The sequence below is a fragment of the Lactiplantibacillus sp. YT640 genome, from assembly GCF_049745435.1.
Lineage (GTDB): Bacteria > Bacillota > Bacilli > Lactobacillales > Lactobacillaceae > Lactiplantibacillus > Lactiplantibacillus plantarum.
Genome location: NZ_JBMNVY010000020.1, coordinates 1 through 49,872, shown reverse-complemented (window position 1 = coordinate 49,872; position 49,872 = coordinate 1). Strand labels below are relative to the sequence as shown.

Here is a 49,872-nt window from a genome sequence, read left to right as displayed (position 1 = left end):
TTGACTTCGCAAATGTTTTGCTCTTGATTCAAAATCAAGAGACCCTACACATTTGATTCGTCGAAACTTTGTTCAGTTTTCAAAGATCTAATTCCGTGCGTTAATCGCTTAACACAACTATTACATAATATCATTTCATCATTTCCTTGTCAACAACTTTATTTAAGAAGTTGAATAACTATGCAAATGAATTTGAAACGTTATTACCATAACATAATCGTTAACACCTCAATCAGTTGAATTGTTAACGCGACAAGAAATATCTTATCATTAGCGATTACTCATGTCAATAACTTTTTTGCTGTTTTGAATATTTATTCACTTACAACAATTTGAAATGAAACAATGTAAGTGCTAGCGGCTAGCTGTTTAACAGCAGTGCTCGCAGCGACAAGATATATATTATCAAGTATTAGTATGCAGGTCAACCCTTTATTCGAATTTATTTTGATAAATTCGTAAACGGCATTGTTTCACTCACACGAACACTCGTAAATAACTCGTGCAATTCACTGGCTAGAACAAACTCGAGCCCTTGACGATCAAACTTTGCACGTACCTGCCCGTCAACAGCTAGGTGGTCAAAGACAAAGACCGCAACTTTTTCATCATCCAACTCAGCCATAATCGAATCATACAAGCGCAATTGGTCAACATCAATACCAATCGTATATCGCAAATCCCACAATACTGACGCTAAGGGCGAATGCCCTGCTCGTACTGGCAACTGATAAAAATTGTATCCATTAGTAGAATGCTTAACTAAAAAGTGCGACCCTTGCTGGTCATTATAAATAATTGTCCCGGCAACTTTTTTCTGCACTAATACTCACCCGCTTTCAATCGATTTAGTGAATCCGAAGTCCAACTCGCTAAATGATTGGCAATTGGTTCAAAGCCAGCATGAACATGCCGATTCGTCCAAAAATGCTTATGCCGAAAAGTCTTGTAGATTTCCAAATCATTGACCGTCGGATGCGGTTGATGCTCGATACAACGTAATGACAAGCTGATTTTTCCAGTATATTCGTCAATATCTAAAATAATAACATCTACGGCTTGACCAACCTTTAGATACTCAGTAATACTTTTAACGTATCCTTCATGACACTCTGAAATGTGAATCAATCCCTGATGCTCACCATCTAAGGTGACAAAAGCACCATATGGTTGAATACCAGTGACTCGTCCGTGTACCCGCATACCAATTCGATAATTGCTCACGATCATACCATCCTTTCTCATTCATTCTATATTGTCGATAATTCTAATCCCCAATATTATAACCTGAATACAGCGGATTGCAAAATCGTAATTGCAAAAAAAGAAACCCGCAGCCGCAGATTTCTTTCAAACTAACTAATCCTCAATTGTAATTGTTTCGATCACAACATCCTTCACTGGTTTATCCTGCATACCAGTCTCAGTGGCCGCAATCTTATCAACGATATCCATCCCATCACTAACTGCACCAAAAACAGTGTGCCGGAAATCTAGCCAGGGCGTGCCACCATTGCCATACGCAGTCACGATTTCTTCCGGATAACCAGCTTGCTTCATCTGATCACTCATCCCAGCATCTAATTGTGGCTTTTGAACGATAAAGAATTGGCTACCGTTCGTATTAGGACCAGCGTTGGCCATTGATAATGCCCCTCGCAAGTTGAAAACCTCTTGTGAGAATTCATCTTCAAATGGTTTACCCCACAAACTTTCGCCACCCATCCCGGTACCGGTTGGATCGCCACCCTGAATCATAAAATCAGGAATGACCCGGTGGAAGATAATGCCATCGTAGTAACCCTTCTGAGCTAAACCAACAAAGTTTTCAACACTCTTGGGGGCCTGCTTTGGAAATAGTTGAACCTTAATATCACCAAAGTTAGTTTTGATTGTTGCTTTTGGTCCATCGACCTGACTTAAATCTAATTGCGGAAATGCCACAAAATCACCCGTTTTCTATTAAGATTATCTTGATAATACAAGAGAACTCGATTAAATGCTAGCCATTTGTAAGGATTTCTTGCGATTAGCGACTAAGCATAGTATTTCGACTGATTTTCTGGTAACCTAGATAGGATTAATTTCACATTACTTGGAGGTAACCATGAGTTTTTTAATCGATTTTGTGTTGCACATTGACCAACACTTAGTCACCATCGTGAATAGTTTTGGAATCTGGACCTACCTAATTCTCTTTGCCATCATCTTCATTGAGACTGGCGCGGTCATTTTACCATTTCTTCCCGGTGACTCCCTTTTATTTGCAGCTTGCGCACTCGCCGCTAATCCAACCTATGGCTTACATATCTGGACTTTTGTCATTCTCTTCTTGGTGGCAGCTTTGGCGGGCGACTCACTTAACTTCTATATTGGTCATTTCCTAGGAGAACGCCTAACTGAAACATCCTGGTTTGGTAGACTGATCAATCAAAAACAGCTGGCAAAGTCCGAAAAATTCTTCGAAAAACATGGTGGCATCACCGTGACCATCGCACGCTTCATGCCAATCATCCGAACCTTTGTCCCATTTGTAGCTGCCAGTTCGCGAATGAAGTATCAACAATTCATTCGCTACAACGTTATCGGCTGTGTCCTGTGGGTCATTCTCTGTTGTGGTGGTGGCTACTACTTCGGTAATATCCCGTTCGTTAAGGAACACTTTTCGATGGTTGTCATTGGAATCATCCTGGTTTCACTGATTCCAGCTGTCTTCTCTGCTATCCGCGCACGCTTTAGCCATCCAACTGAAAACGAAGATTAATCCAATTATAAAAGGCCGATCAGCTAATAATAGCTGACCGGCCTTTTATAATCTAACTTAAAATGCAGTGTCCACTGTAAATACTCTTCATTAATCCGCTTCACGTAACGCTTGTCTGCCGATACTGAGTAAGTAAAAAAAAGACCACTCAATCAGGATAAACGCTAGAACAAAGCACTGACCGAAGAACGTATCCGGCAAGACCAAAATGATTCGGTCCAATAGTGGATCGAACAACCAGTCCGAATTGCGAAATAAGATCTTATGGAACATGATAAAGAACTGATCAAAATTGATAGCCATTATAACGGTCACTACTGGTGGTACCCAGAGGGCTGTCTGCATCGGTAATACTAACCGCCACAATTGTCGATCACGTCGTAGTCGCTGCCAAAAAAAATAGACCACAACACTCGTGACGATAAACACACCGTAATCAAGCATAAATAGATTCTTCACATCCGCAAAGTGAACCAACGCACTCGTCGAATCCGTAAAATCGTTCATAGTTAATTTGGGTACCCACGGAAAGTTAAGATATGCTAACAGCTGATAGTAGTTCGTCATCAGCCGTCCCAATGTCAAATTCACAGTTGCGCCTAACTTTTGACCAACCGCATTGGCAAAATACAACCAGCTCGCGTTGATTGTTACAATTATCGTGCCACTCACTAACCATAAGTATAAACTCAGCCACTGAGCCGCATTTTTAAATTTATTTAGCCACACCATCGTCTAGGTCCCATTCGTCCAAAGAATTGATCTCATTAGTTGGTTTGACGGCCTGTTGTGCCACTAGTTCAGGGGTAGAGACACCGGTATACACCAATAAGGAGTCAATCCCAAAGTTAATTGCCGCTGAGATATCCGTCATATAATTGTCACCAACCATCACACAATCGTGCTTATCGAGACCAATCCGGTCGACCGCTTTCTGCATAATAATTGTCTCCGGCTTACCAATGTAAGTTGCACGTTGTTGGGTGGCCCGTTCGACCATCGCAATTACTGAACCAGCACCTGGCACTAGCCCCCGCTCATTTGGAAGATTAGTATCCGCGTTGGTGCCAATGAACTTAGCCCCCCGCTTAATTGCCAGCGTAGCAAGTTCAAATTTATGGTAGGTCGCATCATAGTCTAAACCAACGATTACGAATCTAGGTGTGCGCTCATCGAACTTGAAGCCCTTTTCCAACATTGCACCCTTCAAGCCAAGTTCCCCGATGACGTACATCGTTTTATCACCATCACCTGCAAGGTCATTAACATAGTCTGCAGTCGCTAACGCTGCCGTATAAACATTCGCAGGACTCACATGAATATCATGATTGTTCGCTAAGTTTGCAGCCACATCTTCTGGTGATTTAGTCGTGTTATTCGTGACCAATAAAAAATCAGTCTGACTAGCCTGTAGTCGTTCAATAAACCGTTTAGCAGCAGGAATACGTTCCCGACCACGATAAACTGTTCCATCTAAATCAATTAAATAACCCTTGTACTTACCCAATCAAAATACCTCTCTCTGTTCCTACTTTTGTCGAATCGTAAAGTGGCGTTTACCACTACTCTGCTTCGTTGTTTGCGCTTGCTTACCATTACCGGCCGTAACTTTCGCCGGTTGCCGCCGCTTTTCAGTAAACGGTGCGGCCTTCTGCTTAGTGGTGAAGCTATGAGACTTCCGCCGTTGTTTGCTGCGACTACTGTTACGGTTACTCCGCGCTCGGGATTGCCGACTATTAGTGTTTTTCTTTCCCCGCCGATCATCCTTACGTGAGCGACTGGTACGCTTAGGTTTAATGACCCGTTCGTTTTTAATGATAAAATAGGCGCAACCAAAATTACAATATTCGTACAGATAGTCTTGGACCGCCCCAATCGTCTGTGAGCGCTGGACATCTTTCATATCATCACGGAAAAAACCTTTTAACCGTAACTGTTCAAAACCCCAATCACCGACAATATAATCATATTTATTTAAAATTGAGCTGTAGCGCTCAACGAACTTGTCGAGGTCAAACCCTTGGCGATAATCGTACACGATTTCAAACGGGTGCTTGCTAACTTCAAAGTGGGTCTTATCAGTTCGTAATCCATGATACAAATTGCGCCGCCGTTCCGCTTGTTGTTCAGCTAGTTCATCAATATGTTCGCGATTCACATTGACACCACCTTTCTCTTATTTAACCGGCCATCGACGCATTAAGTAATCGCCAACGACCGTTCTTAACATGGCTTCAAATAATATCTCAGTTCGACCACTGATATTAATGGTCGGGAAAAACGGAATGAATAAATCATGATCTAATAACGCAATCTGGTACGTTTGTTGCCGATTGACCGGCTGACCATTCACTAGTAATGTATGCTGTCCCGTTTTCCACGTGAGGCCCTGGTACTGGATATAACCAAAGACTTGACCACGAAATCCCATTCCTTTAATCGGAAATTTGTTCAAAAACGGGCGAACTAACTCCATCTCATAGACTAAGCGCCACAATGCTTCACCACTTAACGTCACTCGAATAACATGCATCGCGTGAGGTAGCATGGTATGTAAATCATTTCGGTTGACCATGCCTGCGGGAAGATCCCGCATGAACAGGCCACCGTTCAACATACCTAGATCAGTTTTGGCATAGTCCGTAATGGCCGCTAGCCCGAGGGCCGTCAAATCACTTGCATGGTGCCAATGTGGCCGCAGCTGCGTCGGCACCTTCGCAACAACTTGCCGCGTGAGTAACGTTTCACCCTGTTGCTCCCAGCCAGTAATCAACGTTTCATCACCGGCCACAATTGGTAAGCTGGCCGTGGCAACAGTATGCGCCGCGGCCGCTTTAACGTGATGTTGATGATCAATCGTCAGTTCAATTCGCCCAATATACTCACCGTATTTTCCAGCTGCCGCTATCAGGACCCCATTTTTCAGTTCACCGTTCACCAGTAAATGATGCGTATGACTGCCAATAACAACATCGATCACCGGAAACTGTTTTGCTAACCACCGATCGACATTGATACCAAGGTGGGACATCACGATTAAGACATCATATTGCCCTGCATATTGTCGTAACAACTCTGGGAATCGCGTCTTAACACTGGCCGGCGTCCAACCGTTCAACGGGTAAGTCAACGTAAACGGTGCCGTAAATGCCAGCAACAAGACTCGTGTCCCCCGTGCAGTTGTAATGATTTTAGCTGGTAATGCCCACTGCGGCGGTCGTTGCGTTGCAGTATCTGTCAAATTATCGAGAACAACATCAAAGTTGGCGCGGTCATACAACCGGTTTAAGGCCGCGTGCGTTAAACCCAGTCCTTCATTATTGCCAATCGTGACCGCATCATAGCCAATCGCGTTCAATAACGCCACGTTGGCCTGCCCTTGAGTGGCTTCTGAGAGTGGATGGGCACGATCAACCGCGTCGCCGAGGTCAACCGTGATCACATGGCTTCCAGATTGCCGGCGCTGCTCACGTTCGGTTAATAAATACCGTTGAATACGTGGCCAGTTTTCAAAATGCGAATGAATATCATTGGTATGCAGAATCGTGACTTGCTCGTCCACGGTCAATCGCCCCTCAATCGTTGTCTTTGTTAATCCTAAAGCATTCACCAAAGTCGGTCAAGCACTCGCTTACTGGCGCTTGGCAAAATCAATGGCTTTACCGTCAACCATCTGCTCGATCTCGGCCAGTGAAAATGGCGTTCCAAAGGGCACCGGATGGTCCAAGTAATCGACTTCTGGTGTATCGACACCCACGTTGATGTTCTCCTTGACGTTGACGGCATAATGATGAATATGCCCGTGCAAATTGATAATTTGTTTGACGATCCCCATCATCATTGGGTAGTGCGTTATATAGTATTGGCGGTGGTCGTACTTAATCAGTACCCCCACGTCGTGAAACTCAAACTTCGGTTGACCATTCAACTGTGGATCATGAGCAGCCAAATACTTAAAGAAGGCCCGTGAATCATGGTTTCCCTTTATAAAAATGATTTTGCCATTTAACTGTGCTAAGAGTGCAAAAACCCGCTCATAAGACAATTTCGCTGGTCGCGTAAAATACAGCGCAACATCGCCTAAATGATAGACTGTATCCTGATCCGTCACACGGGCATTCCAATGGTCAACAATCGCTTGGTTCATTGTCTCTACATCTGGAAATAGCCGGGGCGCAAAGTCGTTGTCCCCCAACAAATCAGCATGATAAAAATGTGTGTCGGACGTAAAATATTGCATCGTTCAAACCTCTTATTCGTATATTTACATTTGTAACATCAATCGGATGTGTCATGTCTAGCGAATTTCATGACTTTTGCTTGAAAAGCTGACTTATCCGTTCGTCAGCATATACCCATGTCAGTCATTCGAATCCTATTACGACTGTCAGTCATCATATGGCACACTAACTCGGCAAGTTTATACTAAACAAACCGTTTCCACCGAGTCAAAGCTGACAGTTTTGGCACTTACTGAACAGCACGTATTAATCATGAACCATTTTAAAGAACACCTGACACAACGCGTTAGTCATTTATCATTGTACCGCGCACCGTTCTAAAAGACACTAGAACAGTTTTAAGTTTATTGCTTTGTCAGCACTGGAACCATGTTTTATGACCAACCCATATTCACAAATCTAGCTAATATCGTCAAAAAGTGCACTTAACTGCAATCGGCAGAGTTAAGTGCACTTCATAAATCCCATTAGTTAACCTACTTGATAGCCAATCAGCACTCCTGGTTATTGCTGACTAGTCGTGTGTCCGTTGACGAATTCGGTCACTAACGATCTTGACAATGTATAAGCCAACCACCCAGACCGCTGACACGAGTAACGCGATTAACGTTTCAAACTTCAGACAGAGAACAACAGCGATAAAAGCTAAGAACACTAGAATGAAGTAATCAGATAACGGAAACAGTGGCATCTGGAATTTCACTTTAGCCTGACTGCCCGCTTGACGTCGATACTTGATATGTGCGACGACGATTGCGCCCCAAATAAAGATAAAACAAGTAGTCGATACACTCGCAATCAGCGAGAAGACTTTCCCAGGCATCAGTAAGTTTAGAATTACTGACAACCCAATCACCAGCGTCGAGAACCATAACGCATTGCGGGGAACTTGGCGGGTCGATAGTGTCCCCATTCGTTTGGCAAACTTGCTTTTGCCATCATACGTTAGTGAGAATAACATCCGCCCGGTACTGAATAACGCACTATTACAACTAGAAGCGGCCGCCGTGAGCACTACGAAGTTGATAATCGCAGCCGCTGAACGAATTCCCAAATTGGTGAATACTTGTACGAACGGGCTGTGTGCCGATGAAAAGTATTGCCACGGGTACATACACATTAGAAAGAATAGTGACCCAACATAAAACAGAATGATCCGCACGGGAATATCATTGATTGCTTTGGGGATCACCGTCTTCGGATCAGCCGTCTCAGAAGCTGTCATGCCGACCATCTCGATCCCAATAAAACTGAACAGGACCATCTGGAAGGAAAGCACTAAGCCTTTGATTCCGTGTGGCATAAAACCGCCATAACTAACCAAATTGGTTAAGCTGGCGTGGCCCACAGGGGTCTTAACGCTAAACAAGACCATACCAATCCCAACAGCAATTAATGCCAAGATAGCAGCGATCTTAATAATCGCAAACCAAAATTCAGTTTCACCGAACGCTGAGACATTAATAGAATTCAAGCCCAGCAATAAAATCAAGATAATCAGCCCCGGAAGCCATTGCGGTAACTTAGGCCACCAAAACTGCATATACTCACCAGCAGCAGTAATTTCGGCCATCGCAATCGTGATCCAGCAAACCCAATACGTCCATCCAGCCACAAAGCCGGTCTTATCACCTAAGTATTGCTTAATAAAATCAATATAAGAATGCGTATGAAGGTCAGATAACAGTAGTTCACCTAACGCCCGCATTAATAAAAAGCACACTAAACCGGTCACTAAGTATGCGATCAGGATCGCTGGCCCCGCCAAGTGGATAGATTGACCGGCCCCTAAGAACAGTCCGGTCCCAATCGTGCCGCCGATGGCAATTAATTGAACATGGCGGCTTTTTAAGCCTCGCGAGAGTTGTTCCGTCGCAGGCTGTGAATTTTCTTTCGTCATTATCTTTGCACTCCCCTTGAAATTATTATAGCGGCCAAATTCCTAGCATTCAAAAGGCCACGCTTAAGAAAATCACACGATTGGACTATACCATTGTTTGCTAACGAAATTCATCTTATGTACGCGTAAGCGTTTGCTAACTTGCATGGCTGGGATTCAGCTTTGTTAGTTGACTAAACCAGTGAACGCTCCCGCTACGTGAATAAAGTGAAGGCAACGCATACTAACATGAATAACTTTCACTTCAGCATCTAAAAAAGCACCCGGATTTTCATCCGCGTGCCTCTTTACAACCTTAATCATATTGAAACGATGCTGATCACTGATTCTGAGCCACGCGCTCAACATCGCGGGCAATCATAAGTTCTTCATCAGTAGGAATGAGTAACGTCCGAATCTTCGCATCGGTCGTACTCAGGTCCCGTTCGACACCACTGACTTGATTCTTAGTCGGGTCAATCGCGACGCCAAAGTAGGTCAACCGATCCGCGATTCGTTGTCGCATCCGTGCATCCCGTTCACCGATACCAGCCGTTATCACTAATGCATCCGCACCTTGTAGCTCAGCCAAATAAGCACCGACATACTTAACGATCCGATTGACAAAAATATCAATAGCTAACTGAGCCTGTGAGTCCTCATCATAACGTGCCTCGAGCTCCTGCATATCTGCAGAACCAGCTAGCCCCAGTAAGCCTGACTGCGTATTCAAAATCGTTAACATTTCATCAGGATCGCTAATATTAAGCTTTTTCATGAGATAAGCAACCAGCGACGGATCCACATCGCCCGAGCGCGTTGCCATTGTAATACCAGCTAACGGCGTAAATCCCATCGAGGTATCTAGTGACTGTCCATGATCAATCGCCGTAATCGAACTTCCCGCACCTAAATGCAACGTAATCAGCTTCAACGTTTCGAGCGGTCGGCCCAATAATTTAGCTGCTCGCACCGCGACGTAGCGATGGCTCGTTCCATGAGCGCCAAACTTGCGAGCACCATATCGTTGATAGTAATCATACGGTAACGAGTATAGATAGTTAACCGCCGGCATACTTGCATGAAACGCCGTATCAAAGACAGCGACCGCGGGCACATGTGGTAGTACCCGCTTGAAAGCACGAATACCGACCGCATTAGCCGGATTATGCAATGGCGCATATTCGGCCAGATCCGTAATCTGCTTAAGCACTTGGTCAGTGATTAAAACTGAATCATGGAATTGCTCGCCACCGGCAACGACCCGGTGACCGACCCCAGTAATTTCATCATATGAGTCAATAATTCGCAATTTAATTAACTCATCCAAAACGATATTCACGGCAGCCAAATGGTCCGCGACTACGGCTTTCTCTTGGTAATGATGATCAACGCCATAGCGAATATTGACCGGTGAAGTTTTGAATCCAATTCGTTCAACAGCGCCCTGTGCAATCACCCGTTCCTGTGGCATTTCAAATAACTTAAATTTCAACGTCGAACTACCAGCGTTGATGGCAATGGTCTTCCCCAAACGACACACTCCTAGCGAATAATATTCTGGTCGACCCACGCATCAATTTGAGCGGTAAACGCTTGAAAGGCACGTTGATCCTCAAATGATGGAAAGTCGCCTAGTAATACTTTACCTGCTTGGTGGGCCCGTTGTCCATGTTTCTGTAAAACAACAATTGATTTTCGTGATTTTTCATCAAGAAAAAGGTTAGTCGGCAAGTTCAACAGACCTTGGAGGTAAGCCGCAGTGCTCATCCATTTTAACAGTCCTTGAGACTCTTGCGACTGAAAAATCGTCGTTGGAACAAGGAAAACACCCCAGCCGCCCGGTAACAAATGAGCCATCGCTTGCTCCATCATCAAATGATGAATGTAAGAATGACCATTCGTCGCTTTCGTTTGAAAACCTTGGACACGGTCATCCAATGGGTAGTACCCCACTGGCAAATCACCAATTACAACGGTCGTTTTCGGCATGACCAGGGAATCAATTGCGTCTTGATGAAACAACTCCACTGCTGATCGTTGGAGATCCATGCTCATCGCGGCGATTGCCAACTGATTATCATCATTATCGACTCCGTAACCCTGAATCGGACGTGGCCGGTCCGTCTGCAACTGATTTATGACCGTAGTTAATAAGTTACCAGTCCCGACAGCAATATCCAAAATTGACAAATCAGTCGTCGATCCAACTAACTTAGCAATCAAGTATGCCGTTAACAGTCCAATCGAATCTGGTGTCATTTGATGGTTTGGATCAACGTGATCATTATGAATCGCCTTTAGTAAGGCCAACTGAAGCGCACGCCGAATTGTTTCGGCGTCCAATTGTTTTAAGTCGATCGTTTGATAGAGCTTTGTTAAAGCTGCCGTCTGTTCCGGATTTGGCTTGCCATCCTCAACATGTACAGATTGGCTTAATAAATTATCGCCAGTCTCAATGAGCGCATCCACGTAAGAAACGGATAGTTGTTGCATCAAAACTTGAACTGATTGATCTAAGACCTGAAAAAGCGTCTCGGTTTCTGCTTGTGCCAGAATACTCACCCTCCCGCAAAATCTGTAATCCTTAACCATATTACTGATTTTACGCGTTAAGTTCAAGTCACGGGGTTCACTCACCAATCAAGGGAGCGAATTATGCTGATAAGGGTGCTCATAGGATTGTAAAATCAAGCGATATAACGTCTGGCGAGACTGAAAATTAACGTATCGTTGGGTTTCAAACGCCCCACCAATTAACAATAAGCTAATCACCGAAAGCAGGATCGTTCCGCGTCGCTTCCTCATCTACCATTGTCCTCCGATCTGGTAACAGTAATTGGGCTTGAAAATGAATCCCCTTATCAGTCGTCATCGTCAGGGTCAAATCATCGGCCACGTGAAATTGCCGAACGCCCTGCATCAGATTGATTTCACCACCACCATAGTGGCGCAATCCGATTCGATGTAGGATATGATAATAAGTCAATAAATACTGTTTGCCGGTGACCGTATTAACCAAATGAACGGCTTTTCCCGGCGTCAGACCACCCTCATCGGAAATATGGTCCACCACAAAATGGTGATCCGGATTTTCAAGCTCGTGAAGCATCAAATACCAATCCACTGTTGGCAAATCCACTTGGGTGCGCCGGGCCAAATTGCGCTGCCCCTGAAAAAGTGTCGTCAGCACTACGGCCACGATTGCTAACGACACAACGGCTTCAATTAACGTAAAACCGCGCCGCCTAATCATGTGCTTGCTCCGGTATCCTGGATAATAGCTGCTGACGTTGCCGGTCTTCATATTGTTTTCTGGCTGTCTGAATCGCCTGCAAGGTCTGCCGTTCATGTGACTGCATCATAATCTCTAAACTTTCAAACCCAATCAAACCACCCATCAATAGCCCCAGAGCAGTAATCGTTTCAATCATCAAAAAACCCATTCGCGTCTTTAACATGTGTGACTTTATAGGCCCCCCACCCCATCAAAGCATTCAGTTTGATTTTCTGCTTCGGCTGTAATTGCGACTTGAAAATAACCACTGCTAGCTGTGGATGCCCATTTTTCTGGATTTGAATATCACGACCGCGCTCTGTTTTTAATGTTGCAGGCAGTGGGAGATGCCACTGTGGGCCACTGATAGGCCGCCCCCGCTTGCCACCCCAAGTCACGACTTCCGTGCCACGAAAGCTCACGACCTGGGGCTGACCCGTCACACTAGCGGTTAAGGTCCGTTGCTGCCACATCGTTTGTAACTCCCGCCAGAAAGCCTGTTCCGCATTCTGTTGGCGTTGCCGTGTGGGAAAACGGTGCACAGCAATCACCGCCACACTAGCCACGATCGCCAAGACCGCTACCGTTTCGATTAAGGTAAATCCCTGTCGCTTAACCACCAACTACTTTTTGTGGTTGCGGCCGTACCGGACTAATGCCCTGTGACTTAGCCTGCTTATATTGACCATCGTTAATATATCCCTTGTTCCGAAGTTCTTCTAACATTGCGTCGTCATCCGTGACGGTCTTACCCGTATCATTCGCATACATTTCAGCCTGATTTTGAACAACTTCAGTCAGGGCTTCTTGTTGGCGACCAGCCGCCTGTTTACGTTGTTGATTCAAATTGGGCACCACGATCAACATCAAGAGACTGATGATCGCCAATACGATCACCATTTCAATTAAGGTAAAACCGCGCTGTGGTGCTGCCGTTTTTTTCATCAAGCGTTTCATTAATAATGTCATTTTAAAATCTCCCCCATTGATTGATACATCGGTAATAACAAACTCAAGTATGTGCCGACAACGACGAGTGCAATAATGCCAAACATGATGGGTTGAATCCAACCAATCATCCGGTTCAACTGTCGAATCAAGCGTTCGTACTGCAAAGTTGCAAAGTATAGTAATTCCTGACTTAACTGTTCTGCCGGACTCTCTTTGCCGACCAGTAGTGCTAACTCATCAGGTAATAATCGGTCCTCCTGGATAATTGTGACTAACGAAGTCCCAGTCAGTAACGCCTGTTCGATAACCTGCCCTTGCTGATAAATCAGCGCCTTAGTTTGAAAGTGCTGACTGACTTCACAAATGCCACGAATCCCTAAACCACCAGTCAGCAGCATACCCGCATTAAGGCTTAAATAGTAACCACAGTAGTTTCTGATCAGGGGACCAATCAAGGGGACTTGAGCCAACCACTGATAGCGCCGCCGAATGGGTAATCGGCTAACTTGAAGGCCAACCAGCAATAAGCAAATCACCAAGGTAATGACCGTGATACCGCTAAACCATTGCCAATTCGCGATTGTCCCACTACCATTACCACCATGAGCAAGACTCGGTAAAATCGCAGCTTTGACCGTGCCTAAAGTTCCCAGCAGTAGAATTAACAGCAGACAAGGGTACTGTAACAACCGCCGAATTTGGCGTCCCTGTTCAGCACGCGCTCGCATTAATTGACCTGCCTGCATCAAGGTCCGGCGTAATTCACCATGAGTCTCAGCAATTAAGAACTGGTAATACAAGTCCACCGCAATGTATGGACGCAGCGCCATAGACAAATCATCACCCGCGGCTAAACGCCCCAGCGCGGGCTGCAAGGATTGAAAGGCCGGTCCTTCTACATCCAATGTAAATTGAAAGGCTTGCTGAAACGAGAAGCCGTTGCCTAGCAAGTCGGCTAGCGTTTCAAACAGCTTCGCCTGCATAGCAATCGGAAGCCGTTTACGCTTCCTTAAGTTGATTGGCCGTCGCATGATCGAGACGGCCCGCTGCCAATTGTTCATCAATTAACTCCGCCCACCTTTCAGTCATCATTTGCGACGTTTTGGGCCTTGCATGCGGTAACACGACCGTATCGAAAATCGTCGCCACGCTGCCATCCGTCACTGGTACGAGGCGCTGATAGGACATTGCAGTTAAAGCCTGCTCCAAAACAGCGGCTTCCACTCCCAATTGCGTCAACCGGGGAATAATCCCGTAGACACCGCGCGCATGAATAGTACTTAAAACTAAGTGACCACTTAGCGCTGCCTGTACCGCAATCCGAGCCGTTTCGGCATCACGAATCTCACCAATAATAAAGACGTCGGGATGGTGGCGTAACCCAACCTTCAGTAAGTCGCCATACGCCATCTGGGCCGGCGCGTTTACTTGTAGTTGTAAAAATTGTGGTTCATAAATTTCAACCGGATCTTCGATCGTCATGACTAGCCGTTGGCCACGAAGCTGCCGCACAAGATCATACATCGTGGAAGTTTTGCCAGAACCCATCGGCCCGGAAAATAAGATCAATCCCGTTCGTCGCATTAATTGACTCAATTGTTGCCGTTGCTGTGGGACCAAATAGCTCAATTTTCGGGCCGGACCTTCATACAATAACCGGACAACCAACGACTCACGGTCCAAAAAGTCGCCAACTGCCGAGATTCGCAAATTTAAAGTTTGCTCTGCCAATGTTAACGTCATCGCCCCTAATTGGGGCCGCCGATGATCACTAATCGCCATGTTACTACGGTATTTGATGTGATTCATCAATTGCTGGGCCAACTCAGTTGTAATCTGAGTAAGTGCCCGCAAACTGCCTGCTGCTTGCACTAACACCTGATACCCTTCTGCCGTGGGTAACCAATAAATATCACTGGCCCGCTGATTCACGGCTGCCTGAATGATTTCGTTCAACTCTGCTTCAATCACCATTTATCATGGTCACGCTCCTTTCAATCATTAGTTTCGTAACAACGACCACTTTCCACGAAAAAAATGACATTTATTTTGGCATCAAAAAAGCTGTTCCAGAAATAACAAATTATTTCCAGAACAGCTCGTCATCGCATATTTTCATTTGCAATCCTAACATACGGCGTTATAAGCGCCCCGATATAAACCAATTAAGGCGTTAGGCCCGCTCAGCCGCTTCAATGGCTTCCTTAGTTGGAATCGATGGTTGCGCACCCAATTTTTGAACAGCTATCGAAGATGCCCGGTTGGCAAACCGTACCGCAGCGGCCAAATTACTAAAGTCTGGCATTAAGACCGAACTGAGTGCACCAATAAAGGTGTCCCCAGCTGCAGTCGTGTCAACGGCCTCAACCTTATAAGCTGGGACGAAGCCGTGCTCAGCACCGCGCATCCAGAAAGCGCCTTTACTCCCAACGGTAATGATCACGTTAGCAACGCCCAGCGCCTGCAACTTCTGTGCACCCTGAATCATCGATTGCTCATCAGTAATGTGCACGCCAGTCAAGGTTTCCGTCTCAGTTTCGTTAGGAACAATTAAGTCGGTCGTCGCTAGTAATTCTGCGGGCACCGTCGTCGTAGCTGGTGCCGGGTTTAAAATCGTTTTTTGCCCAGCGGCCTGAGCCAATTCAAACCCTCGAATCGTTGCTGCAATCGGCGTTTCAAACTGTGCAATCAAAAAAGTACTAGCGCTAATTGCGGGTTGGGCCCGTTCGACATCTTCGGCCGTAACCTGCTGATTAGTTCCACCATCGATTAAGATACGGTTCTCACTACTACTATCTAACAAGATGAAAGCTGAGCCGGTACTAGCCACATTGCTATGTTGAACATATTGGTCATTAACACCACTATTCGTCAACTGCTGCACCATAAAGGCCCCTTCCTGATCAGTACCAACTTTACCGATAAAAGTCGTTTGGGCACCAGCGCGCGCGGCTGCGATGGCTTGGTTAGCCCCTTTACCCCCACCAGCGACACTCTTACCAGTCAGCGGTAGCGTTTCACCAGGCTTAGGAAAACGCTTGAAACGCAAAATCGAATCAACATTCAAACTACCTAGTACGGTTACTTTATTCATGATTATTCGTCCCTTCAGTATTCAACTGCTCTAATTTTAGCAAACTGGCCTGTTCGACGCACTTGTTTTACTAATATTTTAAGCAATAAAAAACGTGGTTCTTGATTTATCATCAAAGAACCACGTCTTTTCATCATTAATCTGGGTAGTTAGCAGCTTCGTATACTTCTGATACGTCGTCGTTATCTTCCAATTCATCAATCATGTGTTGTAACTTTTCCACTTTATCAGCAGGAACGTCCGTTAGGTTTTCAGGAATCATGGTTAATTCAGCTGTTTCCAACTTGTAACCATTAGCTTCGAGGGCATCACGAACGGCAGCTAATTGTTTAGGATCAGTGTAAATTTCAAACGCTTCGTCGCTTGATTGTAAATCGTCGCCACCAGCATCTAAAACGTCCATCAACATCGTATCTTCGTCGGTATCTAAATCTTCGCGACTGATCACGATGTAACCCTTACGATCAAACATGTAACTAACCGCACCAGTTGCGGCTAAAGCCCCACCATGATGCGTGAACGCTGAACGAACCGCCGCAGCAGTCCGGTTTTTGTTATCAGTTAATGCGTGAACCAGAACGGCGATACCACCAGGGCCGTAGCCTTCGTAAGTAACTTCTTCGTAGTTCTCCGCACCGGAGCCACTACCTTTATCAACCGCCCGTTTAATATTGTCTTTAGGCATGTTGGCAGCTTTGGCCTTATCCATAACTAACCGCAATTGCGCGTTAGAATCTGGATCAGGACCCCCGGCTTTTACAGCCATATAAAGTTCACGGGAAATCTTTTGAAAGACTTTCCCACGTTTAGCATCTTGGGCGTTCTTACGTCCTTGAATGTTATGCCATTTTGAATGTCCTGACATGTGTGACTCCTTCTTTCATATTTATTTTCAGTTTAGTAGATAAACATACGTAAAGTATGATAGCAAAAAAAGCGAGCGATTTCAAGCACTAGAACCAAGGGCGTCCAAGTTCTGCGATTTTTATTGCAAATCTAATGAACCAGTTTCGTTATTGGACTCTCTTTCAGATTTGAAATTTCAGTTTGCTAATGACAACCACAACCACGACAAACTGGTGTTATGGCCGTAAATATGCGTAACCCACAGCTTGCAAGTCCACGATTCGCACCACACCAGCGGGAACGACCGTCACACTGGCAGGAAGTTGGGCCGCAGTCATTTGATGACTCACCATGGCATTATGGCAAGCATCAATCTCAACTTGCGGTAACGTCTGTTGTAATGGCTTCCAGGCACCAGTTACCAGCGTCGTGATAGCGGGCCCGTTGACCACAACCACCACCGTACTAGTTGGCCGGGCTGCCAAAAAATTCTGCACATTGCTTATGGCCGTTGCGACCTTAGCCGGCTCGTCGACATGGACTACTAAGTTAGTCATTCGCTTGTCCTCCCTCGATCGACCGCAGTTCGAGTGCGCGTAGATAGTGATAGCTACTCAACATGTTAGCGCAGGTCGCATCCGTTTCATCCGGCACTTCATAAATCATGGTAGCGTGCGGGTTGAGGACTGGTAACACCCGCTGCCAGTCAATCAGTCCCTGCCCTAAAGGTAAACTATCGTGCCGCGTCCCCATCGAATCAACCAAATGATAATGTTGAATGAGTGGAGCCAGCCGCTTCAAAGCCAACATGGTCAATTCCATATCACCGTGCAGCGCAATGAAGACGTGGCTCAAATCACAAACCAGCGGATAATGATGCTGAATGATACGCTCATCTAACTGGGGATCACCATACATAAAACTTGCCGTTACCCCATTTTCAATCACGACATGTCCACTCGCCTGACGAACCAAATTATCCAACCGCTCAAAGACCACGTCACGTGCAACCTGCAAGGACTCATACTCATCGATCAAGCGCCCACTGTCGCTACCATAGCCACCGTGTACGAGCACCTTGACATCCAATTCCGTCGCCAACGCAAGTAACTGGGCCGTACTCGTTTGTAGGAATTGGTACGCCGCAGCTTCACGATGTGGATCAAGCAATTGATCAAGATGAACGCCTTGATAACTCATAGGGTGATGAATCACAATTTGCTCGGTGACAGTTGTCTTTACAAATTGGACAGCTGTTTTAAGTGTCTGAAATGCTTCCGGTTCAAAGTCCGTGGCACTCGTAAAAAATTCAAATACTTCGGGCCGGTATTGCAAACGATCCATTAATTGTGCGGGTGCTTGGGACGCCTTCAAGCCTAACTTAATTTTTCCGGGCCGTGGCCGCATTATTAGTTGTGTCATCCGTTTAACTCATCCTTTCACGCATTCCAAAACCAAAAAAGGCTTGGAATAAATATTCCAAACCTAGTATAACGCTATCGTTCTAAATTATGCCAACGTCACTAGCTGGCAGACAACCGAACTTAATCAGCAGACTTGGTTGAGCCCCGCCGAACAATGCCGTATGGCAAGGTGACCGTCTTCTCGTCAAGTTCTTTATCGTTCATCAACTTAGTTAACATCCGCATGGCAACCGCACCAATATCATATAATGGTTGGGTAATCGAGGTAATGGCTGGACGCGTGATTTGGGTAATAATCGTATCATTACTCGTCACAACTTCCAAGTCATCTGGAACGTTGATCCCGGATTCCATACTTGCGTTGATAAGACCAGCCGCCATTTCGTCGTCCCCAACGAATACCGCAGTAGCGCCACTATCCGCAATGACTGGTTGTAACTTCCGCCCAGCATCATATGAGTAGCCCGCTTCATAAACGAGGGCGTCGTCAAACGGAATCTTAGCCTTGGTTAAGGCCCGTTTGTAACCCGTCAGTCGGTATTCAGCGTTGATTGATTGTGACAATGAGCCTAAAGCCAACGCGATCTTCTTGTGACCACGTGCAATTAAGTTAGTGACCACTTCTTCAACAGCTGCAGCGTAGTCGATATTAACGCTTGGCGTTTCATTGTTCGGATCAACCGTCCCAGCTAAAACAACTGGTGCCTTGGCCCGTTTGAATTCAGCCCGGAGCTTGTCATCAATATGGTTACCCATAAAGATGACCCCGTCAACTTGCTTAGCCATCAACGTATTCAACACGTTGACTTCTTGTTCACCCGCATCATCGGAGTTCGTTAAAATGATATTGTACTTGTACATCATCGCAATATCATCAATCCCGCGTGCTAACGCCGCAAAATAAATGTTGGTCACGTCCGGGATGATTACCCCGACCGTAGTTGAACGCTTACTTGCTAACCCTCGTGCAACTGCGTTAGGCCGGTAATCTAACCGTTCAATGACAGCTAGTACCTTTTTACGCGTTGCGGGTTTAACGTTGGGATTACCATTGACGACTCGTGAAACTGTGGCCATTGAAACCGCCGCTTCGCGTGCCACATCATAAATTGTTACTGTTTGTTTTTCCATATAAAAATAGCCCTTTCTTGCTTGGTATCATATGTTTTCATCCGTTTTCATGCAACATCAACCAATATAGCAAAATTACGCTTCCAATGCAACTTAAGATTGTTATTGAAATCGCTTTCATGAAAATAATACCGTACTTGTTTTCAAAATGCAAGATTTACCACACGAAGATTGTTATTTTGGGCTCATTATTCTCAGCTTTTTATCATCAACAGCGCTATACTAGTATTATTATCTATTATTTTATCTAAGGAGTGTTTGAATTGACAGATTATACGAAACTGCAACAAGTCCGTCAATGGACCCAAGACAATCACGTTGACGTGACCTACATCAGTAACTTTCACACAATTTCATATTTGACTGGTTTTGAGAGCAACCCCTACGAACGGACGCTAGCACTGTTTGTTTTCGCGGATGCGGAACCATTTCTCTTTGCACCCGCTCTCGAAGTTGAAGCAATCAAGGAGATGGGCTGGCCTTACAAAGTTTTCGGCTACCTCGACCATGAAGGTCCATACGCGCTAATTGCTGATCACATTCACGCACAATTGACTGATCCTAAAGTTTGGGCCCTTGAAACTGGGAACTTGACGTTAGACCGCTTTACCGCGCTCAAACAGCAATTTCCAGCTGCCCACTTCGATAAGGATCTATCACCTTATATTCAGCAATTACGGCTGGTCAAAACAGCTGATGAACTTGAAAAACTAAACATTGCCGGTAAATGGGCCGACTTTGCTTTTGAACAAGGATTTGCTGCTGTCAAGACGGGTCGCACCGAACAACAGATTGCTGCCGAATTACAGTATGCCTTAATGAAAAAGGGAATTATGGAAATGAGTTTCGACACTTTAGTCCAAGCTGGTGAACATGCCGCCAACCCCCATGGTGCAACTAACGAAGCCCAAGTCAAGCCAAATGAATTAGTGCTATTCGACCTCGGCGTCATGTATGAAGGCTATGCTTCTGATGCTTCCCGGACAATTGCTTATGGCCAACCGAGTGCCAAGCAAAAGGAAATCTTTGACGTCTGTCTGGAAGCCAACTTGACTGCTCAAGCGGCCATTAAACCAGGCATGGCAGCCGAAGATGTCGATAAAATCGCACGCGATATCATCACCAAAGCGGGCTATGGCGAATACTTCATTCACCGGTTAGGTCACGGAATCGGCCAAACTGACCACGAATTTCCTTCGATTATGGCTGGTAACCACATGCCACTCGTTGAAGGCATGTGCTTCTCAGTAGAACCTGGGATCTACATTCCCGGCGTAGCTGGTGTTCGAATCGAAGACTGTGGGGTCGTTACTAAGGAAGGCTTTAAGCCATTTACCCATACGCCAAAAGAATTAAAAGTATTAGATCTTTAATTAAAAACGTCAAGAGGGCCGTCACGACATAATCCGTGACGGCCCTCTTTTTTTACCTAGCGTTGACTGGTACTTGCTTTTAGTGTTATTCCGGTAGCGGATGTTCGGTTTCATAATCAGCCACTTCGGCTAACAGTGCCGCCGTCGTTTTCAATGGCAGCACGTCACAGTCAACCGCGGCTTCACTCCCCGCCTGACTCGCACGCCGATAAACATCAATCTTATGATTGACTTTTTGCAAATTCAACAAGGATTGATGGATTTGCGCTTCAACAGCCTGGCGTTGCTCTTCAAACATTGCTAGCCGTTGATCAATCGTTCCATCCCCATCGGCACACCAACTAATAAATTGTCGAATATCCTCTAACGGCATCCCGGTCTGCTTAAGACAACGAATCAATGCCAGTGAATCCAAGTCTTCATCATTGAAGACCCGGCGGCCCTGCTTATCACGCTTCACAAAGGGCGTTAAGCCCGCCTTATCATAATAGCGCAGTGTATAACTTGAAATACCGGTCTTTTTGGCGACCGCTCCGATTGAATACAATGTGATTCCTCCTCAAAAGCAGATAGGACACCGAGCACTTGCTCAGTGTCCTATCTTATCGCTGTCAGCTTACTTGGCTGGTGACGATTCATCCGTTGTCGATTCATCATCAGACTTCGCAGGTGTTGCGTCCTTAGCAGGTGCTGATTCTGGTACGGGCGCTGAAGTCTTCTCGTCCTCGCCAGCTTTTTGATAAGCAGCTCCACCATCAATGACGATATCTTCATCATCACCTTCATCATCTTCGACCTTAGCTAATTCAGACCGTAAACTATCCGTAGCTTGGTCAAGACTTGAGCCAAAGCTTTCACCCGTTTCCTGCTTAGCGGCTTGATACTGGTCAGCAAAATCGGCCACTTTTCGCTTTGTATCTTCAAATTGTTGCCCAGCTTCAGCCTTGAAGTCTTCAGCAGCATCGTTGGCATAGAACGCATAGTCGATTGCCCGATCCTTAAAATCGGCAATTCCTTGCTGTGCTTTAGCTTTCAATTCAGCCTTTTTATCATCATCCATCTTCATAACGGCGGTAGCAATCGCTGCACCACCTAAAACAACACCTAATAAGAATCCCTTTTTCGACATAATTAAGACTCCTCACTATTATTTTTTGAACGTCGATTACGATAGACATCAAAAGCGGCTTTGCCGACCTTGCTTGCGCTGGAGAACTTGCTCCGCTTCTCATTGTTCTTGCCAATCTTGGCTGTTAAGTCTCGAGTCGCAGCATTTAAGTCAGAGACGCTCTGACCTAAGTCGCCCATCGCTTGAAACGCTGGATCAATTGTTGCAACTTTGCCGTTAACATCCTTTAAGAGTTCATTGGCATTTGCCATGATTTTTTCAGTCTCATGTGACAAGGCGTCAACATCATCCGTAATATTATTTAAACTACGGTTGACTTCCCCCATCGTTTTAGTAATCCGCATTAAAAAAATCCCGATAAAGCATACTAATAATAAGAACGCAATGGCGGCAATGATGCCCGCAATGTGTGTAATCATCCTAAAATTCCTCCTTCAACAGCCATGATATTAAAACTAGCATAGCATTGTCTTTAGTATACCGCAATTAAAAAAGTGCTTACAACATTCACCCAGTCACATTTGGTCGCAATAACTTGATCACGGCTTGGTTGCCCGCGTCAAATCTGATAAACTAGTGAACAGACAACAATAACGAGGGTGAAGATATGTTTAATTCAATTAACCTAGCAGCGGTTGACACACCGACTAAACAAGTTTCGGTGTGGATGAAGTTGGCTAAGAAAATTGACTGGCAACAAATTATTATTAATATTGGCGGCAAGCTACTCGAAATCATTTTATTTATTTTACTATTTTGGGTGATTGATCGGCTAGGAAAACGCCTGATCCACCACTTATTTTTAACGAATGCTAATACCAGTGATACTGCCAATAATCGGATTTCAACGATTTTTACATTATCATTAAATATCTACCATTACGTCATCATGTTTTTTGGCATCTATGCGGTACTTTCAGTGTTAGGTGTTCCCGTGGGGACGTTGATTGCTAGTGCTGGGATTTTCAGTGTGGCGTTAGGTTTAGGCGCCCAAGGCTTCGTCAGTGACATTGTCACCGGGTTCTTCATTCTACTTGAAGATCAGATTGATGTTGGGGATTACGTCAAAATCGAAACCATTGAGGGGACCGTCTCCGCAATCGGTTTACGGACAACTCAAGTTACGAGTCCCGATGGCACGTTGAACTTTATTCCCAATCGCAAGATTTTAATCATTAGCAACCAGTCGCGTAACGATATGCGCGTGCTGATTGACCTCTACATTCTCACAACGACTCCCGTTCAAGATCTGACTAACGTGGTCCGCGAAACTAATGCCGACCTCGTGCCTCAGTATCCTGATATCATCGGTGAGCCCGACATTCAAGGCGTCACGACACAAGCCGATGGGACGTTGGTCTTCCGAGTACAATTTTACGTCAAAAATGGCATGCAGTTCGCAATTCAGCGCGACTTTTTGGCCGCCTACTTGAACGCGGCCCGAGCAGCGGGAATTCAACTCCCCTCGCCACGTTTAAATATCGCCCCAATGCACAAGTAAGCTCAACCAACACAAGCCCGCACAGCGGTTGCTCAGAAATGAGCGCCACGGTGCGGGCTTGATCTTTCATCTGACAAATTTCTTCAGGTGGGAACCATGACGCACGTTGTTATTGTCAGGAATAGTTTTAGTTATTCCCATTCGCAACCTAACGTGACCAGGCGAAAACTATTGTGCGGTCACAACCAACCATTAATTGCAACAACGCTCGGCATTCTTGAAACTCAAAAACGTACTGACACGTGTTAGCGCAGTACGTTTTGTAATTTATTTGTGTAACGCATTCCGATGAGTCAAAAAGCTGGTCATCGCATTGACCCCACTCATAATGGCAGCCGTGTGCGGCACCATGTTTTCCGAGTGCAACGAATATGGACTGTCGACCCCTAACCAGAACATTGTCCCTGGAATCTGATGAATCAAATAACCAAAGTCTTCCCCAGTCATTGCTGGTTCCGTTTCAATAAAGTTGACATCATCATCCTCCTGCATGTACTTGATAAAATCAGCAGTGATTGCGTCATTGTTCTCAACGGGATAATAACCACCTTGATTGAGCTTCAAATCGATATTGCAGTCATAGGCGAGCGCAATCCCCTCAGTAATCGTCCGAACCCGCCGCTGAATATGCATGTTCATCTCCTGCGTCAACGCTCGGATCGTCCCGTCAATCTGGGCCTCACCGGCAATCACATTGCCAATCGTGCCAGCAGTAAAGTGACCTAATGTCACCACACCACTTTGAATCGGGTCCACGTTGCGCGCTACAATCGTCTGCAGCTGGGAGACTAACGCCGCACCAGCGACGACCATGTCGTTTGCTTGATGTGGGTAAGCCGCGTGTCCACTTTTACCACTTAAGTGTGCGTGGATCTCACAAGTTCCCGCAAATAACGTGCCCATCCGGCAACCGATCGCTCCAGTTGGTAAATTAGGATTGTCATGGAATGCAAAAATCTCATCTGGCATCCAATCACCATCTAGCGCACCACTTTCGTACAAGCGTTGCCCACCCGAGGCATTTTCCTCAGCCGGCTGGAACATGAAAACCATGTCGGTCGCAGGTCGGTTCTCTGCAAAGTAGCTTAGGATTCCTAGCGCGACTGACATATGAATATCATGGCCACACGCGTGCATGACACCTGGATGGGTCGATGCAAATGGTAAGCCCGTATTTTCAGTAACTGGTAACGCATCGATGTCAGTTCGATAACCGATTCGATAATCATGCTTTAAACCACTGACTTTCACTAAAATCGCCGTATCCAAAGTAGGAATGGTTTTGATTGTCAGCCACTCTTGAGGCATCTTACCAATAATCGACAATAAATAAGCCTGTGTTTCATGTTCTTGTAAGCCGATTTCCGGAATTTGGTGTAAGTGTTGATAAATTGGAATTAGATCGGTTTCCCGTAAGACCATTGTTTATCCCTCCACCATTAAAGATTCCGTAATTCTGCCATTAATTCAGTCTTGCTCTTAGTCTTATCATCAATATCTTTCAACTTACGAGCAGGAACCCCACCGACTACGGTGTTAGGAGCGACGTCTTCAATGACGATCGCACCCGCAGCCACAACGGCACCCTTACCAACATGCACGCCTTCAAGTACGGCCGCATTGGCACCGATCAGCACGTCGTCATCGATTTGAACTGGTTTAGCCGAAGGTGGCTCTACCACGCCAGCTAACACAGTACCAGCGCCAATATGACAGTTCTTACCAACAATTGCGCGACCACCAAGAATGGCACCCATGTCAATCATCGAGCCTTCACCGATTTCGGCACCAATGTTGATCACCGCACCCATCATGATAACGGCATTATCACCAATCAATACTTGGTCACGAATAATCGCACCGGGTTCGATCCGCGCATTGTATTGCTTCAAATCTGCCATTGGTACGGCTGAATTGCGCGCGTCATTTTCTAATTCATAATCTTCGATATTTGCAGCGTTAGCCTTTAAGAACGGTTCAACATCCGCCCAGTCACCGAATAATACCCCAGCGTTGCCACTGAAGAAAGTTTTGATGCCTGCTGGAACGTTTAATTGGTCTAAAGCACCCTTCACGTATACTTTTACGGGTGTTTTCTTTTTCGCACTGCCAATGTAGTTAATAATTGATTGTGCATCTAATTTTGCCATCGGAGACCCTCCAAAAACTTATTTAGCTTTTTCACTAGTGGAAAAATCCTTCTCAATCATATCATATTGTTTGCCGATTTCATGGGTCAGAAAGTTAAAACTCTTCATGAATTCACGACGAGTGACAATTCCTTGAAAAATTTGCTGTTCATCAACGACTGGAACAAACGGATTATCAATCATCAAGTGTAACGTCTCTTCAACGTCATCCACATCATGAACCGTCTTAACTTGTGTCTCCATTACGTCACAGACACGTTTTTGCAGTAATATTTCAGTATTCAGTTGATCAAAACCTAACATTTGTTCAGTAATCAGTGGCAACGATACTAAACCTTCAAAGTGACCACCATGATCAAGTACTGGAATTTTGGAATACTTGACCTTCGTTAGTACTAAAAACGCGTGATACAAATTATTATCAGTTTGAACGTTGGCAACCACGTCCGCCGGAATCAAATAATGGTCGGCGTTACGTGACAATAAGTCCTCAACTGGTTGAATTAACATACAGCGCCTCCTTCACTAAGCCCATCCCTTTATTTTAACCGCAAAAGCACTTTGCACAGCCCTAAAAATCAGTTTTTTTACCACATTTTAATCAGCAAAATGAAATTTTAGTTCTGGCACCGCTTGTAGTTGCCGATCATAATATTGGACGTCGATACCTGCGGCTGACGTTGTCACGATGGCGTAGGTGCCACCGATACGTGCAAATTCACCACGCGGATAAGTAATACTACCAGGATTAAGCACGACCACGCCGCCTCGTCGTTCAACACCCAGTTGATGCGTGTGACCAAAGAAAGCCAGCTTCGCATTGTGCACCTCAGCATTAGCTAATAGATGGTCCAATCCCATGTTCACACCGACTAAGTGACCGTGCGTCATGTAGACTGTCACCTCATCAATAGTTGGATTCACTTCATTTGGAATCACGGCATCGAAATCCATATTTCCTTGAACCGTGAACATCTCTTGAAAAACCGCGTCATCATGCGGTAATTCAGAATCACCACAGTGAAAAAAGGCGTCGACCTGACCGCGGTACTTATCAAGCAATCGAACTAACACGTCACGATCGCCATGGCTATCACTCACTACTAAACATTTCATGCTTTCGCCCACCATTCATCGAATTTAGTCATCAGTTGTCGCAAGGCTGCACCCCGATGACTGATTTGATTTTTTTGTGCTGGCGTCAATTCCGCCAAGGATTTTTGAAACTTACTTGACCAAAATAACGGATCATAACCAAACCCATTGTCACCACGGGGGGCAATCAGAATACGGCCGGCTAACTCACCGTTAACGACAAGTTTCTCACCACTGGGTTTAAGGGCAACCAGGGTCGTATGAAAAGTCGCGGTCCGCTCCGCTTCAGGAACGCCACCAAGGTTGGCTAACAACTTGGCATTATTCGCAGCATCATCATGATCACCAGCATACCGTGCCGAGAACACTCCCGGATCGCCGTGCAACGCCTTGACCATCAAGCCGGAATCATCCGCAATTGCCGGTAATCCGGTTGCTTCGACCACAACCGTCGCCTTTTTAGTGGCATTTTCTTCAAACGTGATACCGTTCTCCTTAATTTCAGGAATATTTGGAAAATCAGCCAACGTTTTGATAGTAATATCATACGGTGCCAACATCGCGCTAAACTCGCGCGCCTTATTGGCATTGTTAGTCGCAATGATCAATGTTTGTGGTTTAGTCATTCGCTTCACTCCCTAAATCAATATGTTGTGCGTGAAAGTCCGGTTGGCCCAACCAGTTCCGCGCGATTGCTTCGAATTGATCAGCCGCCCCCGTCGTGTAGTACTCATCCGGATAACGCTTAGTAGAACGATCGTTAGCAATATCCAAGTAATCGAGTACCGCCGAGACATCGTTCACCGTTTCGGCACCAGAATCAATCAAGGTCACCCCAGGCCCCATCACATTTTGAATAAGTGGCCGCAATAATGGATAGTGTGTGCAGCCCAAAACAAGCGTATCAACGTCTTGTTTTTTTAGTTGTTTCAACGTTTCCGCAACCACCCGCTTGGCAACCGTTGATTGATACTCATTCGATTCAACCAACGGCACAAACTTTGGGCACGCCTGCGAAACGACCGTCGCAGTAGGATCTTTGGTTAAGATAGCATCTCGATAAGCATTACTACGAATCGTCCCCTCAGTCGCAATCACACCGATTCGATTACGATGAGAAGCTTTTAACGCAGCCCGCGAACCAGGCGCAATCACCCCAATAACGGGAATTGACAACTGCTGCCGCAACGCCGGCAATGCCGCTGCGGTCGCAGTATTACAAGCTATCACGAGCATTTTGATCTGCTTTGCTATTAAGAAATCCGCCATCTGAAAAGAAAAAGTTCGCACTTGTTCAGCTGGTCGCGGACCGTATGGCAAACGTGCCTGATCACCAATAAAATAAACTGTTTCGCGCGGGAGTTGTTTCAAAGCTTGCTTGACGACAGTCAACCCGCCAACCCCCGAATCCATGAAGCCAATTGCATGTTCATTTGCCATTTTAAAATCTCCGTTCACTGAATTCTGAAACTTTATTATGGTCTTTTTTGAAATTGATTTCAAGCCAGACCAATTGCGACGAAATTGTAAAGTTTCCGTTGATAAATTGAAAAAAACCGACACATTAGTGGAAACGGGGTATAATAATGATTATACAGTGGCTAGAGTACCACGATTTTTTGCATGGAAAGGAATTATCATGACGAACGACTTTTATTCTCAATTTGCGGGCAACTCGATCAAAGCTTCCATCCTCAGTGTGGAAATCTTGCGAGATGCCTTAATACCAAAGTTATTGGGTGATGACAGTAGTGGCATCCTTTACTGGGCGGGTAAAGACTTGGCACGCCAGTTTCCTGTCGCTAGTGATGATGATCTTGTTACCTTTTTCGAGCAAACCGGCTGGGGTCACCTTGTCGTGATTACAACGACGGATGATCTAATCACGTATGAATTGACTGGTGAGCCGGTCGCTCGGCGTAGCGCCACGATCAAATCACCAGACTTTATGCTTGAAACTGGCTTTCTAGCTGAGCAGTCAGCGCTCCGCACCAACTGTGTGAGTGAAGCTAAAATTACGTTCCAAAATCGCATGCGACTGCGCATCTCAGTTACGATTGATCACAATCAACCAATCGTCAATCACGATCCCGCAACACCAATCGAAATCGTGCGGCCTCAAGTTGAACTTGATGACGAACAACCTGAAGAAGCACAGTAAAAAGGACGGCCACGTGGTCGCCCTTTTTTGCAACGTTAAATAGTTTTCCTTATATAGTCATTATTAACGGTTGTCCCCGGTCTTAAAAAAGAGCGCAAAAAAACGCGCCGTTCACTTAAGAAGGCGCGTTCGCTAGCGAACCATTAATGAAATAATGGCCCAGCTTATTATAGATATTGAGCTAAAGTTTGTTGGATCTGTTCCTTGGAATGGTAGCCAACTAAGGTATCAACCACTTCGCCATCCTTCTTAACTAATAAGGTTGGAATGCTCATGATACCAAAGTTGCTGGCCGTTTCAGGGTTGGCGTCGACATCCATCTTATTGAACGTCACCTTGTCACCCATCTCGTCAGCTAATTGTTCGACCACTGGTGACTGCATCCGGCAAGGACCACACCATGTCGCCCAGAAGTCAGTTAACGTTACTCCTGAAGCCGTATCCGTTGTAAAAGTTTTATCAGTAGTTGCTGCGACCATTATAATCGGCCTCCTTTAAGCTTTATCTGTTACTAATAGTAAGTATACCAGTAACCGGGTGGAACACAAACAATTTGCCTGCAATCAAAGCGCCGATATCGTGCACAGCCATGAATTCGCGTCATCACTGATCTGCACCTGGCACTCGTCACTGGTTATTTGAACTGCACCTCAGTCGCACCATTGCCGCCATGATTTGGCGCAGCAAAGTGAAACGACTTGACTTGCCGATTAGACTTGAGATAGTTGGTAATGCCTTCTCGTAGAGCACCAGTTCCCTTCCCGTGTACGATTGTGACGGAAGGATACCCGGCCAACAACGCAGCATCAATATAGCGATCAACTTGAGTCATCGCGTCTTCATAACGCACACCCCGCAGGTCCAAGTTCGGCGAAACGTGACTCGCGTGGGCACTCTGAACAGTAGCACGCGCGCGTTTTGGCTCTTCTGGCTTAACGCGTTCCAAGTCAACGTCACTAATCTTCATCTTCAAGATGCCGAGTTGGACTTCCCACTCGTGTTTACCCATCTGACGCATCAACACACCACGTTGACCATACGATTTGACCAGCACGTCATCACCTTCATGAAAATCATGTTGGGCTTTGGCACGCCGTAATACACGGTTTTTCTTGAGCTTAGGCTGTTGCTCCAATGCATTCAACGCGCCCTTCGCATCAATCAACTCGTTTTCTTTGACAGTCGCCGTACCACTCGCTAATTGTTTCTTACGCAAATCACTAATGATAGCATCGGCCTTAGTCTTACTTTGCTCAACAATGGTGTTCGCCTGCACTTTGGCATCTTCGATCAACTGATCTTTACGCTGTTGATACGCATTGAATTCGCTCTTCAACTGCCGGTGCAATTTTTCAGAATCTGCCACTTGGGTTTTCAGATGCAGTTGTTCATCTTCAACCTGTTTGCGCTTCGTCACCAAATCCGCAATCATTGCGTTGAGGTCTTGACTATCCGTATCCGTCAACGACCGAGCTTGATCAACAATCGCTTGCGGGATGCCCAACCGCTGTGCGATATCGAGCGCATTACTTCGACCAGGAATCCCGACCAATAGCCGGTATGTCGGCTTGAGTGTTTCTTCGTCAAACTCCATACTAGCATTGATCGTATCAGGTCGGTTAAACCCATACGCCTTAAGTTCTGGGTAGTGAGTCGTCGCAACGACTTGGGTTCCCTTGGCCCCAATGGCATCCAGAATTGCGATTGCCAGTGCCGCACCTTCTTGCGGATCAGTCCCGGCACCCAATTCATCAACGAGTACTAAACTGTGAGCGTCGATCTGCGCTAAGAAACTTTCAATATTTTCCATATGGGATGAGAACGTACTTAAATTCTGTTCGATCGACTGTTCATCACCAATATCCGCAAAGATCTCATTATAAACGCCAACGCGACTTCCGGCTTCAACAGGAATAAATAATCCTGACTGGGCCATCAATTGTAGTAATCCCAGCGTCTTCAACGTAATCGTCTTCCCACCAGTGTTAGGCCCCGTAATGACCATCGCCTGATAATCAGTACCTAAACTAATATCATTGGCAACGACTTTGCGAGGATCAATCAGGGGGTGGCGTGCTTGCCGTAGATAGACTTCATTTTTGGGTGAAACGGCCGGTTCAGTCGCCTTCATATCATGCGCATAACGCGCCTTGGCATTGATAAAGTCGAAATGTCCAAGAATCGCCGCATTATTAATGATTTCGTCCTGGTAAGGCGCAATCAAGTTGGAGAGTGCCTCCAAGATACGCTGTTCTTCTTGCTTTTCCGCAACTTGATTTTGCCGTAACCGGTCATTCATCGCCATGACAGCCTGGGGTTCGATAAAGAGCGTCTGCCCACTCGCTGATTGATCATGCACGATGCCACCAAACCGACTACGATTCTCGGCCTTGACCGGGATAACGTAACGGTCGTTTCTAATCGTGATGATTGGGTCGCTTAAATACTTGGCATCATGGCCACGGGTATAATGACCCATTTGGTTACGAATCTCCGTTTCAGTACGACGGATATTGCTCCGAATCCGGCTCAGTTCTGGTGACGCCTCATCCGTGATATGACCGTCACCTTCAATGGCAGTAGCGAGGCGCTTCGTCACATCTGGTAAAGTAACTAATTCTGCAACTTCATCAAACAGGTGTCGAATATCATTCTCAGGGGCATCTTCTAGCAACTCGGCAAAAAAGCGCGTGATTGCGCGCGTTGTCCGTAACACCCGCCCAACTTGCCCGAGTTCACTCCCATTCAGGGTCGCACCGATAGCTAACCGTTTCATATGCGGTTTTATATCCGCTAAACGAGCGACCGGAATGCCACCCTTTAAACGATACACTTCTGCCCCATCGTTGGTTTCATCTAAGGCCCGTTGAATATCCGCAACGCTGGTCATTGGGTGTAGTTCATTGAGTGCTTGTTGGCCCGTTGCCGAGACTAAGTATGGTGCTAATTGTTGTTTTACTTGTTGGTACTCTAACGTATTCAATACTTTGGAATTCACTGATATCCCTCCGAAGTTCCAATGAATTACGAAAAGCCGCAAAAAAACGGACAATGCAATTACTTGTCGGCATCATCCGTTTGCATTTTCAATAATTCAGCTTGTTTGTCAACCTGATCTGAAATCGCATTGAATGCGAGCAACGTCGCAATCTCCGTATCAGACAAATCGGGGGCTAATTTTTTTAATTGTGCCACTTGCTCATTCATCATCCGCGTCACCGTTTGCATGTGACGGTCAGATGCCGTGCCAATGATCGTGTAAGTACGACCATCAATTTCCGCTTTAAAGCGGCGCTTGTTAGCAGTCATCAACATCCCGCTTCCTTTCAATAACAATTAATATTCTAGCATGGTTATCACAATTATGCGACAGTTAGAACCGTCTCATAATTTCTAAAAAAGCCCGCGGACATGCGCCCACGAGCTTAATCTACTTTCGACTATTGCATGCCACCGTCATCGGCTAAGAAGGTATTCAAAACTTGCTCAACCATATCCCATTCGTCGTCCGACTCGATCAGTTGTAATTCGCCATTGTCGCCATCTTCAGGATTAAAGATGTAGGCTTGAATATCAACTTCATCATCGGCCGCAGCATCAGCTGGATATAATAAAATATAGGAGTGACCGAAATCTTCTGAATCAAACGTGAACAAAATATTAAATAAGGTTTCGTTACCTTCGTCATCAACTAATGTGATCACATCATTGTCTTTACGATCTTGGTTTTGGCTCATGTTAGTTCCTCGCTATTCTTGTGTGAGTTTGCCGTGGCGATCCAAGTAGTTTTGCAAGATTAAACTTGCAGCTAGCTTGTCGATCACCTTTTTGCGTTTCTTACGTGAGGTGTTAGCTTCTTCAACCAACATCCGTTCAGCTTCAACGGTCGTCAGACGTTCATCTTCAAAGTCTACCGGCAAATGAAACCGGGCTGTCAGTAACTCGCCGTAATGTTGCGCCGCCTCAGCCCGTGGTCCCAAGGTATTATTCATATTCTTTGGTAGCCCTAGGACAAAGCCCCCAGCATCCAATTCTTCAACGAGTTCAGCAACCCGGTCGATTCCGAATTCCTCAGCATCCTCATTGATTCGAATAATTTCAACGCCCTGCGCCGTCCATCCAAAAGCATCACTAATGGCAACGCCAACAGTTCTGGAACCTACATCTAACCCCATCAACTTCATGCATCAACATCCTTATCTGCCTTTAAGTAAGACTTGACAAGTTCCTCGATAATCTCATCGCGCTGATGCTTCCGAATTAAGTTCCGAGCATCCTTTAAGCGCGGGATATACGCCGGATCACCGGATAGTAAGTAACCCACGATTTGATTAATCGGATTGTAGCCCTTTTCTTGTAACGCTTCATAAACTGTCGTTAACGTGTCGTGGACATCCTTAACGCTGTCATTATCGAAGTCAAAGTACATTGTTTTGTCTAATGAACTCATATCAAGCACCTCCCGCTAGTTTCCGCTTCTAATCTATTTTACTAAATGCCCATATGAAGTACAATCAATCCACTTTGATGTAACACATTCGTAATAATAACCCGGAGAATGCAGACGTTTTCTGCAAATCCATCCCGATTTACACTGTTTTTTCATATACTGACATACCCCTGTTTCGAATGTTCGAATAGTTGAAATTCAAAACAGGCACACCCTTTGTAACCCAATCTTCTACGAGTTAAGCCGGTCACAAGGTGCCATAACATTAAAAAATCAGTACCGTTAGAACGGTCTCGTCCTAACAGCACTGATTTAATTGTTATTTTGATAGCTTTAACATAGCTAACCAACATAAAAAACAGGATGTGCAACCAAAGCAATCAGTCTTATTGTTCGGCAAGCCACTCATGCGCAGCTTTCAGCGCCGCTGGTAGTCCAGCAGGCTTCTTCCCGCCAGCTTGGGCTAAGGTTGGGCGGCCACCGCCGCCACCACCAACTTTTGGTGCAATGGCTTTGATCAAGTCACCAGCTTTGATACCTGCCTTGACCTTGTCATCACTAACAGCAACTAATAAGTTGACCTTTTCGCCAATGACTGTTCCAAGTACCAGTACGTCAGAATACTGCTTGGTCTTCCAAGTATCGGCCAATTGACGGAGTTGATCCATGCCAGAGACTTCAATTTGTTGGGCGATCAACGTCGTACCGTTCACATCGTCAACTTGATCAAAGACTGCCCCAGCCTGCTGTTTGGCTAAGCGACTTTCGAGGCTGGCCCGGTTCTGTTGTTCCGCTTTGAGATCGGCTTGTAACTGACTAACCTTGGCTGGCGTATCAGCTAACTTCGGTGCCTTGACTTGAGCAGCAACTTGCTTCAAGGTTTGTTCTTCGCCGGCAAGCAGTTCGAAAGCTTCCTTCGAAGTAACGGCTTCAATCCGCCGCGTTCCAGCGCCAATCCCTGTTTCGGAAACAATCTTAAATAGCCCCAATTCACTACTGTTCTTAACGTGGGTCCCACCATCGAATTCGATAGAATAATCACCAATTGAAACAACCCGCACAATTTTGCCATACTTTTCAGTGAAAACCGCAATTGCGCCCATCTTGTGACCAGTTTCTTGGTCCGTTTGAATAGCACTGACTGGTAACGCTGCCCAGATCTTATCATTGACGATTTGTTCAACTTTAGCTAACTCTTCGTCAGTCACTTGACCAAAGTGAGTAAAGTCAAACCGTAAATAATCAGGTTCTACAAGTGAACCAGCTTGTTTCGTATGTTCACCGAGAACGTCACGAAGCGCCTGGTCTAACAAGTGGGTGGCGGTATGATTCTTTTCGACTTTGTTGTGGAATGCCAAGTCAACGTTCAGCGTATAAGTCGCGTCTTTTCGCATTGGTTTCAACACTTCAACGGTGTGTAAATGCTGCTTGTTGGGTGCATTTTGTACGTCAGTCACTTTAGCCACCATTTCACCGGCATCATCTAAGATCACACCACGGTCGGCAACCTGACCACCCATTTCAGCATAAAACGGTGTCTTGCTGAAAATCATCTCAGCTTGACCACTGTCGACGTGATCAACCAGGGTCTCGTCAACAATAATGTCGTTCAAAGTCCCCTGCACATTCGTTAATTCGTCATATCCCACGTATTCACTTGGCGTTTTGATGTCGATCAAGAGACTCCGTTGGACGCCCATGGACTTGGCACTGCTACGTGCATTGCGTGCGCGGTCACGTTGAGCCTTCATTTCAACTTCAAAACCAGCTTCGTCGACATCTAAATCTTCGTCGCCAGCGTATTCCTTAGTTAGTTCGAACGGGAAGCCATAAGTGTCATATAACTTAAATGCATCCTTACCAGCTAGTGTATCGTGACCAGCCTGCTTGGTTTCCGCGATCAAGTTATTTAACAGATTCAACCCATCATTCAAGGTCTCATTGAAGCGACTTTCTTCTGAAGCCACGATCTTTTCGATATACGCACTATTTTTGAGCACGTCGGGATAGTGTGAAGCCATGATCTTGCCAACAATCGGTACTAATTGGTCCAAGAAAGCTTCTTTCAAACCTAATTTTTGACCATGTAGGATTGCCCGCCGAATCAACCGCCGAATGACATAGCCACGACCTTCGTTGGAAGGTAAGGCCCCGTCACTAATAGCAAACGTAATGGCCCGAGCGTGATCGGCAATCACTTTGAAGGACACATCGTCCTGGGCGTTATCACCGTAGTGCTTGCCATCACTTAATTCTTCCGTCTTATGAATAATTGGGAGGAATAGGTCAGTTTCAAAATTGGTTTTCGCATTTTGAAAGACCGAAACGACCCGTTCTAGCCCCATCCCCGTATCAATATTCTTACGCGGGAGTGGTTCGTAAGTACCTTCAGGAGTGTGGTTAAATTGCGAAAAGACAATGTTCCAAACTTCCAAGTAACGTTCATTTTCGCCACCAGGATAGTTTTCCGGGTCATCATCAGCTAAATTATTGAAAGCTTCGCCACGATCATAAAAAATTTCTGAATCGGGGCCAGATGGGCCTTGACCAATGTCCCAGAAGTTATCTTCGACTTTAATGATGTGGTCTGGTTTCACGCCAGTTGCTTCCCAGAATTTCACGGCATCCGTGTCCTTGGGATAAACAGTCATGTATAACTTGTCAGGATCCCAGCCAAACCATTTTGGTGAGGTCAAGAGTTCCCAGGCCCAACTGATTGCTTCTTTTTTGAAGTAGTCACCAACTGAGAAATTACCAAGCATTTCAAACAACGTGTGGTGCCGCGCCGTCCGCCCAACATTCTCAATATCATTCGTCCGAATACTCTTCTGTGAACTCGTCATGCGGGGGTTATCCGGCACAACGGAGCCATCAAAGTACTTCTTCATCGTTGCAACACCGGAGTTGATCCATAATAACGTTGGGTCATCCACGGGAACTAGTGATGCACTAGGGACAATCGTATGACCTTTTTCATGAAAAAAGTCCAAGTACATTTGCCGAATTTCACTACTACTTAATTTTTTCATTTAATTCTGGCATCCTCTCTATCATTCTTAATTTAAGGCAAAAAAACACCGTTGCTAGCAAAGACGCTGTTAACGCGGTACCACTCTGCTTGCAACGATGTGTTCGTTTACCTCTTAAGCTCATTAACGCTGAGACACGGACTAGTTTGCTAGTCATTACTTCTAGGTAGCATCTACCCCACACCGCACTTTTTCCAGCAACCAAAGTGTTTCTTGACCGATATGTGAGATAGATATGTCCTTACTTTGCAAAGTATAGAAAACTTGCGGCGACTTGTCAATACACCACTCAGTTATTTTGCATTAATCTATCCGGATGCACGTCAATTAAGACTTACGATCCTTGCGTTCCTTGCGGGCAGCCGCTCGTTGTTCGATGCGGCGGTCCATCCGCGCCTTATCGCTGATCTTTTTACGAATGCGGCGTTTGTAACCCGGCTTGATCTTTTTCTTGGACTTTTTGACGTAACCAATCAAGGTTGGGTCCAGTTTTTCCTGTTTTGGCCCCCGTTTAGCCCGACGATTACGGTCATATGAATCCACAATCTCACCATCACGAATCGCCTTCGGTTTGAACTTGATCCCCATTGCTTCAACTGCACTGACCTTGGCTTCTTCGCCTGGGCTATATAACGTAATCGCAGTCCCCGCCATTCCATTCCGGCCGGTCCGGCCAACACGGTGAATGAAGAATTCTAAGTCATTCGGAATATCATCATTGATGACGTGTGAAACACCTTCAATATCAATCCCACGGGCAGCTAGATCAGTGGCAACAACAAATTGATACTTCAATTGTTGGACGTCGCGCATAACCCGCTTTCGTTCACGTGGTTGGATATCTCCATGGATCATTGCGACCGTTAAACCTTGTTGGCGCAAATAATGGGTCAACTCTTGAACTCGTTCCTTCGTGTTAGCAAAAATCAACACGAGATACGGTTCACCAATCGTCAGCAAGCGATAAATAATACTGTTTTTATCGTGACTCTTGGTGGAAATCAGCCAGTTATCAATAGTCGGACTAATCACAGATTCTACTGGAATTTCTTCCATAACTGGATTGTTCATGTACTTGCGCAAAAATGGCGTTAATTTTTGTGGCATCGTGGCTGAGAACACCAACATTTGTAAATCAGCAGGCATTCGGCCAGCAATCTGGTCAACCACGTTCAAAAAGCCCAAGTCTAGCGTCATATCGGCTTCATCAACTACTAGCTGAGTCGCACGATGCACATCGAGTGCCTGGGAGCGCATTAAGTCCAGAATCCGTCCTGGGGTCCCAATAATCAACTGTGGTTGGTGCCGATTTAGCTTTTCAATCTGTTCCTGCTTATCAGTCCCACCGACATAGAGTCCAATGTGAATGGCTTTCGGGCTGTGTTGGATCAACTGTTTAGCAGCAGTCTGAATCTGATAAGCTAATTCACGGCTGGGCGTTGTGATAACTGCCTGCACGTAACGTTCATCAGCATTCAGTTGATTGATCATTGGCAGTAAAAACGTATGCGTCTTACCACTCCCAGTTGCTGACTGACCGATGACGCTGCGGCCAGCAGCAATCACTGGAATCAACTTTTCCTGTACCGCAGTCGGTTTGCGGAAATTGATGTCAGTCAGTGCCTGCATCAAGAACGGCTGCAATTTAAAATCTTCAAAACTTGCGGTCATATTTAAACCTCTTTCTCATAATGGCTAGCGACTTGGTCGAGTTCTCGCACTACCGTTTCAATTTCTTGTTGGTCTTTAGCCTTGGCACCGCTCGCTAATGCGTGGCCCCCACCATCATGGTTCTTGGCCACACCGTTGATTGACGGTCCCTTTGAACGTAACCGAATACGGAAGTCACCTTCCTTTTGTTGAACAAAAATCGCCCAGCACTTAACCGTATCAATACGCCCAGGTAATGGGACAACCCCAGCAGTACTAGCATCACCGATTGCAAATGAATCGAGAATCGCATTCGTTAAAATAACGTAAGCTGCACCCGAATCCAACTGTGTCAGATGTTCATAAACGTAGGCCGACAACCGTGCGACTGGTAACGTGATGGTATCTTCAATACGATTAACAGCTTCAGCATCCGCACCGGCTTCCATTAAGGCCGCTGCTGCTCGCATGGTACTAGGCTTGGTCGCAGAGTATAGAAAGCGACCGGTGTCCCCAACGATGCCGGCATACAACAACCGAGCGGCGTTAGCCGTTAGCGTTAACTCCGCCGCAAGGGGTGCGTACCAATTATAAATCATCTCACTCGTACTGGAAGCATCAACGTCGACCCACTGTGGGTCACCGAAAGCGTCATCGTTTGGGTGATGATCGATTTTAACAATTGTCTTACCTTGATTCCAAAGTTCACCATCAATTCGGGGCTGATTAGCGGTATCAAGAATTAATACTAGTGCGTCTTGATAGTCCGCTTCGGTAACCTCATCCATTTGTCCTAACCAGTCAAAACCATGGTACTGTTTTCCAGGTGTCAATACCCGCTTCGCAGGAAAGCTAGCTTTAATGATAGCTGCTAACCCTAACTGGCTTCCGATGGCGTCTGGGTCAGGTCGCTGATGACGATGAATGATGATTGTTTTTGCTTGTTTAATTAAGTCAAAAATTGCTGTTTGGACGGTCATAAATGAACCTTCTTACTCTCATAATTTACTGGTGGCGATTAAACTGTCACAGTACTCCAGTATACCGAAGAATCCGCGTCGCGCCAAATAAATTAATTATCATTTGGATAAAGTGGTAACGTTAAGTTCTCAAACGCCAGTGGTGCCAAGCCAGTTAGCGTGATCCCTAACAGGCGGATGCCAGAGTTAAAATGATCATCGACCACCTCTTCAAAAATCTCTTCGGCGTACTGCTCAAACAAGGCCGCGTCATTAGGTATGAATTCACCGAACGTTCGCCGCTTGGTAATTGTGACAAAGTCACCGTAACGCAACTTGAGAACGAGTGTTTTACCGTGGCGCTGATGCGATTGCATGCTAGCTGCTACCAACTTAGCGATGGCCTTCAAGTGCGTATTAACTTCCGTCGTCGATTGGAGAAACGGTCCAAACGTCCGCTCTTTGCCGATTGATTTCCGTTCACGTAAATACTCGACTGGCCGATCATCACTGCCGCGCACTCGCCGGTATAAAATATAGCCCAACTTGCCAAATTGTTTGATTAGGTCTAATTCAGACTGTGCGTATAAATCCTGTCCAGTCTTGATTCCTAAATCGTGCATTTTAGGTACCGTCTTTTTACCGACACCCCGAAATTTCTCGATGGGTTCACGTAATAAAAATGGTTCTGCATCCTGTGGTAATACGATCGTCACACCCGCTGGTTTTCGATAATCTGATGCTAGTTTGGCAATGAATTTGTTGTAGGAGATTCCCGTTGAACAAGTTAAATGTGTTTGATGCCAAATTTCTTGTTGTAATCGGTGCGCCAGTTCGACCGCACTATGGATGTGTTTCTTATTCGTAGTCACATCCAAGTAAGCCTCATCAAAGGCAATTGGCTCAATCATCTCTGTATACTCATGGAAAATACGATGAATCTGCGCCGAAACTTCGCGGTACAACGGAAAGTTGGGCGTCTTAAATACTGCTGTTGGGCAGAGTTCTAATGCTTTAGCAGCTGGCATCGCCGAGTGAACACCAAATTGGCGGGCAACATAGTTAGCCGTCGTCACAACGCCTCGCCCACCTGTCTGCCGAGGATCATGCGCGATCACTAACGGCTGCGTCTTGTAGGCTGGATGCTCCCGCTCTTCGATCGACGCATAAAACGCGTCCATGTCCACATGAATAATTTTCCGACTCGTATCCACCCGAATAGGCGCTTCAACAATTGACTGTGCCATCCGCCGCCCCTCCAATCCTTAGTACTTTCATTATACACGAACATACGTTCAAAAGCGCGTTTCAAGACCAAAAAATAAGCAAAAAAAATAAGCGGTCATCAGTAATGATCGACCACTTATGGTGTAAACCTATTTTGCTTCAGAATCAGCATTATCGTCGGCGGCTGAGCTTGCCGATTCAACTTCAGAAGCAGCAGCTGATTCAGCCGCTGCCCCAGATTCTGGTGCAACTGTCTTAGCTTGTGCATCTTCGGCTGGAGAAATCTTAGCAACAGCGTTCAAATCAAAAACCAAGTAGATGCCATCACAGTCTAAAGTAACTGTTTTTTCGGTTTCGTTAACTTCATCAACGACCCCGTGCAAGCGACCAATTGTCGTAACCTTGTCACCACGTTTGATTTTGCTTAACATTTGTTGATGTTGTTGTTGTTGTTTCCGTTGTGGACGGATCATGAAGAAGTATAAGAATGCGAACATGACCACGATAAACAGAATTGATGCCATTTGACCCATTTAATATCGCTCCTACTCTAATTAAAAGTTTGACTATCTTTAACTTTAACAAATTACAGTCTGAAATACCAGTAGCACTAAAAGTTTTTCGGGTTTTTATCGTTAAAACCGTACATTTCAAAGAAGTTCTGGCGAAACTCCAGTAAATTATCATCCATAATGGCTTGACGAACTTGCTTCATTAAGTGTAACAAGAAATATAAGTTATGATAACTCGTCAAACGCAAACCAAACGTCTCGTCCGCCTTAATCAAATGACGAATATAAGCACGCGTGAAATTACGACAGGTATAACAATCACAATTATCATCTAACGGGGTGAAATCGTGAGCGTAGGCCGCATTTTTGACAACTAAACGCCCATGGGACGTCATGCAAGTGCCATTACGGGCAATCCGAGTCGGTAAGACACAGTCAAACATATCGACCCCACGAATTGCACCGTCGATCAAGGCATCCGCAGAGCCAACTCCCATCAAGTAACGGGGTTTATTTTCTGGCAATAGTGGCGTCGTGAAGTCTAAAACATGATTCATCTCAGCCTTCGATTCACCCACTGATAAGCCCCCAATCGAGTAGCCTGGAAAGTCCAAGCTAACAAGATCTTTGGCACTCTGTTCACGCAAGTCTTTAAAGCCCGCACCTTGAACAATCCCAAATAAGCCTTGGTAATCAGGGTGTTGATGAACCTTCAACCCCCGCTCTGCCCAGCGACTTGTCCGGGCAACTGACTTGCTAACATAGTCGTAACTTTCAAAGAATGGTGGGCATTCATCCAAACTCATCATGATATCTGGGCCAAGATCATTTTCGATTTGAATAGCCTTTTCAGGAGATAAGAACATCTTTGAGCCATTCAGATGATTCTTAAAGTGGACCCCTTCTTCCGTAATATCACGGTTTTTAGCCAGGGAAAAGACTTGAAACCCACCTGAATCCGTCAAGATTCCCTTTTTCCAATTCATAAACTGATGTAACCCGCCAGCTTCTTTCACGATTTGCTCGCCTGGCCGTAACCACAGATGGTACGTATTCGATAAGATAACACCCGCACCCATCGCGTCTAATTCTTCGGGTGCCAGTGACTTAACACTGGCTTGCGTCCCAACGGGCATAAACATCGGTGTTGGAAAGGTCCCGTGTGGCGTAATCAATTCGCCAAGGCGGGCTCCTGTGTGTTTTTCTTTCTTAATTAATCGGTATTTAATTGCCGGTTCCATATCTGTTCCTCCGTATTAAAATGTTGCTAAACTCAAATAATGATAGCACGAAATCCAGCCGTGAACCAGTCGCGGCAATTGGCGTGGGCACCCACGTGGCTTTAGTCAGTCTGTTAACAAAGCGTTCAAACGTCAAATAGTCGCCTCAAGAATGCATTTTAACTTCTTGAAGCGACTATTGACAATCTTTATTATCTCCAGAGCTAAAACGTCAGCTTGAAATTAGCGATACGCCTCGTATAATACGGCATTTTAATATTCAACCGTCATCCGTTTCAAAATAAGCGATCTCGTTTAAAGCCAGTTATACTAGTGAATAAACATCGCATCGCCAAAACTGAAGAAGCGATACTTTTCATCAATCGCATGTTGATAAGCCTTCAAAATCATATCACGGCCCGTAAAGGCAGCCACTAACATGACCAAGGTCGACTTCGGTAAATGAAAGTTCGTGATGAACGCATCAACGACTTTCCATTGATAACCAGGTTTGATAAAGATATCCGTCCAACCCGAATCCGGCTTGATTTCACCATCAAACTTACTACCAATGGTCTCTAACGTCCGGATTGACGTTGTCCCGGTTGCAATGATGCGCCCACCATTTTGCCGTACTTCATTCAACGTCTTAGCAGCATCTTCGTCCAATCGATAAAATTCACTGTGCATCTTATGATCATCGATATTATCTTCTTCAACTGGCCGGAACGTCCCTAGTCCGACATGCAGCGTCAAGTAAACCAACTTAATACCCTTGTCTTGAACTTTTTGTAAGAGTTCCTTCGTCCAGTGTAAACCAGCTGTTGGCGCAGCTGCCGAGCCATTTTCCTTGGCATAAACAGTCTGATAACGGTCTGGATCATCGAGTTTTTCTTTAATATATGGTGGCAATGGCGTTTCACCCAGGCTCTCCAAAATTTCCATGAAGATCCCATCGTAATGGAACTCGATCATTCGAATGCCATCTTCCTTTTCAGCCGTTACGGTCGCCGTCAACTTACCATCGCCAAATGAAATCACGGTACCGACCTTGGCACGCTTGGCAGGTTTCATGAGTGTCTCCCATTCATCACCTTCCGTATTATGCAATAATAGGACTTCAGCGTGACCACCAGTTTCAGGTTTAACACCATACAAACGAGCTGGCATAACGCGGGAATTATTCATAACGACCGCATCGCCTGGATTGAGTTGATCAATAATATCGTAGAAATGCTTATCTTGCATTTCGCCCGTTTGGCGATCCAATTCCAACAACCGTGAACTATCCCGTTTTTTGATTGGTGTCTGGGCAATCAGTTCATGTGGTAAATCATAATCAAAATCTTCAAGTGTTAAACTCATGTTGTGACCTCTTATCTTTATTTATTTTCTGGGTATGGGAATCCCAAATGCTGATAACCTTTAATTGTAACAACGCGTCCACGTTGTGTTCGCTTCAAGAACCCAATCTGGAGTAAGTACGGTTCGACCACTTCCGCGATTGTATCCGTTTCTTCACCAATATTGGCCGCAATCGTAGCAAGCCCGACCGGACCCCCGTCATAATACTCTAGCATCGTTCGTAAGAGCTTATTGTCAGTCTCATCCAAGCCGGCATCATCTACGCGTAAATATGTCAGTGATCGCGCCACGATGGCCTCATCAATGGCATCTTGATCCGCCACTTCTGCAAAATCACGAATTCGCTTGAACAAGCGATTAGCAATGCGGGGCGTTCCCCGTGAGCGACGCGCAATTTCGTGGGCACCCGATGGTTTGATACTCGTTTGAAAAATATCTGCAGTCCGCTTAACGATATCTTCCAAATCAGCAACTTCATAGTACGCCATATGTTCGACGATTCCAAATCGGTCACGTAACGGAGCTGACAGCATACCAGCTCGGGTGGTCGCGCCAATCAGCGTAAACGGCGGCAGTGGAAAGTGTACGGGATGGGCGGTTGGCCCCTGTCCGACCACGATATCGACAAAAAAATCTTCCATGGCCGAATACAACATTTCTTCAACGATTTTCGGTAACCGGTGAATTTCGTCAATAAATAAGATATCACCCGGCTCCAGTTCATTCAAGAGCGCAACCAAATCACCTGGCTTTTCGATTGCAGGGCCACTGGTCGTGCGGATATTGACCTGCATCTCGTTGGCGATTACCATCGCTAGCGTGGTCTTCCCTAATCCCGGTGGACCATACAGCAAAACGTGATCCAAGGATTCCTCACGCTTGCGGGCCGCTTCAATATACACTCCTAATTCGTGCTTGACCCGGGCCTGACCAATATACTGGGCTAACGTTTGCGGACGGAGCGATTTTTCTAATGACGCCTCTTCGTCATCGGCTTTGTCACCGGATAATAACTTGTCATCGTCCATTTAGTTACCCCTCCCATCTACTTCTTCATCAATAGTCGTAGTCCTTCACTCAACAAGGTGTTCGTATCGGCCCCTTGTGTCTGACTAAACGTCTCCAACTTCTTAGTGACCTTCTTGACATCCGCTTTCGAATAGCCAAGAGCTTCCAGAGCCGCCAACGCGTCCGCTAACGCGCCATCAACAGCAGGAGCATCCACATCGAGCGCAGTTTGACCAGTCACATCAACGTTTAGATCGTTTAATTTACCTTTCAAGTCCAGCACGATTTGCTGAGCTGTCTTCTTGCCCACGCCAGGAAAACTCGTCAGATAAGTCGCATTCTCTTGATTGATGGCTTGGATCAGACCTGCATGGTCGTTGTTGGCCAAAATCGCGAGGGCCGACTTCGGACCAATTCCCGAAACCCCGAGCAACTTTTCGAACAACGCCTTCTCGTCAGCATCAAAAAAGCCAAATAGGCTCATACCATTTTCGCTGACGGCTTGATGGATATACATCTTAACTGCTGTTGGGCCCACCTGGTAACGGTATGGATTAGCCGTTAGCACTTTATAACCAATGCCGCTGACCTCAATCACCACATAACCGGGGGTTACATCGGTCACTTGACCGAGAAAATATTCGTACACCGAAAAAACTCCTTTAAATAAAACGTATGTTTGCTTGCTAAATTGTACCACATTTTCACAGTGGCTTAACACTGGTGCACCGATAAAAACCAAATTTTAATGTTAAATCAATTTCACCTCGATTGACGGATTTCGTTGCAAGAAATGCTTGCCGCCACGTTAACGTCATGCTATGCTCAAAGTCCTAGGGAGGTCTCGCTATGCAACTCAAACCGTTTAAAGCGGTGTTACCAACCACAACTGGTCAAACTAAAATTCAAACAGCTGCGACCAATTGGGACAGCCAGGATACAATGACGACAACCGAAGCCAGCTATTACTGGTACGAACTCACACTCAACGGTGTTCACCAGTGGCGCTTAATTGGCAGCTGGCCGGTGGATCAAACCGTGACGACCATGGTTCCCGGCACGATCAACACAGTCCTTTACCCACAGCAGCCCGTTATCGAGATGTTGATTGACGACTGGGTCGGTCATTTTGCCCCGGTCGTCGAGGTGACGGATACCGCGCACGTCACACATCGACTCTGGCAGATTACTGAGTCTGAGGTCAATACCGACATCACAACGGCCATGGCACCCGTTATCCCGCAGAAAACGTGGTTGACAACGGTCAGCACGCCACTCGTCATGTTAGTCTCAACCAGTGAATGGCAAAAATTAGTCACTGCACCGGTCATTCCCGAACAATTAATTGCGTTAGCGACATCTCATAATTAACCAGTCGTGGCTGTTAATTGTGAATTTCGCTATGGCATACATTCGTTTGTGTTCCATCTAACGTTAAATAGGCTTCTTAGGAATCAAAGTTAATTCCTAAGAAGCCTATTTTAATACCGATTTACTCAATTAAGATTGTCTGACACGTTTGTGAAGCCCCCACCAGCAGGCAATCAGTATGCTAATCACACCACCAATAATACTCGACCATATGCCGATTTTTAGTCCTGGTGTGTGATACGTCAACCGAATCTGGTGCCGGCCGGCTGTCAACTTGGCCCCCACAAACCCTTTGTTGACGACTTGGGTCCTAACGGTTTGACCGTCAACTCGTAGCTGCCAACCAGTCGAATACGGAATTGACGTTGTTAACACGGTTGCTGTCTTAGTCAGCGTGGTTCCCGTAATCTGGTTGTTCGTCACTTGTTGATGCTTCAACCCACTCGTCTGTAGTTGCCGCGTCCGTTGACGATAAGTCTTCCCAAGCGGTACAGCGATCAGTTTAGCGGACTTAAAATGCAAACTACGAATGCTCGTAAAGTTCAACGTAATCAGCTTACGCGCGTACTTGCTATACCCTAAGTTGATTACTGCTGATGTCCGGGGCTCATAATCTGACATATTCGTGGTACCCAACTGACTAAAGCTCGTCAAGTTATCCGTTGTCTGAGCAGTTAAAGAATACCCACTAGCGCTCAAATTGCCCTTCAGACCATCGCGAACATCATCTAGATAATCGACTTTGGTATACGGACGGGCCGTGAACACGTTGGTATTTTGACTCGTTGTCAAGGCGTGCTTGATTGAGGAACGCCGATAACTGATGCCATCTAGCACAAGATAGAGTTCCGTATTTCGATACTTCTTAGGGTGTTGAATGGTCAATTGGTACGGTATCTGGTGCCCCTGCACATCACTGACCATGCTCGTTAACTCGTCGGCATTGTTTTCCTGATTTTTCTGGACTAACTTTTGATTAGCTGCAATCAAGTTCAACACGCGGTTTGACGGTGTCGTCAGGCCAGTTGCCGGCGTCAAACTTTCTCGTTGTTCCGGCGTTAATGTGATCGTATCTGCCGGTAACTTAGTCAACGCGTTGTTCGACGCTCCCGTTGCATGTTGATTGCGGTAAATAATCACCTTGTCCAACGTATCCAAAACATTCGTCGTATCCGCTTGAACCGTATAAGCGACGTTTTTTCCGGTAACGGTTGGCTTGACAGTCTTAACACCACTAACCTGCTGCGTAGTGACCGCACCTTGTAACAAGGCTTGCTCGCGGTCAACTGCGTTCAAGCGATTAAATTGGCGTTGACTAATCTGATGCTGCTGTGTATAAACTAACGGCAACGCATTCTTGGATTTTAACAAGATCGTGCCGGTATGATTACTCATGCCATAAATAAACTTGTCCGCAAAAATCTTCGGTTCGCCAGTTTTCATCTTAACAACCTCATATCCGGCTGGTAAGGCTTGTTTCTTCAACTGGTCCTCACGTGCAAATAAATATTTAACACCTAATAAGTTATACATCGTCGTCCGACCGTCCAACGAACCGAGTGGCGAGTTCATCGCATACTCTGAGTTGCCTAAGGCCTGACTAAATGCCCCCACGTAACCATTTTGAACTGAAAAATACGATCCAACCGTGTGAGTTCCTAACACCATCGGCACATCACTCTCAGCCGAACGCATCATATAGTAGTTGGGTGCCAAAGCCGTTCGATAAAATTGGCTAGTCGTGGTTAAACTTTTTTGCGCGCCATCAAAATAATTTTTGACCCATTTCATTGCCGCGCCCTGCCGCAACTGCTCAGTACTATTAGAATTAGTATTGATACTCAACCAGCCCAGTCCGTTATTCGCCAGGTTCAGCGTGACAATTCCCAGTAATAACACATAAAATTGCCGATTGGTCAATTTTAAGGATTGTTTGGCCAGCAGGACCCCAATTAACGCTAACAAGATAAGATATGTCGCAATATCATGTTTGCGGATATTGAGATAGAATCCATTGATCAGCCAAATAATGACAAGCAGACCGCCACTAATACCAGCCAACCATTTTAAATCAGCCGCTGTCAGAGCAGTGACTTGGTCCATAAATGCCATCGTCGCATAAGCAAACACGAGGGTTGCCATCAACAACCATCGATTAGAAGGTGTTGAAAAAACGTTGAATACGGCCGCAAATTGAGGCAACAAAATACCCAACATCATCACGACCAGTACCCAATTAAGCACCCAATAGCGTCTGAAATGACGTAGTGTATAAATAATTGCAATAAAGCTAATGCTACTCAGCCCGAGGGTCACCCAGTATTGGACACTGCCACCATTGGTCAACAGTCGATTGGGTAAATTAACGTAATAATTGATGGGATAACTCGTCAAGCCATTCGCAAAGTTAAAACTCGCACGCGTTGCCGTCAACATCGCGAGCAGCGTGGGCACTAGTAAGATGCCTGCCATCGTGACACCAAGACCAACTGCCACTAGTAACCGCCAAAATAACTGTCCAAACGACCGCATCGTTAAATGGTCACGACGACGTGACCAGAAACGCACCAAAGCATAGACTAAACCGCCCAATGCGAGTAAGTAAGCAAAATAGAAGTTACTCAAAATTACAACGGCGGTAATCAGACTGAGTGGTAACCAATGTCGGCCTCGTAAGACCCGTTCAATCGCCCAACACAGTAGCGGAAACCAAATCATTGGTAACAAGAAAAACGGGTGGTGCATCCCAACATAGAACGTATACGCGGTAAACGTATACGTCAAAGCTCCAATCAATTGACTGATACGTTTGAACTTGAACTGCCGACTGAAACCTAGAAAAGCAAGTCCAACGAAGTACAATCGCAGCAAGATCAACGCTTGGTAGGCCCATTCCAAATGAGCGCGCGAAACAAACGCCACTAAATAATTAAACGGATCACCGACCACGTAGTAGGAAAAAGTCGTCAGTTGATCGGCCCCCAAGCCGAGATTCCATGACCAACTGAATAATTGTTGTGGGTGGTGCTGTAAGATCCGCTGAAATTCCAATAAAATCGGGAAGTGTTGGGCGATGCCATCCACTTCCCAAATCAATGTCCGGCCGGCTAAGAAAAGCCCACTGTAAGTAATCGTCGCAATAACCACAAACATCGCCGTATACCAGACGACTAGTGGTATCTTCCGTACTGTCTTCAAATCAGGTGCCCCTATCTTGTAATTACGTCGACAACGCAATCCCCATATTTTGCCATCTCAAACAATGTTTCTATTTTACCATGAACAATTTCGTCTCGTGATGTTCAGTTTGAATCTTAATAAATTCGTGATTCACAGCTGTCCCATCAACAACTAACGCCAATCCCAGTTATCTAAAGTTTCAATCTTAGTAGTCGCCGGATAACTCCCAAACAACTGTACTAAAGGTTGTAAGCCACTCACAGCATTATCACGTTGTAAGTTGATCGCAGCGATTGCCGCTTGATCATGACGGTTAGGATCGAGCTCAAAAACAGCAACTTGCTCATATAAATTTAGCGTAATCAATTTGGCGTCCCGCGCACTTGGATGCGCATTTAATTCCCACAGCGTCTTGCGCCCGGCCACGAACGTGGGCGTGGCCTCTAGTAAATCTGCCAAAAAACAATATGCCGAATAAACCTGGCGATAATAAAGTTTGGTCATATCCAAAACAATCAACTCCCAATCATGTTGAGTGGTCCAAGCACCCGATACGCGCTCACCACTCATTTTAATCAATGATAGCTAACTATTTAAACCAATTCAATCTGAAATTTTACAACTCAAATTAGTGTCACAAACGCCACTTCCCCAATCTTAAAGTTGTTTTTTAGACCGCAATACTGGCGACAATAAAAGTGAGGCTGTGACATAAGTCTCTAGAAACAAAGCAGGTCTGGAAAAATCTTCGAATTTTTCCAGACCTGCTTTTGATATAATAGAAAACCAAAAAAGAGCACCGGTCGCACCCGATACTCTACGAAATTATCCTCGAAAGGACATTCCTAATATGCAAGATTATTATAACATGAATCAAACCACTTT

53 protein-coding genes are annotated in these 49,872 nt (G+C 45.6%); 5 read left to right on the top strand and 48 right to left on the bottom strand.

Going from position 1 to position 49,872, the window contains the following annotated elements; all coding sequences use genetic code 11:
- Positions 1-442: 442 nt before the first annotated feature.
- The 3 genes from ACOV1R_RS11760 to ACOV1R_RS11750 all read right to left on the bottom strand — a co-directional run bounded on the left by ACOV1R_RS11760 (position 443) and on the right by ACOV1R_RS11750 (position 1,944).
- A complete protein-coding gene (locus tag ACOV1R_RS11760) occupies positions 443-823 on the bottom strand; it encodes a hypothetical protein (protein ID WP_003641566.1) in 381 nt (126 codons plus the stop codon).
- Entirely contained in the window at positions 823-1,230 is a 408-nt protein-coding gene (locus tag ACOV1R_RS11755; protein WP_003644624.1) for a CvfD/Ygs/GSP13 family RNA-binding post-transcriptional regulator, read from the bottom strand. Before ACOV1R_RS11755 ends, ACOV1R_RS11760 begins: the two co-directional genes overlap by 1 nt.
- A gap of 129 nt (positions 1,231-1,359) precedes the next feature.
- A complete protein-coding gene (locus tag ACOV1R_RS11750; RefSeq protein ID WP_003641564.1) occupies positions 1,360-1,944 on the bottom strand; it encodes a peptidylprolyl isomerase in 585 nt (194 codons plus the stop codon).
- Between the two features lie 163 nt (positions 1,945-2,107).
- Here ACOV1R_RS11750 and ACOV1R_RS11745 point away from each other — a divergent pair, with 163 nt between their 5' ends.
- Positions 2,108-2,764 carry a VTT domain-containing protein gene (locus tag ACOV1R_RS11745; RefSeq protein ID WP_003645434.1) on the top strand — a complete coding sequence of 219 codons (657 nt, stop codon included), beginning with the start codon at positions 2,108-2,110 and terminating at the stop codon, positions 2,762-2,764.
- A gap of 90 nt (positions 2,765-2,854) precedes the next feature.
- On the opposite strand, the gene ACOV1R_RS11740 is transcribed toward ACOV1R_RS11745, so the two are convergent.
- The 19 genes from ACOV1R_RS11740 to ccpA form a co-directional block, all read right to left on the bottom strand.
- A complete protein-coding gene (locus ACOV1R_RS11740) occupies positions 2,855-3,496 on the bottom strand; it encodes a TIGR01906 family membrane protein (RefSeq protein WP_003641562.1) in 642 nt (213 codons plus the stop codon).
- Positions 3,480-4,271, bottom strand: a complete 792-nt coding sequence (locus ACOV1R_RS11735) for a TIGR01457 family HAD-type hydrolase (protein ID WP_003641561.1) — start codon at positions 4,269-4,271, stop codon at positions 3,480-3,482. Before ACOV1R_RS11735 ends, ACOV1R_RS11740 begins: the two co-directional genes overlap by 17 nt.
- A gap of 21 nt (positions 4,272-4,292) precedes the next feature.
- Positions 4,293-4,922 carry a YutD family protein gene (locus tag ACOV1R_RS11730; protein ID WP_003641560.1) on the bottom strand — a complete coding sequence of 210 codons (630 nt, stop codon included), beginning with the start codon at positions 4,920-4,922 and terminating at the stop codon, positions 4,293-4,295.
- An 18-nt stretch (positions 4,923-4,940) separates the two neighbouring features.
- Positions 4,941-6,326, bottom strand: a complete 1,386-nt coding sequence (locus tag ACOV1R_RS11725) for a bifunctional metallophosphatase/5'-nucleotidase (protein ID WP_011101693.1) — start codon at positions 6,324-6,326, stop codon at positions 4,941-4,943.
- A 69-nt stretch (positions 6,327-6,395) separates the two neighbouring features.
- Positions 6,396-7,004 carry a metallophosphoesterase family protein gene (locus tag ACOV1R_RS11720; RefSeq protein WP_027822798.1) on the bottom strand — a complete coding sequence of 203 codons (609 nt, stop codon included), beginning with the start codon at positions 7,002-7,004 and terminating at the stop codon, positions 6,396-6,398.
- A gap of 515 nt (positions 7,005-7,519) precedes the next feature.
- Complete coding sequence (locus ACOV1R_RS11715; protein ID WP_003645436.1) at positions 7,520-8,905, bottom strand: amino acid permease; 1,386 nt, start codon at positions 8,903-8,905, stop codon at positions 7,520-7,522.
- A gap of 319 nt (positions 8,906-9,224) precedes the next feature.
- Positions 9,225-10,418, bottom strand: coding sequence for an acetate/propionate family kinase (locus ACOV1R_RS11710; RefSeq protein WP_003645437.1), 1,194 nt, complete (start codon positions 10,416-10,418; stop codon positions 9,225-9,227).
- An 11-nt stretch (positions 10,419-10,429) separates the two neighbouring features.
- Complete coding sequence (locus ACOV1R_RS11705) at positions 10,430-11,479, bottom strand: class I SAM-dependent methyltransferase (protein WP_003641554.1); 1,050 nt, start codon at positions 11,477-11,479, stop codon at positions 10,430-10,432.
- Positions 11,480-11,651: 172 nt separating this feature from the next.
- Entirely contained in the window at positions 11,652-12,140 is a 489-nt protein-coding gene (locus ACOV1R_RS11700) for a type II secretion system protein (protein ID WP_003641552.1), read from the bottom strand.
- Entirely contained in the window at positions 12,133-12,318 is a 186-nt protein-coding gene (locus tag ACOV1R_RS11695) for a hypothetical protein (RefSeq protein ID WP_003641551.1), read from the bottom strand. Before ACOV1R_RS11695 ends, ACOV1R_RS11700 begins: the two co-directional genes overlap by 8 nt.
- A complete protein-coding gene (locus ACOV1R_RS11690) occupies positions 12,311-12,784 on the bottom strand; it encodes a type II secretion system protein (RefSeq protein WP_021357193.1) in 474 nt (157 codons plus the stop codon). Before ACOV1R_RS11690 ends, ACOV1R_RS11695 begins: the two co-directional genes overlap by 8 nt.
- Positions 12,774-13,130 carry a competence type IV pilus major pilin ComGC gene (gene comGC, locus ACOV1R_RS11685; protein ID WP_003641549.1) on the bottom strand — a complete coding sequence of 119 codons (357 nt, stop codon included), beginning with the start codon at positions 13,128-13,130 and terminating at the stop codon, positions 12,774-12,776. The genes ACOV1R_RS11690 and comGC overlap by 11 nt, the downstream gene beginning before the upstream one ends.
- The gene (locus ACOV1R_RS11680; protein ID WP_015640611.1) at positions 13,127-14,173 is read right to left on the bottom strand and encodes a type II secretion system F family protein; all 1,047 of its coding nucleotides are present in this window, start codon (positions 14,171-14,173) and stop codon (positions 13,127-13,129) included. Before ACOV1R_RS11680 ends, comGC begins: the two co-directional genes overlap by 4 nt.
- Complete coding sequence (comGA, locus tag ACOV1R_RS11675) at positions 14,112-15,086, bottom strand: competence type IV pilus ATPase ComGA (protein ID WP_003645441.1); 975 nt, start codon at positions 15,084-15,086, stop codon at positions 14,112-14,114. The genes ACOV1R_RS11680 and comGA overlap by 62 nt, the downstream gene beginning before the upstream one ends.
- 199 nt (positions 15,087-15,285) lie before the next feature.
- Complete coding sequence (gene rbsK, locus ACOV1R_RS11670; RefSeq protein ID WP_003641546.1) at positions 15,286-16,206, bottom strand: ribokinase; 921 nt, start codon at positions 16,204-16,206, stop codon at positions 15,286-15,288.
- A 136-nt stretch (positions 16,207-16,342) separates the two neighbouring features.
- Positions 16,343-17,071 (bottom strand): YebC/PmpR family DNA-binding transcriptional regulator, encoded by a 729-nt coding sequence (locus ACOV1R_RS11665; RefSeq protein ID WP_003641545.1) that lies wholly within the window; start codon positions 17,069-17,071, stop codon positions 16,343-16,345.
- A gap of 217 nt (positions 17,072-17,288) precedes the next feature.
- Complete coding sequence (locus ACOV1R_RS11660; protein ID WP_003641544.1) at positions 17,289-17,609, bottom strand: DsrE family protein; 321 nt, start codon at positions 17,607-17,609, stop codon at positions 17,289-17,291.
- On the bottom strand, positions 17,602-18,474 hold the full coding sequence (locus tag ACOV1R_RS11655; RefSeq protein ID WP_003641543.1) for a sugar phosphate isomerase/epimerase family protein: 873 nt from the start codon (positions 18,472-18,474) through the stop codon (positions 17,602-17,604). Before ACOV1R_RS11655 ends, ACOV1R_RS11660 begins: the two co-directional genes overlap by 8 nt.
- Before the next feature lie 122 nt (positions 18,475-18,596).
- On the bottom strand, positions 18,597-19,607 hold the full coding sequence (gene ccpA, locus ACOV1R_RS11650) for a catabolite control protein A (protein ID WP_003641542.1): 1,011 nt from the start codon (positions 19,605-19,607) through the stop codon (positions 18,597-18,599).
- Positions 19,608-19,870: 263 nt separating this feature from the next.
- On the opposite strand from ccpA, the gene ACOV1R_RS11645 reads away from it, so the two are divergent.
- Positions 19,871-20,980 carry a M24 family metallopeptidase gene (locus tag ACOV1R_RS11645; protein ID WP_217203242.1) on the top strand — a complete coding sequence of 370 codons (1,110 nt, stop codon included), beginning with the start codon at positions 19,871-19,873 and terminating at the stop codon, positions 20,978-20,980.
- Positions 20,981-21,065: 85 nt separating this feature from the next.
- Here ACOV1R_RS11645 and ACOV1R_RS11640 read toward each other — a convergent pair whose 3' ends face one another.
- The 3 genes from ACOV1R_RS11640 to ACOV1R_RS11630 all read right to left on the bottom strand — a co-directional run bounded on the left by ACOV1R_RS11640 (position 21,066) and on the right by ACOV1R_RS11630 (position 22,528).
- Complete coding sequence (locus ACOV1R_RS11640) at positions 21,066-21,527, bottom strand: MerR family transcriptional regulator (protein WP_003641539.1); 462 nt, start codon at positions 21,525-21,527, stop codon at positions 21,066-21,068.
- 69 nt (positions 21,528-21,596) lie between these two features.
- Positions 21,597-22,109, bottom strand: a complete 513-nt coding sequence (locus ACOV1R_RS11635; protein WP_003641538.1) for a YtxH domain-containing protein — start codon at positions 22,107-22,109, stop codon at positions 21,597-21,599.
- Between the two features lie 2 nt (positions 22,110-22,111).
- Positions 22,112-22,528, bottom strand: coding sequence for a DUF948 domain-containing protein (locus ACOV1R_RS11630; protein WP_003641537.1), 417 nt, complete (start codon positions 22,526-22,528; stop codon positions 22,112-22,114).
- 188 nt (positions 22,529-22,716) lie between these two features.
- Here ACOV1R_RS11630 and ACOV1R_RS11625 point away from each other — a divergent pair, with 188 nt between their 5' ends.
- Positions 22,717-23,610, top strand: a complete 894-nt coding sequence (locus ACOV1R_RS11625; RefSeq protein WP_027822802.1) for a mechanosensitive ion channel family protein — start codon at positions 22,717-22,719, stop codon at positions 23,608-23,610.
- Between the two features lie 267 nt (positions 23,611-23,877).
- Here the strand turns inward: ACOV1R_RS11625 and ACOV1R_RS11620 are convergent, their stop codons facing one another.
- The 6 genes from ACOV1R_RS11620 to racE all read right to left on the bottom strand — a co-directional run bounded on the left by ACOV1R_RS11620 (position 23,878) and on the right by racE (position 28,295).
- The gene (locus ACOV1R_RS11620; RefSeq protein ID WP_011101699.1) at positions 23,878-25,032 is read right to left on the bottom strand and encodes an N-acetyldiaminopimelate deacetylase; all 1,155 of its coding nucleotides are present in this window, start codon (positions 25,030-25,032) and stop codon (positions 23,878-23,880) included.
- A 17-nt stretch (positions 25,033-25,049) separates the two neighbouring features.
- On the bottom strand, positions 25,050-25,760 hold the full coding sequence (dapD, locus tag ACOV1R_RS11615; protein ID WP_003641534.1) for a 2,3,4,5-tetrahydropyridine-2,6-dicarboxylate N-acetyltransferase: 711 nt from the start codon (positions 25,758-25,760) through the stop codon (positions 25,050-25,052).
- 18 nt (positions 25,761-25,778) lie between these two features.
- Positions 25,779-26,270, bottom strand: a complete 492-nt coding sequence (gene cbpB, locus ACOV1R_RS11610) for a cyclic-di-AMP-binding protein CbpB (protein ID WP_003641533.1) — start codon at positions 26,268-26,270, stop codon at positions 25,779-25,781.
- An 87-nt stretch (positions 26,271-26,357) separates the two neighbouring features.
- Positions 26,358-26,876 (bottom strand): metallophosphoesterase, encoded by a 519-nt coding sequence (locus ACOV1R_RS11605; protein WP_003645445.1) that lies wholly within the window; start codon positions 26,874-26,876, stop codon positions 26,358-26,360.
- Positions 26,873-27,481 carry an XTP/dITP diphosphatase gene (locus ACOV1R_RS11600; protein WP_003641531.1) on the bottom strand — a complete coding sequence of 203 codons (609 nt, stop codon included), beginning with the start codon at positions 27,479-27,481 and terminating at the stop codon, positions 26,873-26,875. The genes ACOV1R_RS11605 and ACOV1R_RS11600 overlap by 4 nt, the downstream gene beginning before the upstream one ends.
- Positions 27,474-28,295 carry a glutamate racemase gene (gene racE / locus ACOV1R_RS11595; RefSeq protein WP_003645446.1) on the bottom strand — a complete coding sequence of 274 codons (822 nt, stop codon included), beginning with the start codon at positions 28,293-28,295 and terminating at the stop codon, positions 27,474-27,476. The genes ACOV1R_RS11600 and racE overlap by 8 nt, the downstream gene beginning before the upstream one ends.
- 199 nt (positions 28,296-28,494) lie before the next feature.
- Between racE and ACOV1R_RS11590 the strand changes: the two genes are divergently transcribed.
- A complete protein-coding gene (locus ACOV1R_RS11590; RefSeq protein WP_033099034.1) occupies positions 28,495-29,016 on the top strand; it encodes a YslB family protein in 522 nt (173 codons plus the stop codon).
- Positions 29,017-29,183: 167 nt separating this feature from the next.
- On the opposite strand, the gene trxA is transcribed toward ACOV1R_RS11590, so the two are convergent.
- From trxA to ruvA, 15 genes are all read right to left on the bottom strand, one after another.
- Complete coding sequence (gene trxA, locus ACOV1R_RS11585) at positions 29,184-29,495, bottom strand: thioredoxin (protein WP_003641528.1); 312 nt, start codon at positions 29,493-29,495, stop codon at positions 29,184-29,186.
- A 155-nt stretch (positions 29,496-29,650) separates the two neighbouring features.
- Entirely contained in the window at positions 29,651-32,014 is a 2,364-nt protein-coding gene (locus ACOV1R_RS11580; protein WP_016511478.1) for an endonuclease MutS2, read from the bottom strand.
- Positions 32,015-32,073: 59 nt separating this feature from the next.
- Complete coding sequence (locus ACOV1R_RS11575; RefSeq protein WP_003645448.1) at positions 32,074-32,325, bottom strand: cell division protein ZapA; 252 nt, start codon at positions 32,323-32,325, stop codon at positions 32,074-32,076.
- A gap of 131 nt (positions 32,326-32,456) precedes the next feature.
- On the bottom strand, positions 32,457-32,753 hold the full coding sequence (locus ACOV1R_RS11570) for a DUF1292 domain-containing protein (protein WP_003641525.1): 297 nt from the start codon (positions 32,751-32,753) through the stop codon (positions 32,457-32,459).
- 12 nt (positions 32,754-32,765) lie between these two features.
- Positions 32,766-33,200 (bottom strand): Holliday junction resolvase RuvX, encoded by a 435-nt coding sequence (ruvX, locus tag ACOV1R_RS11565; protein WP_003641524.1) that lies wholly within the window; start codon positions 33,198-33,200, stop codon positions 32,766-32,768.
- On the bottom strand, positions 33,197-33,466 hold the full coding sequence (locus ACOV1R_RS11560) for an IreB family regulatory phosphoprotein (RefSeq protein ID WP_003641523.1): 270 nt from the start codon (positions 33,464-33,466) through the stop codon (positions 33,197-33,199). The genes ruvX and ACOV1R_RS11560 overlap by 4 nt, the downstream gene beginning before the upstream one ends.
- Positions 33,467-33,852: 386 nt before the next feature.
- The gene (gene alaS / locus ACOV1R_RS11555; RefSeq protein ID WP_003645449.1) at positions 33,853-36,495 is read right to left on the bottom strand and encodes an alanine--tRNA ligase; all 2,643 of its coding nucleotides are present in this window, start codon (positions 36,493-36,495) and stop codon (positions 33,853-33,855) included.
- Positions 36,496-36,822: 327 nt separating this feature from the next.
- A complete protein-coding gene (locus ACOV1R_RS11550) occupies positions 36,823-38,166 on the bottom strand; it encodes a DEAD/DEAH box helicase (RefSeq protein WP_003645450.1) in 1,344 nt (447 codons plus the stop codon).
- 2 nt (positions 38,167-38,168) lie between these two features.
- Positions 38,169-39,125 (bottom strand): DHH family phosphoesterase, encoded by a 957-nt coding sequence (locus ACOV1R_RS11545; RefSeq protein ID WP_003641519.1) that lies wholly within the window; start codon positions 39,123-39,125, stop codon positions 38,169-38,171.
- Positions 39,126-39,217: 92 nt separating this feature from the next.
- Entirely contained in the window at positions 39,218-40,351 is a 1,134-nt protein-coding gene (gene dinB, locus ACOV1R_RS11540) for a DNA polymerase IV (protein ID WP_003641518.1), read from the bottom strand.
- 129 nt (positions 40,352-40,480) lie between these two features.
- A complete protein-coding gene (yajC, locus tag ACOV1R_RS11535; protein WP_054518976.1) occupies positions 40,481-40,864 on the bottom strand; it encodes a preprotein translocase subunit YajC in 384 nt (127 codons plus the stop codon).
- Positions 40,865-40,941: 77 nt separating this feature from the next.
- On the bottom strand, positions 40,942-42,084 hold the full coding sequence (gene tgt / locus ACOV1R_RS11530) for a tRNA guanosine(34) transglycosylase Tgt (RefSeq protein WP_003641516.1): 1,143 nt from the start codon (positions 42,082-42,084) through the stop codon (positions 40,942-40,944).
- 309 nt (positions 42,085-42,393) lie between these two features.
- Positions 42,394-43,428, bottom strand: coding sequence for a tRNA preQ1(34) S-adenosylmethionine ribosyltransferase-isomerase QueA (queA, locus tag ACOV1R_RS11525; RefSeq protein WP_003641515.1), 1,035 nt, complete (start codon positions 43,426-43,428; stop codon positions 42,394-42,396).
- Between the two features lie 17 nt (positions 43,429-43,445).
- Positions 43,446-44,456, bottom strand: a complete 1,011-nt coding sequence (gene ruvB, locus ACOV1R_RS11520; protein WP_003641514.1) for a Holliday junction branch migration DNA helicase RuvB — start codon at positions 44,454-44,456, stop codon at positions 43,446-43,448.
- Between the two features lie 17 nt (positions 44,457-44,473).
- The gene (gene ruvA / locus ACOV1R_RS11515; RefSeq protein ID WP_003644635.1) at positions 44,474-45,085 is read right to left on the bottom strand and encodes a Holliday junction branch migration protein RuvA; all 612 of its coding nucleotides are present in this window, start codon (positions 45,083-45,085) and stop codon (positions 44,474-44,476) included.
- A gap of 200 nt (positions 45,086-45,285) precedes the next feature.
- On the opposite strand from ruvA, the gene ACOV1R_RS11510 reads away from it, so the two are divergent.
- On the top strand, positions 45,286-45,807 hold the full coding sequence (locus tag ACOV1R_RS11510; RefSeq protein ID WP_015380562.1) for a hypothetical protein: 522 nt from the start codon (positions 45,286-45,288) through the stop codon (positions 45,805-45,807).
- Between the two features lie 129 nt (positions 45,808-45,936).
- On the opposite strand, the gene ACOV1R_RS11505 is transcribed toward ACOV1R_RS11510, so the two are convergent.
- Together ACOV1R_RS11505 and ACOV1R_RS11500 are read right to left on the bottom strand one after the other, a co-directional pair.
- The gene (locus tag ACOV1R_RS11505) at positions 45,937-49,005 is read right to left on the bottom strand and encodes a YfhO family protein (RefSeq protein ID WP_217203244.1); all 3,069 of its coding nucleotides are present in this window, start codon (positions 49,003-49,005) and stop codon (positions 45,937-45,939) included.
- 153 nt (positions 49,006-49,158) lie between these two features.
- Positions 49,159-49,557 carry a hypothetical protein gene (locus ACOV1R_RS11500; protein WP_217203246.1) on the bottom strand — a complete coding sequence of 133 codons (399 nt, stop codon included), beginning with the start codon at positions 49,555-49,557 and terminating at the stop codon, positions 49,159-49,161.
- Between the last annotated feature and the right edge of the window lie 315 nt (positions 49,558-49,872).

What these genes read in the sequence shown, in the direction of transcription:
- ACOV1R_RS11755 (WP_003644624.1), bottom strand. Translation starts at nt 1,230, where the DNA reads ATGATCGTGAGCAATTATCGAATTGGTATGCGGGTACACGGACGAGTC.
- ACOV1R_RS11745 (WP_003645434.1), top strand. Translation starts at nt 2,108, where the DNA reads ATGAGTTTTTTAATCGATTTTGTGTTGCACATTGACCAACACTTAGTC.
- ACOV1R_RS11740 (WP_003641562.1), bottom strand. Translation starts at nt 3,496, where the DNA reads ATGGTGTGGCTAAATAAATTTAAAAATGCGGCTCAGTGGCTGAGTTTA.
- ACOV1R_RS11720 (WP_027822798.1), bottom strand. Translation starts at nt 7,004, where the DNA reads ATGCAATATTTTACGTCCGACACACATTTTTATCATGCTGATTTGTTG.
- ACOV1R_RS11715 (WP_003645436.1), bottom strand. Translation starts at nt 8,905, where the DNA reads ATGACGAAAGAAAATTCACAGCCTGCGACGGAACAACTCTCGCGAGGC.
- ACOV1R_RS11705 (WP_003641554.1), bottom strand. Translation starts at nt 11,479, where the DNA reads ATGGTTAAGGATTACAGATTTTGCGGGAGGGTGAGTATTCTGGCACAA.
- ACOV1R_RS11700 (WP_003641552.1), bottom strand. Translation starts at nt 12,140, where the DNA reads ATGATTAGGCGGCGCGGTTTTACGTTAATTGAAGCCGTTGTGTCGTTA.
- ACOV1R_RS11695 (WP_003641551.1), bottom strand. Translation starts at nt 12,318, where the DNA reads ATGATTGAAACGATTACTGCTCTGGGGCTATTGATGGGTGGTTTGATT.
- comGC (WP_003641549.1), bottom strand. Translation starts at nt 13,130, where the DNA reads ATGACATTATTAATGAAACGCTTGATGAAAAAAACGGCAGCACCACAG.
- ACOV1R_RS11680 (WP_015640611.1), bottom strand. Translation starts at nt 14,173, where the DNA reads ATGAACAATTGGCAGCGGGCCGTCTCGATCATGCGACGGCCAATCAAC.
- comGA (WP_003645441.1), bottom strand. Translation starts at nt 15,086, where the DNA reads ATGGTGATTGAAGCAGAGTTGAACGAAATCATTCAGGCAGCCGTGAAT.
- rbsK (WP_003641546.1), bottom strand. Translation starts at nt 16,206, where the DNA reads ATGAATAAAGTAACCGTACTAGGTAGTTTGAATGTTGATTCGATTTTG.
- ACOV1R_RS11665 (WP_003641545.1), bottom strand. Translation starts at nt 17,071, where the DNA reads ATGTCAGGACATTCAAAATGGCATAACATTCAAGGACGTAAGAACGCC.
- ACOV1R_RS11660 (WP_003641544.1), bottom strand. Translation starts at nt 17,609, where the DNA reads ATGACTAACTTAGTAGTCCATGTCGACGAGCCGGCTAAGGTCGCAACG.
- ACOV1R_RS11655 (WP_003641543.1), bottom strand. Translation starts at nt 18,474, where the DNA reads ATGACACAACTAATAATGCGGCCACGGCCCGGAAAAATTAAGTTAGGC.
- ccpA (WP_003641542.1), bottom strand. Translation starts at nt 19,607, where the DNA reads ATGGAAAAACAAACAGTAACAATTTATGATGTGGCACGCGAAGCGGCG.
- ACOV1R_RS11635 (WP_003641538.1), bottom strand. Translation starts at nt 22,109, where the DNA reads ATGTCGAAAAAGGGATTCTTATTAGGTGTTGTTTTAGGTGGTGCAGCG.
- ACOV1R_RS11630 (WP_003641537.1), bottom strand. Translation starts at nt 22,528, where the DNA reads ATGATTACACACATTGCGGGCATCATTGCCGCCATTGCGTTCTTATTA.
- ACOV1R_RS11625 (WP_027822802.1), top strand. Translation starts at nt 22,717, where the DNA reads ATGTTTAATTCAATTAACCTAGCAGCGGTTGACACACCGACTAAACAA.
- ACOV1R_RS11620 (WP_011101699.1), bottom strand. Translation starts at nt 25,032, where the DNA reads ATGGTCTTACGGGAAACCGATCTAATTCCAATTTATCAACACTTACAC.
- dapD (WP_003641534.1), bottom strand. Translation starts at nt 25,760, where the DNA reads ATGGCAAAATTAGATGCACAATCAATTATTAACTACATTGGCAGTGCG.
- cbpB (WP_003641533.1), bottom strand. Translation starts at nt 26,270, where the DNA reads ATGTTAATTCAACCAGTTGAGGACTTATTGTCACGTAACGCCGACCAT.
- ACOV1R_RS11605 (WP_003645445.1), bottom strand. Translation starts at nt 26,876, where the DNA reads ATGAAATGTTTAGTAGTGAGTGATAGCCATGGCGATCGTGACGTGTTA.
- ACOV1R_RS11600 (WP_003641531.1), bottom strand. Translation starts at nt 27,481, where the DNA reads ATGACTAAACCACAAACATTGATCATTGCGACTAACAATGCCAATAAG.
- racE (WP_003645446.1), bottom strand. Translation starts at nt 28,295, where the DNA reads ATGGCAAATGAACATGCAATTGGCTTCATGGATTCGGGGGTTGGCGGG.
- ACOV1R_RS11590 (WP_033099034.1), top strand. Translation starts at nt 28,495, where the DNA reads ATGACGAACGACTTTTATTCTCAATTTGCGGGCAACTCGATCAAAGCT.
- trxA (WP_003641528.1), bottom strand. Translation starts at nt 29,495, where the DNA reads ATGGTCGCAGCAACTACTGATAAAACTTTTACAACGGATACGGCTTCA.
- ACOV1R_RS11575 (WP_003645448.1), bottom strand. Translation starts at nt 32,325, where the DNA reads ATGACTGCTAACAAGCGCCGCTTTAAAGCGGAAATTGATGGTCGTACT.
- ACOV1R_RS11570 (WP_003641525.1), bottom strand. Translation starts at nt 32,753, where the DNA reads ATGAGCCAAAACCAAGATCGTAAAGACAATGATGTGATCACATTAGTT.
- ruvX (WP_003641524.1), bottom strand. Translation starts at nt 33,200, where the DNA reads ATGAAGTTGATGGGGTTAGATGTAGGTTCCAGAACTGTTGGCGTTGCC.
- ACOV1R_RS11560 (WP_003641523.1), bottom strand. Translation starts at nt 33,466, where the DNA reads ATGAGTTCATTAGACAAAACAATGTACTTTGACTTCGATAATGACAGC.
- alaS (WP_003645449.1), bottom strand. Translation starts at nt 36,495, where the DNA reads ATGAAAAAATTAAGTAGTAGTGAAATTCGGCAAATGTACTTGGACTTT.
- ACOV1R_RS11550 (WP_003645450.1), bottom strand. Translation starts at nt 38,166, where the DNA reads ATGACCGCAAGTTTTGAAGATTTTAAATTGCAGCCGTTCTTGATGCAG.
- ACOV1R_RS11545 (WP_003641519.1), bottom strand. Translation starts at nt 39,125, where the DNA reads ATGACCGTCCAAACAGCAATTTTTGACTTAATTAAACAAGCAAAAACA.
- dinB (WP_003641518.1), bottom strand. Translation starts at nt 40,351, where the DNA reads ATGGCACAGTCAATTGTTGAAGCGCCTATTCGGGTGGATACGAGTCGG.
- yajC (WP_054518976.1), bottom strand. Translation starts at nt 40,864, where the DNA reads ATGGGTCAAATGGCATCAATTCTGTTTATCGTGGTCATGTTCGCATTC.
- tgt (WP_003641516.1), bottom strand. Translation starts at nt 42,084, where the DNA reads ATGGAACCGGCAATTAAATACCGATTAATTAAGAAAGAAAAACACACA.
- queA (WP_003641515.1), bottom strand. Translation starts at nt 43,428, where the DNA reads ATGAGTTTAACACTTGAAGATTTTGATTATGATTTACCACATGAACTG.
- ruvB (WP_003641514.1), bottom strand. Translation starts at nt 44,456, where the DNA reads ATGGACGATGACAAGTTATTATCCGGTGACAAAGCCGATGACGAAGAG.
- ACOV1R_RS11510 (WP_015380562.1), top strand. Translation starts at nt 45,286, where the DNA reads ATGCAACTCAAACCGTTTAAAGCGGTGTTACCAACCACAACTGGTCAA.
- ACOV1R_RS11500 (WP_217203246.1), bottom strand. Translation starts at nt 49,557, where the DNA reads ATGAGTGGTGAGCGCGTATCGGGTGCTTGGACCACTCAACATGATTGG.